The organism is Pseudomonas putida (assembly GCF_028682395.1).
Taxonomy (GTDB): Bacteria; Pseudomonadota; Gammaproteobacteria; order Pseudomonadales; family Pseudomonadaceae; genus Aquipseudomonas; species Aquipseudomonas putida_AB.
This window is the reverse complement of the sequence record NZ_JANHLC010000001.1, coordinates 339,353-397,023: the sequence shown is the minus strand read 5'-3', so window position 1 is coordinate 397,023 and position 57,671 is coordinate 339,353. Positions and strand designations below refer to the sequence as shown.

The following is a 57,671-nucleotide window of genomic DNA, read 5'->3' as shown; positions in this document are numbered from 1 at the left end:
GATAAGCGTAGACCATCGTCAAATCGCTGAATTTGAGCGGTTTATCGCGCCTGAAGGGGGGATTTCTAAAGGCCGCTCAGCGTTTTTGTCATCTATCAGTCATGAGTCTTGCCTAGGCTTTGAGCGATATTCGGGATGAGCGAAGCGCTCGGTTCTGCCCTGATTCGGTGCTGGTCTAGTCCAAATAGGTAACAGGGATGCGCGAAGAGATACCCAAGGCGGTGACAGCCATCAGCCTGGCGCTGCAAGAGCAGGTCGAGCACGGCTTGCTCGCACCGGGCAGCAAATTGCCGGCCGAGCGCAAGCTCAGCGAATTGTTCAGCACGACCCGAATCACGGTGCGCGAGGCATTGCTTCAGCTCGAAGCCAGAGGGTTGATCTATCGGGAGGAGCGCCGTGGCTGGTTTGTGTCGCCGCCGCGCCTGGCCTACAACCTGATGCAGCGCAGCCACTTCCACGCCATGGTCAGCGCCCAGGGCCGGGTGCCTTCGACCGAGGTCCTGTCAGCGCGGTTGCAACCGGCCTCGGCAGCGGTGTGCGCCTGGTTACAGTTGCCGGCGCTGTCCAGCGTGATCCAGATCCGTCGCGCACGGCGGATCGATAAGCGCCTGGTGCTCTATGTCGAGCATTACCTCAATCCACGCTACTTTCCCGGGATTCTCGACTTCGACCTGAACCAGTCCATGACCGAGCTCTATGCCCGGCATTTCGACCTGCATTACGGCCGTGTGCGTTTCGAGATCGTGCCTTCGTCGCTACAGGCCGAGGCGGCCGCGGCCTTGAGGGTGTCGCCGGGCAGCCCGGGATTGAACATTACCCGGGTCAATTACGATCAGCATCAACGGCTGATCGATTGTGATCTGGAGTTTTGGCGACACGACGCGATTCATGTCGGGGTCGATGTGCTCTAGCGCGCCTTACTCTTTTGTCGCGCCGCCTAGCGCTCCGCCGCCGGGCGTCACCACCTGCACGCTGAGGCGTGGGGTGGCCAGGTCCAGGCCGGCTTCGTCCATGGTGCGCTTGAGCAGCAGGTTGAAGGCTCGGGAAACTTCCCATTGCTTGATCGGTGCAGTCTTGAAGCGGGCCCGCAGGATCGCGCTGCCGGACTCGAAACTCTCGACGCCCTGGATCTCCAGGGGCGACCAGATATTGCGCCGTTGCAGGGGATCATTGCGCATCTTCTGGCCGACATCGCGCATCAGCTTGATCGCTTCATCGATCTCCATATTGAAGGGGATCGCGACTCGGAAGATCGCGTAGCCGAACTCCCGGGAGTAGTTCTTGATGCTTTTGATCTCGCTGAACGGGATGGTGTGCACGATCCCGTCGATATCGCGCAGGCGCACGGTCCGGATGGTCAGGCCTTCGACGGTGCCGAGGTGGCCGCCGACATCGACATAATCGTCGATGGCCAGGGAGTCCTCGATAATGATGAACAGGCCGGTAATCAGGTCGGCCACCAGCGACTGGGCGCCAAAGCCGATGGCCAGACCGATGACCCCCGCACCGGCCAACAGCGGCGTGACGTTCATGCCCATGTTGGCCAGGGCGACGATCAGCGCAATGATGAAAATCGCCACGAACAACACGTTGCGGATCAGCGGCATCATGGTCTGTGCACGGGTATTGGCCAGGCCCTTGCGTGAGCGGGTGAGGGCCAGGTGCACGGCGGTATCGCTGAGAATCCAGATCAGCCAGGCAAAGATCAGCGTGCCCGCGAGGCTGAGCAGCTTGACGCTGACATCATGGCCGTCGCCTTCGGTGAAACGGATCAGCGACATGCCCCAGACCCGCAGGCCCAGTTCGATGAAGATCAGCCACACCAGCAGGTGGACCAGTGTGTAGAAGAAACTCTTGAGGCGTTCGGAGTAGAGGGCGTGGCGTTTGTGCCCGCGTTGCGGCCTGAGCGCGTGGCGCCGGACCAGGCCGTTGATCACCATGCAGAGCACCACCAGCACTGTGCACAGCAAGGACTGGCGCAGGGCGGTGCTGGTGTCCCCGGCGGAAATGAAAGTGGCAAACAGCGAGATCGCCACCAGGATCAGCGCCGGGATGTACCAGAAGGTCCCGAGGATATCGATGGTGTCGCTCAGGGCGCGGCGGGTCAGGCGCCGGGACAGCGGCTGGTTACGAATCAGGTGGGCGATGGGCCGGCGGAAACGCAGGATAAACAGCCCGGTGGACAGGGCCGCGAGCACATTGGCCAGGGTCGCGGCCGTATGGGCCAGGTGCTGGCCGAGGCTGCTCACCAGGCGGGGATCGCTGAGCGCCTCGCCGAAGGCGGCGAAGCTGCCGATCAGCCATAACGGGCGGAATGCCTGGTGCCGCAGGATATACAGTGCGCGATGGCGGTGCGGGCCATCGAGCACGGAAAAGGCGATGACGCAGATGGCCGAGAAGCAGGTGCCGATGACCAGTGCATAGGCCAGGACCATGGCCAGGTCCTTGCCCAGCGAGGAAGGCAGGGCGTAGGTCATGTAGACGGTAATCAGCAGCGCGACCATCCAGGGGCCGAGCTTGCGCAGGGCAAAGCGCAGCAGGTCCATGGTCGTGGGGTGTTGCGGCAGATCCTCGGTCAGTCCGAAGCGCAGGCGCACGCGATGGCTGAGCCAGATCATGGCGTAGGCCAGCAGGCTCCAGAGCAGCAGGATCAGGGCAAAGGCGAAGATGATCGGCAGCCATTCGCTGGCCGGCAGCATCAGGGCATCCAGTTCGTCGCGGGCATGCTCGACTTCCTGGGACCAGCGGCTGAGGGGGCTGTCGTCGCCGGTAAACTGTTTTTCGAAGTTCGAGAGGGTGCTGCCGATCAGGCCGAGCACCCCTTCTTCGGTCACCGGTTGAGCTTTCTTGGTGCTGTCGCGCAGTTTCTTCAGGTCGGCGAGCAGCTTGCTGCGCTGCTGGTCGTTTTCCAGGGTCTTGATCACTTCGTCCAGCGACTGGCCCAAAGGCTCGGTGGCTTGCGGCTGGGCCTGGTTCGAGGAACCGAGCAGGCTCGGCAGGCCAACCGCCTGGGCGGGCGCCATGGGGAGCAGCGTCAGCAGGCAGATCAGCAGGCAAAAGGGCAAAGCGAAAAGACGAGCAAGCACCGGGCGGCCTACCTCATGAAAAGAAGGGTCGACCGAGTGTACGAGGCCGCTATAACCAATGCGAGTGCAATTACTCGGCGAGCTTGGCGAGGATCTTGTAAACCATGGTGCCGAGGATCAGCAGCATGCCGGCCCACATACTGAATACGCCGATATTGCGGTCGCGAAAATTGAAGCCGAGCGCCAGCAGGATCATGCCGCTAAGGATGGGGATAAGCATGGAGTGGAATGCAGACATCTCGATCATGACGCAAGCCTTGTTGAAGGGGATAAGTGAAGTCTAGGCGGCTTTGGCGCCGCCTGGATTGATATGCATCAGAAGCCGCTGGCTGCCTACGGCAGCTCACGGCTGGCGTAGAACGCGCTCAGCACTTTGACCAGGTGCGCCAGGTCATGGCTGCCGGCCAGTTCGCGGATCGAGTGCATGGCGAATGTCGGCAGGCCGATATCGACGGTGCGCACGCCCAGGTGGCTGGCGGTGATCGGGCCGATGGTCGAGCCACAGCCCATGTCGCTGCGGACCACAAAACTCTGCACAGGCACCTCTTCGGCCATGCACAGGTGGCGGAAGAACCCGGCGGTTTCGCTGTTGGTAGCGTAGCGCTGGTTGCTGTTGACCTTGATCACCGGGCCGGCATTGAGTTTCGGACCGTGGTTGGCGTCGTGCTTGTCGGCGTAGTTGGGATGCACGCCATGGGCGTTGTCGGCCGAGACCAACAGGGATTTCTGGATAGTGCGTACGAACTCATCGCCCTCGGGCAGCAGGCGGCGCAGGGTCTGCTCGAGCATCGGGCCGTCGGCGCCGCAGGCCGAGCAGGAGCCGACCTCTTCATGGTCGGTGCAGACCAGTACGCAGGTTTCTTCGGTATCGGCTGTCAGCAGCGCCTGCAACCCGGCGTAGCAGGACAGCAAGTTGTCCAGGCGCGCGCCCGCGATAAAGTCGCCATTGAGACCAATGACCGCCGCGTCCTGGGTGTCGTAGAAGCTCAACTCGTAATCCAGTACCACGTCGGCATTGAGGCCATGCTCACGGGCCAGTTGCTCGGTGAGCACGGCACGGAAGTCGACGCGTTCGTCGCCGGCGAACTGCGCCAGAATCGGTGGCAGCTCGGTCTGGGGATTGATCGCCCAGCCCTGGTTGGCTTCGCGGTTGAGGTGGATGGCGAGGTTTGGGATCACCGCAATCGGCAGCTTGAAGTCAATCAACTGGCTTTCGACCTTGCCATCGCGGCGAAAGGTCACGCGCCCGGCCAACGACAGGTCGCGGTCGAACCAGGGGGCCAGGAGTGCGCCGCCGTAGACCTCGACGCCCAGTTGCCAGAAACCCTGGCGCTGCAGTTCCGGCTGCGGCTTGACCCGTAGGCAGGGGCTGTCGGTATGGGCGCCGACCAGGCGGATACCGCCGTGCAGGGCGGAGTGGCGGCCGAGCTTGAACGCAATGATGGAGGAGTCGTTGCGGGTGACGAAATAGCGGCCACCGGCTTCGGTGGTCCAGGTTTCGCGCTCATCGAGGCGCTGGTAACCGGCCGCTTCCAGACGCTGGACCAGGCTGCAAGTGGCGTGGAAAGGGGTCGGTGAGGCCTTGAGGAAGTCGATCAGGCCTTGATTCAATGCTTCGCGCATAAGGAGCTCCAGACAGCAGTCGCGGGAGTTTACCGTGCTGAACCGTTGATCGCGAGCCGGCTCGTGCCTATCGCGAAGGTAGGCAGGAGCGGTGCGATGGAGGACTCAAAAAGGTGCCGGGCACTCGAAACGCAAGCGCTCGCCGCTTTGTGGGTGGGTAAAGCTGAGCATGCTGGCATGCAGGCAGAGCCGTGGCCAGGCCGCCAGCGCCTGGGGGTGGGCATACAGCCCATCACCCAGTAGCGGATGACCGATGGACAGCATATGGACGCGCAACTGGTGGGAGCGCCCGGTAATGGGCGTCAGTTCTACGCGGCACCAGTCCTGCTGGCGTTCCAGGACGCGCCAGAAGGTCAGCGCATGTTTGCCGAACTCATGGTCGACCACGTGGCGTGGCTTGGTGGGCGGGTCGTAGCGCAATGGCAGGTCGATGCTGCCGCTGTCCAGTTCCGGCTGGCCCCAGCAGAGCGCTGTATAGGCTTTTTCCGTTTCGCGGTCATGAAACTGGCGCGATAGCTCGCGATGAGTATCGGCATCCCGGGCGAGCAGGATGATCCCCGAGGTTTCCCAATCCAGGCGATGCACAATGCGGGCTTCCGGGTAGCCGTTTTCCTGCAGGCGGGTGATCAGGCAATCCTTGTTGTCATCGGCCCGGCCCGGCACGGAAAGCAGCAGGGTCGGTTTGTTGACCACCAGAACGCCGGCGTCCTGGTGGATGATGTGGATATTGGACAGCGGCATCAAACAGCCTCGTAACAAATGCCAACGGCGGCCAGTAGGGGCGGGTGTGTACGCGGGGAAGAGTGATTGACACTCCACCATCGCGAACACACTTGCTCCTACTGGCCGCCGTGGCGTCTACCGAATCGAATCAGCGATCGGGCAGGGTGATATTGAGTTCCAGAATCGAGCAGCTGCCCTGGTTTTCCAGTGCAACCTGAACTTGATCGGTCTCGATATTGACGTACTTGCGGATCACTTCCACCAGTTCCTTCTGCAGGGCAGGCAGGTAATCCGGTTTGCTGCGCTGGCCGCGCTCATGCGCCACGATGATCTGTAGACGCTCTTTCGCGACCGAGGCAGTCGTTTCCTTTTTGCTTGCACGAAAGAAGTCAAAAATGTTCATGGGTCAGTTGCCTCCAAACAGGCGCTCGAAGAATCCCTTCTTCTGCATATCGAGGAAGCGATGTTCCACGGTTTTGCCCAGCAGGCGGTCAACGGCGTCGCTGTACGCCTGGCCGGCGTCGCTCTGGTCGTCGAGGATGACCGGCACGCCCTGGTTGGATGCCTTGAGCACCGCCTGGGATTCGGGGATTACGCCCAGCAGGGTGACTGCCAGGATGTCCTTGACGTCTTCGACGCCGAGCATTTCGCCTCGGCTCACACGCTCCGGGTTGTAGCGGGTCAGCAGCAGGTGTTCCTTGATCGGGTCTTCACCTTTTTCGGCGCGCCGCGATTTGCTGGCCAGCAGGCCCAGCATACGGTCGGAGTCACGAACCGAGGAGACTTCCGGGTTGGTCACGACGATCGCTTCATCGGCGAAGTACATGGCCAGGTGGGCGCCGGTCTCGATGCCCGCAGGAGAGTCGCAGACGACGAACTCGAAGGTTTCCTTGAGTTCCATCAGTACTTTTTCGACGCCTTCCTTGGTCAGCGCGTCCTTGTCACGGGTCTGGCTGGCGGCCAGCACGTACAGGTTCTCGAGGCGCTTGTCCTTGATCAGGGCCTGGCCCAGGGTCGCTTCGCCGTTGACCACGTTCACGAAGTCATACACCACGCGGCGTTCGCAGCCCATGATCAGGTCGAGGTTACGCAGGCCGACGTCGAAGTCGACGATGACTGTTTTGTGGCCGCGCAGAGCGAGGCCGGTACCGATAGCGGCGCTGGTGGTGGTCTTACCCACACCACCCTTGCCGGATGTAACCACGAGAATCTTGGCCAAGGTGTTTCACCCCTAAGGAAAAAAGGACGTTAAAGCCCCTGAAGAACATTCCCTGAAAACGACTGAGCTCGGACAGCTTTCGCTGGGCCTTGGCGAGCGTCCTGTTTATGGTGAACAGTGCGACCCGACATTGCCCGACTGCGTTCAAGCTGTTTTCACGGTGTTTCAGAGATGCTTTGAAAATGCGGCAGTATCCGTTAAAGGCGGGTGATGTTCAACACATCGCCCGACAGGCTGACTTGAACAGCAGCCCCCCACAACGGGTCACGGCGTAAATCTTCGGAAACCTTGTACTGACCGGCAATCGACACCAGTTCGGCGCTCAATTGCTGGCAGAAAATCCGTGCCTTGGTATCGCCCTTGACCCCGGCCAGCGCGCGCCCGCGCATGGGGCCGTAAACATGGATGTTGCCATCGGCCAGAAGTTCCGCGCCGGGGCTGACCGAAGAGATGACCACCAGATCGCCACCCTGGGCATAGATCTGCTGGCCACCGCGTACCGGCGAGGTAATGATTTTGGTCGGCTTGATGGTCGGCTCTGGCGGTTTTTCCGGTTTTTTCTTGACCTCGCCTTCCTGCAGCGGGTCGACCGGCCGCTCGCGAGCGCCGGACGGTGGCAGCACGGGCAGGTCGATGGCGATGGCGGCGGCGATGTCTTCGATGCGATTGGCACGGATCGCCAGGGTGCGCAGGCCATGTTGGCGGCAGATACGCATCAGCGCGGGCAGATCGACCGCGCCTTCGCCGGCCGGTAGCTTGTCCAGCGCCAGCACCAGCGGGGTATTGCTGAAGAAATTGGGCGCCTGGGCGACCTTGGCGGCCAGTTGACGATCCAGGCCTTCGGGATTGTTGTGTGCCAGTTCCAGCACGGTGATGGCGAGCATGCTGCCCTTCAACTGGAACACGGGAACGGGGTCGAGCGATTCGGTCTGGCTCATGGTCGGCATAACGCAGCTTGTCACTGAAAGTGCCGAGACTTATAACGAGATCGTCCGCACGCCGCAAGCCGGGGCGAACCGTTGTAGAATGCGCGACCTTGTGTCTGTCCGGAATCTGTAATGGATCGCCCACGTTTACGTGCCGAATTTTTTCTTCCGCGTTTCTGGCCGCTTTGGCTGGGGCTTGGCCTGCTCTGGCTGATTGTTCAACTGCCTTACGGCGTGCTGCTGCGCATCGGTCGCGGCTTGGGTGCGTTGATGTATCGCGTGGCCAGCGAGCGACGACGGATCGCGGCGCGCAACCTGCAATTGTGCTTCCCGGAAAAATCCGCCGCCGAGCGCGAGCGCCTGTTGCGGGAAAATTTTGCGTCCACCGGCATTGCCTTCTTTGAAATGGCCATGAGTTGGTGGTGGTCTCGCCGTCGGTTGGCCCGGCTGGCCCATATCGAAGGGCTGGAGCATCTGAAGCAGGCCCAGCGCGAAGGCAAGGGCGTGATCCTGATGGCTCTGCACTTCACCACGCTGGAAATCGGCGCGGCCCTGCTGGGGCAGCAGCACACGATCGATGGCATGTACCGCGAGCACAAGAATCCGCTGTTTGACTACATTCAGCGCCGGGGCCGCGAGCGGCATAACCTCGATTCCCTGGCGGTGGAGCGCGAAGACGTGCGCGGCATGCTCAAGCTGCTGCGGGTCGGGCGGGCGATCTGGTACGCACCGGACCAGGACTATGGTGCCAAGCAGAGTGTTTTCGTGCCGTTGTTCGGTATTCAGGCGGCGACGGTAACAGCCACCAGCAAGTTTGCCCGCTTGGGCCGGGCCCTGGTGGTGCCGTTTACCCAGGAGCGCCTGGCCGATGGCAGTGGTTATCGCCTGGTGATTCATCCGCCGCTGGACGCGTTCCCGGGCGAGACCGAAGAGGCGGATTGCCTGCGGATCAACCAGTGGGTCGAAGCGTCGGTGCGGGCGTGCCCCGAGCAATATCTGTGGGCCCATCGGCGATTCAAGAGTCGTCCGCCGGGCGAGCCGAAGCTGTACGAAAAGCGTCGTTGAAACAGCGGCGGCTGCGGTATCCGTCTTAGGTTTTTCTGCCTCACGTTTGCAATCAATGGAGTGTTGCCATGAGTCCAGCCCAGCCGGTTACCGGTCTGATCCTTTCCGGCGGCGGTGCGCGGGCGGCCTATCAGGTGGGGGTGTTGGCCGCCATCGCCGAGCTGTTGCCGGCGGGGGCGAGCAATCCGTTTCCGGTGATCGTCGGCACGTCTGCCGGGGCGATCAATGCTGTAACGCTGGCCAGCGGGGCGTTGGACTTCAAGGCCGCCATCGAACGCCTGACGGCCTTCTGGCAAGGCTTTCGTAGCCATTTGGTCTTGCGCAGCGACTGGCCTGGGGTGATTCGCCAGGCCAGCCGTTTCGTCGGCCATAGCTTGCTGGGATTGGGCGAGCAGGCCCCGGTGGCCTTGCTCGATAGCTCGCCCTTGCGCGAGCTGCTCAGCGAGCGGCTGCACCTGGGCGGCATCGAGGACGCCATCGCCCAGCAGAAGCTGCGCGCGGTGGCGGTTACGGCATTCGGTTATGAGTCCGGCCAGGCGGTGACCTTTTATCAAGGTAAAGGCACCATCGACGCCTGGCTACGCCATCGTCGTATTGGTGTGCCGACCCGTTTGAGTATCGACCATTTGCTGGCCAGTTCGGCGATTCCCTTGCTGTTTGCGCCGGTCAAGCTGGACCAGGAGTACTTCGGTGACGGTGCTGTCCGTCAGTCGGCACCCATCAGCCCGGCGTTGCACCTGGGCGCGAACCGAGTGCTGGTGGTGGGCGTCAGTGGCAACCCGCGCGGGCTAGATGGCGAAGAGATGGCGCCGCGTATCTGCAGTGGCCAGCAACCGAGCCTGGCGCAGATTGGCGGGCATATGCTCAACAGCACCTTTATTGACAGCCTGGAAAGCGATATCGAATTGCTGCAGCGGCTCAACCAGCTTGGCCAGTTGCTCCCGGGCACGCAGCCGCGCCGCCTGGGCCTGGCACCGGTGGATGTACTGGTCATTGCGCCCAGCCAGCCTATCGACGAAATCGCCGCCCGCCACCGCCATGAATTGCCAGCGGCCCTGCGCCTGTTCCTGCGCGGCCCTGGTGCGACCAAAACCAGCGGTGCGGGCGTACTCAGCTATCTGCTGTTCGAAGCGGCCTACTGCAGCGAACTGATCGAACTTGGCCGGCGAGACGCCTTGGCCAAACGCGTCGAGCTCTGCAGGTTTCTAGAGGTTTAAAGCCGCATCAAGCGCCAAGCGGCACGTGTTGCCACTTGCCGCTTGAGGACTGCCACGGTGCGCTACTCGGCTATCTGCAGCTTGCGCGCCTCGGTATAGACATACCGCACCTTCTCGTACTCGAACGGCGAGTCCAGCTGGCCATAGCGGAAATGCGTGGTGTAGCGTTTGTCGACCGCACGTAGCACCCAGATTTCCGGGTGGTTATCGCTGACTTCGGCAACATTGAGAAAGTTGATCTGGCTCTCGGCGGTGTAATCGAAGATCAGCCCGGTGGTGTCGCGCAGATTGGAAGGGCCCAGCAGCGGCAGAACGAAGTAGGCGCCACCCGGAACACCATAGAAGCCCAGGGTCTGGCCAAAGTCTTCAGTCTGGCGTGCCAGCCCCATTTTGGTGGCTGGGTCCCACAGGCCGGCGATGCCGATTGTGGTGTTGAGCAGCAGCCGCGCGGTGGTTTCCATCGAGCGCTGGCCCTTGAACTGCAGCAGGCTGTTGAGCAGGTTCGGCACATCGCCTAGGTTGTTGAAGAAGTTGCTTACGCCGCTGCGTACAAAGTTCGGGGTGATAAAGCGGTAGCCATTGACCACCGGCAGAAAGACCCACTGATCGAACCGGTAGTTGAAGTGATACACACGGCGATTCCACGACTCCAGGGGGTCGTAGACATTCAGCGCATTCAGGGTCGAGCGCTCGAACTCGCGCTGGTCCAGACCGGGGTTGAACTTCAATTGTTTGAGCGGTTCGGTGAAGCCGTCCGGGTCGACGCTCCTGGGGGAGGCGGTGCGGGTGTCGTCGGCCAGGGCCTGGCCAGTGCAGAGCAACGCCGCGATAAGCAGAAGGTGTTTAGCCACGGAAGAACTCCAGCATGGCGTCGCTATTGACGCGGTAATTGAGGTTGCCGCAGTGGCCACCCAGCGGGTAGACGGTCAAACGATCGCCAAAGGTCTTGCGCAGAAAACCCAGGTCGCCGGGGCCGAGGATCACGTCGTCGGCGTTATGCATCACCGCGATCTTCGAACTGTTGTGCAGGTAGTCCTGCAAGGCATAGAGGCTGACCTGATCGATCAATTGCAGCAGGCTGCCGCCACCGGTGCGCGCGCGCCACATCGGGATCACCTGCTCGGTGAGGTAGCAGTCGAAGTCGCATTGCAGGGCCCGTTTGAAAAACGGCGTCAGGCTGGTGCTTTCGGTGATCGGGTATTTGGGTGGGGTAATCAGGCCGCGGCGGTTGATCAGGTCCGAGGTAAAGGCGATATCGGCCGCAGAGAAGCGGAATGAGGTGCCGATCAGCATGGCCATCTGTTCGTTGGTCAGGTGTTCCTTGGACTGCTGGAAGTCGTAGAGCAGGGCATCGTTAAGGTCGATATAACCCTTTTCCTGGAAATAGCGGGTCAGCTTGGACAGCACCAGCTCATAGAAAGTGGTGCTGTTATTGATGCCCTTGACCTCGGTCTGGACCATTTTGTCCAGGTTGGTGATCGAGGTGTAGAGGTTGACCGGCGGGTTGAGTAGCAGGACTTTCTTGAAGTTGAAGCTGCGCCGGGTCTCGTCCAGGTGGCTGACAAACGCCGCGTTCAATGCGCCCAGGCTGTAGCCGGTAAGGTAATAGTCGGTCACCGGTAGCCTCGGGTTCTGGGCCCGCACGGCCTGCATGACCCGATAGAGGTCTTCGGCATCTTCCTGGCTCACGCCGGGCGTGGCGAAGCGCGAGGCTGCGCTGATGAAGTCGTAGCTGGTCGGCGAGGACAACTGCACGACGTGATAGCCCGCCTTGTAGTAGAGCTTCTTCAGGTATTCGTTGAGGCTGCTGGAGTAGGGCGCGCCAGTGCCGGCGATCAGGAAGATCAGCGGTGCGGCATGGTCCTGGCGGGCCAGGCGGTAGGTCAGTTTCTTCACCGGCCAGAAGTTGGCCGGCAGGATGAATTCACGTTCCGGGCGCAGGGTGAGGGTGTAATCCGACTGATTGATATCGTCGTCGTTTGGCAGTTCCGGGCGCAGGTCCGGCGGGGTGCTAGCAATGGTTGCTTCGAACGGGTTGGTCAGCGGATAGCCGTAGGTGCTGGCATCGATATCCACCGCCAGCGCGGATGCACTCAGGAAAAGGCCGCCAAACAAGGCAGCGAAGCGCAGTGACAGGGGCATGACGACATTCCTTTGAGCAAGAGTGCTGAGTGATATTCGCTGGCTATGACCGTCGTGCTACTGCCGAAGTGCCATGCCTCGCGGCGAATTCCTGAAAAGGGCTGGCCGGCGCTTAGGAAATACAGGGTAGACGATACACTTTGCCTTAGTTCGATGACCAGATATCTCGCCTGGCGGGTTGCATACCCTGAATGGGCGATTATGCTGGGCGCCGTTTTTGCCTATCGGAGTGCCTTATGTCCCGCCGCTTGCCGCTCGTTTTGCTGCTTCTCGCCCTGCCGTTATGGCTGGCTGCCAGTTATGGCCTGCGCTACGGGCTGATGGAAGATGCCCGCTGGGTTGGGTTGTGTATCGAGGAGGCGTCGCGCTGGGAGTGTCAGGCACGTTCGACTTTGGGCCTGATGATCCACTTCAAGGTATTGGGCTGGCTGGCGCTGGCGACGTCGATCGCCGGCTTTTTGTTGTCGGGGCGTGCGGGCTGGGTGTTGGCCTTGCTCGGGTTGTTTTTCGGCTTCCCGGCGTTGGCGCTCTACAACACCAGCATGGCGGTCTTTGCGGTGGTGATCGCGGCCTTGCGCCTGGTGCGCTCGCCGCGTCCCTGATGCCATCTTCTGTTTCTGTTTTGTAGACGCTTGTTCGCGACCTTTAGCGCTGTCTAAACCGTTAAAGATCGCGAGCAAGCTCGTTCTTGCCTGTGAAGGGCGACCTACGCCCGAACCCTCAAACTACGCCACAGGGCAATCACCAGCAGTGCGCAGACCGCTGCCCAGCCCCAGGCCTGCAGGTTTTCCAGGCCTTCGCGGTACAGCTGCGGGGCGATCCCGGCGCCGATGATAAAGGCCAGCAGAGCGACTTCCCGACGCGGGCCACTGACCGGGCGGCACAGATACACCACGGCCGGTAGCAGCAGTGCGGCGCTCGGGAAACTGCGATAGCGGGGATCGACGACCAAAGCCAACAGCATGACGGCCCCCGCGAACCCGGCGGCCACCAGCCACCAGCCCGAACGCTGTTCCAGCCAGGCGAAACAGCGCCCACGCCAACCGGCGCGTTGACTCAAGGCCAGCGCGCCATGGGCCAGTACCAGCAGGTTCAAACCGGTCAACAAGCCAGCCCAGAGCCATTCGCCAGCAAAGCGGCTGGTCACCCAGCTCAATTCCATCCAGGCACCGATGCTGCAGGCACCCAGCGCGCCAAGCATCGGCAGGAGCAGTGCGGCGCGGGTGCCGCGAACGGCGCCGCCGAGCAGCAGGGTGGCGACGAACAGCAGGCCGCCAAAGCCCAGCCAGAGTGGCCAGTTCGGTAGGTTGGACACCGGTCCGGTGAGGATGCCCTTGTCCTGGCGATCCGCGTCGTACAACCCCCAGTAGCCGCCAACGGCGCCTTCACTGACGCGTTTCCAGGGTTGATCGAAGGCTTCGATCAGGTTGTAGCGCCAGCCTTGCTGCTCGGCCATGGCGACGAAACCGCGAATAAAGCGGGCTTCATTGACCCGGCTGGGCAGGGCGGTTTCGCGCTGGCGGCCTTCGCTGGGCCAGCCGGTTTCGCCGATGACCACTTCCTTGGGGGCGAAGCGGTTGCCAAAGACCTGGCGGATCTCACCGACATGATGCAGGGCCTGGTCGATGCCGGCTGGGTCATCTTCCCAGTAAGGCAACAGGTGGATGGTCAGGAAGTCCACGGCCGGGGCGATTTGCGGGTGCTGCAACCAGAACTCCCAGACATCGGCGTACGTTACCGGCTGCTGGATCTGGCGCTTGACCTGCTGGATCAACTCGACCAGTTGCCCTGCGGTTATTTCCTTGCGCAGCAGGACTTCGTTGCCGACGATCACCGAGGTCACGACGTCCGGGTTGGCATTGGCCGAGGCGATCAGGGCCTCGACTTCCTTGGCGTTGTCCACCGGGTTGCGGCCGATCCAGGCCCCGCTCATCAGCTTGAGGCCGTGCTTGCGGGCGAGATCAGGCAGGCCCTCGAGGCCAGTCATGGAATAGGTGCGGATGCATTCGAAGCGGGTCGCCAGCAGTGCCAGGTCGGCATCCATGCGCTCGGGGCGCAGCGCAAAAGGCTGGTCGAACGGTGACTGGTCCTTGTCGAACGGGGTGTAGGAGGCGCATTGCAGCTTGTGCGAGGTGCTCGCCACATCCGGTAGCTGGACTGGTTGGCCAAGGCCGTACCAGAAACCGCAGAGAGCGATCAGTCCGAGCAGGGAGGCGAAGAGATAAGGCAGTAGGGGAAAGCGGATTCTGGCGGACATGGGCGGGCCGTCTGGGATCGAAGCCGGGCATCTTACCCGGATTTCCCCCGGCCTTGGACGTACACAGAGGTTTGCCATGCAAAGTTCGCGCTTAGTTGCAACGGCGTGTTTCCCAGGCCGCTGATTGCTGGCGTTGTGATGTCGTTTACCGCTGCCTTGAGGTCGCTGTCAGAGCAGGTTGCGAGGCGGCGGGGGTCGATGATCGGGGTATCAGTACTGCGCTGATAATCGAACGGGTTCGACGCTGGGGCGTGAAGGAGGCGCCGCGCGCTCTAACAAAACTGCGTGATACGGCTCGACAACCGTCGGGCCCGGCACTTTTCGGGGAAGCAACGATGAAGATGCGACGACTCTTAGGCGTCGGTACCGCCCTGGTACTGGCGATCAGCTCCACAGTGGCGAGCGCCGAGACCAAGACCTTGAGTATCGGCTATGTCGATGGCTGGTCGGACAGCGTGGCGACGACCCATGTGGCGGCCGAGGTGATCAAGCAAAAGCTGGGCTACGACGTGAAACTGCAGGCCGTGGCCACCGGGATCATGTGGCAGGGCGTTGCCACCGGCAAGCTCGACGCCATGCTCTCCGCGTGGCTGCCCGTGACTCATGGGGAGTATTGGACGAAGAACAAGGACAAGGTGGTCGACTATGGCCCCAATTTCAAGGACGCGAAGATCGGCTTGATCGTGCCTGAGTACGTCAAGGCGCAATCGATTGCCGACCTCAAGACCGATACCAGCTTCAAAAACAAGATCGTGGGGATCGACGCCGGCTCCGGGGTAATGCTCAAGACCGACCAGGCGATCAAGGACTACGGGCTGGACTACAAGCTGCAAGCCAGTTCCGGCGCGGCGATGATCGCCGAGCTGACCCGGGCCGAAGACAAGCAGGAGTCCATTGCCGTGACCGGCTGGGTACCGCACTGGATGTTCGCCAAGTGGAAACTGCGCTTTCTTGACGATCCCAAGGGCGTTTACGGCGCGGCGGAAACGGTCAATAGCATCGGCAGCAAGGGGCTGGAAAAGAAAGCGCCGGAAGTCGCGGCCTTCCTGAAAAAATTTCAGTGGGCTTCCAAGGATGAAATTGGTGAAGTGATGCTGGCCATTCAGGACGGTGCCAAGCCTGATGTTGCGGCCAAAGAGTGGGTCGCCAAGCACCCGGAACGCGTGGCTGAATGGATCCAATGATCGAACTTCGAGCTCTCTAGAACAGCTATTCCAAGGCCGCCTGGTCATTTTGACAGGCGGTTTTTTCGTGCCTTCCGTCATCGAATTTCGGCTCGACCATTCGTCGCCAGGGCGCTCCCAGTGGGCATTACGGCGCTTTTGGCTCTAAGACTAAGGTCGTCTGGAATCGCGCTTGCAGCCGCCTAAAGTGGAATACGTTCCAACTCATCTGTGCTGCGAGGACAAAAACAATGAACGACAGCATTTACCTCTCGATTCAAAACAGCCCGCGTTTCAAGGAGCTGGTCAGTAAAAGGGAGCGGTTCGCCTGGATTCTCTCGGCGATCATGCTAGGGCTTTACTCGGGTTTCATCCTTTTGATTGCTTATGGGCCGCAGGTTCTGGGGGCAAAAATCAGCCCTGATTCATCGATTACCTGGGGAATTCCCATCGGTGTTGGACTGATCATTTCGGCGTTCATCCTGACCGGTATCTATGTGCGTCGCGCCAATGGCGAATTCGACGACTTGAACAACGCGATCCTCAAGGAGGCTCAGCAATGATCCAGCGTCTATTAGCAGCCCTGGGCATTGCCGCCTTCGCGCCCGCCGTCTGGGCCGCCGACGCTCTGACGGGCGAAGTACACAAACAACCTCTCAACGTTTCCGCGATCCTGATGTTCGTCGCGTTCGTGGGCGCTACCCTGTGCATCACGTACTGGGCTTCCAAACGCAACAAGTCGGCGGCTGACTACTATGCCGCTGGCGGTAAAATCACGGGCTTTCAAAATGGTCTGGCGATTGCTGGCGACTACATGTCGGCGGCGTCCTTTCTGGGGATTTCCGCGCTGGTGTTCACCTCCGGCTACGACGGCCTGATCTATTCGATCGGCTTCCTGGTGGGCTGGCCGATCATTCTGTTTCTGATCGCCGAACGCCTGCGTAACCTGGGTAAGTACACCTTCGCTGACGTGGCGTCCTATCGCCTCAAACAGAAGGAAATTCGTACGCTATCGGCCTGCGGTTCGCTGGTCGTCGTGGCGTTCTACCTGATCGCGCAAATGGTGGGTGCCGGTAAGCTGATCCAACTGCTGTTCGGTCTGGACTACCACGTCGCGGTTATCCTCGTCGGTATCCTGATGTGCCTGTATGTGTTGTTCGGCGGCATGCTGGCAACGACCTGGGTACAGATCATCAAGGCGGTACTGCTGCTGTCCGGTGCGTCCTTCATGGCCCTGATGGTCATGAAACACGTCAACTTCGACTTCAACATGCTGTTCTCCGAAGCGATCAAGGTTCACCCTAAAGGTGAGGCGATCATGAGCCCTGGCGGCTTGGTGAAGGATCCGATCTCGGCCTTCTCCCTGGGTCTGGCGCTGATGTTCGGTACTGCGGGCCTGCCGCACATCCTGATGCGCTTCTTCACGGTGAGCGACGCGAAGGAAGCACGTAAGAGCGTGCTGTATGCAACCGGCTTTATCGGCTACTTCTATATCCTGACCTTCATTATCGGCTTTGGCGCGATCCTGTTGGTTAGCACCAACCCTGACTTCAAGGATGCTGCTGGCGCTCTGTTGGGCGGTAACAACATGGCGGCGGTGCACCTGGCCAATGCGGTCGGTGGCAGTATCTTCCTGGGCTTTATCTCGGCAGTGGCGTTCGCCACCATCCTGGCGGTGGTTGCCGGTTTGACCCTGGCCGGTGCTTCGGCTGTATCCCATGACCTGTATGCCAGCGTGATCAAGAAGGGCAAGGCCAACGAGAAGGACGAGATCCGCGTTTCGAAGATCACTACGGTGGCTCTGGGCGTACTGGCAATCGGCCTGGGTATTCTCTTCGAAAGCCAGAACATCGCGTTCATGGTAGGCCTGGCGTTCTCCATCGCGGCGAGCTGCAACTTCCCGGTCCTGCTGCTTTCCATGTACTGGAAAAAGCTGACCACCCGCGGGGCGATGATTGGCGGCTGGCTGGGTCTGATCAGTGCCGTGGGCCTGATGGTGCTGGGCCCGACCATCTGGGTGTCGATCCTCGGTCACGAGAAGGCGATCTTCCCGTACGAGTACCCGGCGCTGTTCTCCATGATGATTGCCTTTATCGGTATCTGGTTCTTCTCGATCACCGACAAATCCAAGGCAGGGGCTGACGAGCGCGCGCTGTTCTACCCGCAGTTCGTTCGTTCGCAAACCGGTCTGGGTGCTAGTGGGGCGGTTTCTCACTAAATAGAAAACCCAGGAAGGCGCGTTTACGCGCACTGTTGGACAGACTGTTGAAAAAGCCCTTGTCGTGAGACGAGGGCTTTTTTATGGGCGTTATTTTTTATATTGGTTTGCCGCTAATAGTGAAAAACAGAGAGGGCGTTTATCAATTTTATGCGCTGCAGGAGTTGGCATATTGTTGTGTTTTTAGTTGTTTATTAGTTTTTATTTTATTTTTTTATTTTTCGTGATTGTTATGTTGAGTAATGGATTTTCCTTAGGGTTTTCATGGTTTTATTTTGTGGTCGTGTTTTTGTTGTTTTGTGTTTTTCCATTTGAGGTCTGTCGGCTTTTTATTTAAGAATAAAGTTGTGTTGTGGCTCGTGGAGTTATTGTCATGAATAATATAACTAATAACACTGCGGACTTAACTTTGAGTGTTTATCCTGTTGATCCCTCCGAGTGTGTACTGCGAATCCTTGGTGTCATGGGATTGGGGGGGGATGCTGCGAACGATGATGGAGAAGCCTTTCAGGCCCTGAAAAACGAGCTGGAAAAGCTCACCGGACTCTACAGCCAGCGTATCGACTGGCACTTAGTCGAAGCGCTGGCGCTTGAGGTGTTAGAGCAACAACGGGAGATCAGTGCGGCGATCTGGCTAGGTTGTGCCTGGCTCAAGTGTCGGGGATTGCCTGGTCTGTTGGATGCCTTCGATCTGTGGTGGCAACTGTTTGATCGCCACTGGGAAACGATGAGCCCGCCAGTGACGCGTCTGCGTGCCAGGCGCAATCAGCTGTTGTGGTTGTTGGACTTTCTGGACGTTGAACTCAAGGCTGAGTTTGAGGCACTTGAGCAACCCATGTGGGAGCAATTGCAAAACCGCTGGCAAGCCATTGCCGGGTTTTGGCAAGGGCATGACGATGAGCCTGTGGATTTTGCTCGCGTGCTGCGGGCATGCCAGGCGCTGCCCTGCGTTGCAATACAGGGCGCGTCCCAGCCGGTGCAGAAGGAGGTGTTGCTGGTGCCGGAGTCGCCGCCAGCGGCTGTATGCGCCACGGTGCCCGAGGCTCTCAATGCTCTGGTCAGTCAATGCATCGAGCAATCGCTGCTATCGCCACTGCTTTATCGTCTGAACCGGCTACAGGCCTGGAGTGGTATTAGGCAAATCCCCGAAGCCGGCGCCGAGGGCAGTGTTATCCCGGCGCCGAGTTGCATGCAGTTGGAGCATTTTGCGCGGGTCCTGGAAGGTGCGGATGCCGAACATATCCTGCGATTTTGCGAGTCCCATTTGTCGAGCCTGCCGTTCTGGTTTGACCTGAGCCGCGCCAGTCATAACGCCCTGGTGCAGTTGGAGGCATTTGAGGCGGCTGCGGCAGTGGTGCTTGAGGTTAACGAACTGCTGCAACGGGTGCCTGCGCTGGCCGGTCAGGCATTTGCCAACGGATTGCCATTTGCAGACCTCCAGACCCAAGCCTGGTTGGCTGCTGTGCAGCCGGTGCTGGAGCCCGTGCACATAGCGCCCGCCGAGACGGTAGTCGATGAGACGGTTCAGCGAATCAAGGCCGCCGAGCAACTGGCAGCCAGGGGGCAGATCGGTGAGGCCCTCGCTGAACTGCAGAGGGCAGTAGGTGCCAGTCATGCGGGTCGCGACCGGTTCTCTCTGCGCCTGGCCCAGTGCGAGTTGATGCAGCGCTTTGGTGCGGGGGCAGCAGCGTCAGCGCTATTCGAGTCGTTGCTGGCTGAGGTCCACCGCCAGCGTCTCGATGCTTGGGAGCCGGCTCTGGTCCAGCGCCTGATCGCACTGTCGGCCAATCACAACAATGAACTGTCCGCCCGGTGGCTCCCGCACCTGGCGACACTGGATGGATATGCGGCCTGGATGCTGACCGCCCAGAGCAAGCATTGAATACACCCGTAGCCCTTATCCATCGGTTCTTTTTTTCAGGAGTAAGACATGTCCAGCGATGGTTCTGTAGCCCCCAAAGAGCGCATCAATATCGTTTACCGCTCAAGTACCGGTGATGCGCAAGAGCAGATCGAGCTGCCGCTTAAACAGTTGGTGCTTGGGGATTTCACCTTGCGTGAGGATCCCACTCCATTGGAGGACGTCAGTGCAATCAACGTCAACAAAGACAACTTCGACGAGGTGCTCAAGGCGCAGAAGCTGAGCCTTGATTTCGCCATTCCCAATCGCTTGGACCGTAACGCTGAAGAGGGCGAGCAACTGCCGGTCAGCCTGCAGTTCAACGCGCTGCGTGACTTCGAGCCCGATGCACTGGTGGAGCAGGTTCCCCAACTGCGGCAATTGATTGCCCTGCGCGATGCGTTGAAAGCACTCAAGGGCCCCATGGGCAACCTGCCGGAATTTCGCCGTAGCCTCCAGGAGTTGATGGCGGATGAGATGACTCGTCAGCAGTTGCTGGCCGAACTGGGTATCGAAAGTGGGGAGCAGCCATGAACCAGGATAAACAGGTGCAGGAAACGACCCCACAGCCTGGCGCATTGATGGCCGGCTCCTCGCTTCTGGACCAACTGATCGCCAGTGCCCGGGTCAAGCCGGGAGACGAGGCCTATGCCGTGACTCGCCATGGGCTGGAAGCCTTTATTGGCGGTTTGCTGGAGCCGGCGCGTGCCGTCGAGAAGGTCAGTGCCGGGTTGATCGACGACATGATCGCCGAGCTTGATCGCAAGCTCTGCAAGCAAGTCGACGAGATCCTGCACCAGGAGGCGTTCCAGAAGCTTGAATCGGCTTGGCGCTCGCTCAAGTTGTTGGTTGATCGCACGGATTTTCGTGAAAACAACCGACTGGAAATTCTCAATGTCTCCAAGCAGAAGTTGCTGGAAGACTTTGAAGATGCTGCAGACATCACGCGCTCCGGGCTTTACAAGGTGATCTATAGCGCTGAATACGGTCAGTTCGGTGGCCAGCCGTATGGTGCACTGATTGGCAATTGGGCGTTTGACCCAGGCGGGCAGGATATCAAGCTGCTGCAATCGATCGCCTCGGTCTCGGCGATGTCCCACACGCCGTTTATCGCTGCGGCAGGTGCGCGTTTTTTCGGCGTGGAGAGTTTTGCCGAACTGCCAAATCTGAATGATTTGGCGGCGGTGCTCGAAGGGCCGCAGTTCATCAAATGGAATGCTTTTCGCGAAAGCGAAGACGCCCGCTTTGTCGGGCTGACGGTCCCGCATTTTCTGTTGCGCGTGCCCTATGGCGAAGACACGGTCCCGACCAAGAAGTTTGTCTACAACGAGAACGTCAGTGCCGGCAACGACGCGTTCCTGTGGGGCAATGCGGCGTTTGCGTTTTCCAGCCTGCTGTTCGAAAGCTTCGCTCAATACCGCTGGTGCGCCAACATCATCGGGCCGCAGGGCGGTGGCACGGTGCGCGATCTGCCGATCTACAACTACCAGGCCATGGGCGCGACCCAGACCAAGATCCCGACCGAAGTATTGATTTCCGAGCGTCGTGAGTTCGAGCTGGCCGAGCAGGGTTTTATTGCGCTGACCATGCGCAAGAACACCGACAACGCCGCGTTCTTTTCGGCCAACTCCTGCCAGAAGCCGAAGTATTTCGGCAACGACAAGGAAGCCAAGCAGGCCGAGCTCAACTACAAGCTCGGCACCCAGTTGCCCTACATCTTTGTGGTCAGTCGTCTGGCGCACTACATCAAAGTGATCCAGCGCGAAAACATCGGCACCTGGAAGGAGCGCGGCGATCTTGAAGCCGAGCTCAATACCTGGATTCGCCAATATGTCGCCGATATGGATAACCCCGCTTCGGGTGTGCGCAGCCGGCGTCCGTTGCGTCAGGCGCAGATCACCGTCAATGACGTCGAAGGCGACCCAGGCTGGTATCGGGTCGGCCTGAAGGTCCGCCCGCATTTCAAATACATGGGGGCCTCATTCACCTTGTCGCTGGTGGGCAAGCTGGAAAAAAGCTGAGGCCGTTCAGGGCTTTTCGGCTTTAAGGCGTGCGCCAATGTTGGCGTTGCGCCGTTATGGGCGCGGTCTGGTGACCGTGCTCGCACCGTCGGCGCATGCGGCGACGATGATCATTTGAAGGAGAGATGCCATGCCATTACCTTGCTACCTCACTATCAAAGGCGCCAAACAGGGCAAGATCGAAGGCTCCTGTGAAGTTGCTGGGCACATAGGGGAAATAGAGATCCAGGCTGTTGAGCACACGGTCGAGATCCCCAGAAACCCTCAAACCGGACAACCCACCGGCCAGCGCGTGCACGGGGTGATCAAGCTGACCAAGGTGCTTGATAAAGCGTCTCCCAAAATCCTTCAAGCCCTGGTAACGGGCGAGCCGCTTGAAGAGGTGAAACTGGCGTTCTATCGGTTCAACCAGAAGAGTGGTACGACAGAAAAGTACTACACCATCACGCTGAAGGACGCCACCGTCGCTACCGGTCATCTCTCGGTGTCCAACTGTCTGCTCGAAAGCAATAAAGCGCTGGGTCATATGGAAGACATCAGTTTTGCCTATGGAACCATTATTTGGTCCGCCGATATGGACAGTGTCGAGTCCCAGGATTCTTGGAAAGAAACCGCCGCCTGATGCCGTGGTAATGGCGTCGCCCTGACGGCCGCTTTGCCGGTCGGGGCGACCTTTACTGGGCTAAATGTCCCTACTGCTTAGCGAGAAATTCCATGCGTGAATTGCGCCTACTGGAGCGTGTCGCCGACCTGGAGCGCGACTCCGGGCGTTCGAGTCAGACCCGGGCGCAAGTGTTGGCGGTTTCGATCCTCGAACACCTGCGGCGGATACTCAATACCCGCCAAGGCAGTGCGCCGATTGATGTGCAGTTCGGCGTCCCCGACTTTACCAATCTGGCCGGCTCGCTCGTGGCGGGCGAGACCGGGCAGATCATCGACGATATCGGCGCCATGATTGCCCGCTATGAGCCGCGGCTCAAACAGCCGCGCCTGGCGTTGGTCGAGCATGGGCAGGATGTGCTGTCGCTGAGCTTTATCCTCGAGGGCCGGATTCGAGTGGACGACCGCGATGTGGCCTTGCGGGTTGCCACCCGTGTGTCTTCGGATGGCCGCGTGACCTTGATGGAGCATGGCTGATGTCCACATTCAATGGCTACTACGAGCAGGAACTGCTCAATCTGCGGCAGTTATCCAAGGAGTTTGCTCGGCGCAATCCGGCCCTGGCGCCGCTGCTGGGCACCGATACGGCCAGCGATCCGGATGTGGAGCGCTTGCTTGAAGGTGTGGCGTTTCTCACTGGTCTGGTACGTCAGCGTCTGGACGATGAATTTCCCGAACTGATTCAGGAAATCGCCCAACTGCTTTACCCCCAGTTCCTCCATCCCTTGCCGTGCATGAGCATGCTGGAGTTCAAACCGCGCGGGCCGTTGGGCGATCGCCTGGGCATCGCGGCCGGCTGCGAGGTCCAGTCGGTGCCCGTGGACGGTGAGCCCACCCGTTTTTGCACCTCGTTTGCCGTCGATATTGAACCGTTGCGCCTGGAAACGGTGCGTTGGGACGGAGGCGCGACCCAGGAGCGTTCGCTGCTGCTTGAGTTTGCATTCGACGCGATTCGTGCCAGTGACTGGCAGGGCGATCGCCTGCGGCTCTATCTGGGCGACGGCTTGGCCGAGGCCAGCAAGTTGTTGCGTTTGCTGGCGCGCAACCTGCGCGAGGTGCGCATTGGCGCCGCTGGACAGCCGTTGCTGTTGCTGGGGCGTGAGGCGTTGTCCATGGCCGGTTTTGATCCCGCCCTGGAGCTTATGCCCTATCCGGCCACGGCCCATCCGGCGTACCGGCTGTTGCAGGAGTATTTCGCCCTGCCGGAGAAGTTTCTGTTTGTCGATCTGCAAGGCTTTTCCCGCTGGCGCGCACGGGGCGAGAGCGGACGTTTCAGCGTGCGGCTGATGTTTGATGACCTGCCAGACTGGACGCCCGCCGTGAGCCCGCAGAGCCTGCGGCTTAATGTCAGCCCCGTGGTCAATCTGTTTCGCCAGGATGCCCACCCGCTGCGTATCGATCAGCGCCAGGCGGAGTACCGTATCCAGCCGGCGGACCAGAGCCGTTGCCCAGCGCTGCGCATCTATTCGGTGGATCGTGTCGAAGGCTATCTGCCTGGCGGCAAGCCCCGGCAGTATCGTCCTTATACGGCGTTGGAGCAGGGTGACGGCTATCACCTGAGAATTCGTGCGTCGTTGCTCGACAGCCAGGGCTTCGAGCATTACCTGAGCCTGCCGGTGCAAGATGGCAGGCGCTCCGGCGAGAGCACGTTATCGATAGGCCTGACCTGTACCCACGGCAACTTGCCGGAAAGCCTGCGCCTCGGTGATATCAACCAGCCGAGCGACCATTCGCCAGATCGGGTCAGCTTCAGCAACATTCGTAGTATTACACCCAGTCAGCCGCCCCTGTTCGACGATCGGCTGCTTTGGCGCGTGTTGTCCCAACTCAATGCCAACCATTTGAAACTGGCCAGCCGCGAGCACTTGTGCGAACTGTTGAGCCTGTACCTGCCTGCCCAGGGCGCAGAGTCCGATGGCGCCAAGCGGCGGCGGATCGAGTCTGTGGTGCAGGTCGAGGCCGTGGATGAGCGGCGATTTGTCCGCGGGCTGCCGATCACCGGAAGGGCGGTGCGGGTGATGTGCCGGGGTGATCATTTTCACGGACCCGGCGATCTGTTCTTGTTCGGCTGTGTGCTTGACGAGTTTTTCGCCGGTTGTGTTGCGGTCAACAGTTTCAGTGCCTTGAGCCTGCAAGACACGGTGAGTGGGGAAACGCTGGTTTGGCCGGCCAAGACGGGGCGCCTATGCCTGTTGTAAAAGCGCCTGAGCCGCTGTTCGAGGCGGCGCGCGAGTACGGCTTTTTCCAACTGCTGCGCTTGCTGCGCTTGAGTTTTGAAGACGAGCAGGCGTTTCGCCAAGCGGTGCGTGTGCGGCCCTCGCTGGGACTGGGGTTCCCCGAGTGCGATATCGAAAGCGTCGAGCGTGATGCTGACGGTCATATCTGGATCGAGGCCAATTTTTTCGGGCTTTATGGCGTGAGTTCGCCGTTGCCGACTTTTTATAGCGAAGACCTGCTCGACGAGCGCCGCAATGGCGGTCGAGTCATGCGCGATTTTCTCGACATCCTGCATGCCGAGTTGTACCCCCTGTTGTTCCAGGCCTGGGAGAAGTACCGCAGTTGGCTGGTGATCTGCGAGCGCCGCGAGCAGCGGCGTTTGCAGCAGTTTTATGCGCTGCTCGGGCTGGCCGATGTCGCACCGGCCTTTGCCGAAGACCGCCGGCTGTTGTTGCCCTATGCCGGGTTGTTCAACCAGTACCCGCGTTCGGCGCTGAGCCTGCAGGTATTAGTGCAAGGCGTCGTGGGCGTCGGCGTGGTGACGGTGCGTAGTTGCATCGAGCGGCGGATTCCGGTGACTGGCGCCGCGCGTTTTCTGCTTGGGCAGCAGGCGTGTGGCCTGGGCATGGACAGCTTGCTGGGGGGCAGCGTGATGGACCGCACCAGCACCCTGGCGATTCGTCTGGGCAGCCTTTCGGCTGTGGATTTTCATGGATTGTTGCCGGGAACGCCCTTGTATCAACGTTTGGCGCGGGTCGTCGGGCTCTACCTGCAGGGGCCGCTGGACTGTCGCCTGCAACTGGGGCTGATGGCCGACGAACAGCCGGCTGCAAGCCTGGGCACGGGCTGGCAGCAACTGGGCCTCAACACCTGGCTGGGCGAGCGCAGTGTTTACGCGGATATCGACCTGGATTTAAGGCCAGGGCCATCGACGGAGATACACCCATGATTCAAGCCGATCTCAAGGCGTTATTCGCCTGTCTTAATCCCTACTGCACCCAGGCCCTGGAAAATGCCGCAGGCGTGGCCCTGACGCGCCATCACCATGAAATTACCCTCGAGCATCTGCTGCATAGCTTGCTGGAGCATGAGCACTGTGATCTGCCGCATATGCTGAGCGCCCACGATATCGAGCCACTGCGCCTGCGCGTTGTGCTGGAGCAAGTCCTGGCCGGGCTGGAGGCTGGCAATGCCGGGCGTCCGGTGTTTGCTCAGGCGTTGATTGAGTGGATCCAGGATGCCTGGCTTGAAGCTTCGTTGACCCTGGGCGGGCGACAAGTACGCAGTGGCGCGTTGCTGCTGGCAGTGCTGGCGCGCGCCGCGCGCCTGGGCGCGGAACCCTGGGCTCTGTTGTTGCGCGGAGTCTCGCGCCAAGGGCTGATTGATCAGGCTGACGTTTGGCGGGCCGGATCTATCGAGGAGTCGACAACGGGCGAGGTCGCTGGCGTGGACTCGTCAGGCGCGATTGCGCGCTTTTGTGAGGACTTTACCGCCAAGGCCGCGGCAAACGGCATCGACCCGGTATTTGGGCGCGACGACGAGATTCGCCGGATGATCGATATCCTCGCGCGCCGCCGCAAAAACAACCCCATTGCGGTCGGTGAACCGGGGGTGGGCAAGACTGCCATCGTCGAAGGGCTGGCTTTGCGGATTGTCCAGGGCGATGTCCCGCCGTTTCTGCAGGGTACCCGTTTGCTCAGCCTTGATCTTGGTGCACTGGAAGCTGGGGCCAGCGTCAAGGGGGAGTTCGAAAAGCGTCTGTGCAGCGTCCTGGATGAAGTCAGGACCGCGCTTCAGCCGACTTTGCTTTTTATCGATGAAGCTCACCGATTGGTCGGTGCGGGTGACACGCCCGGCGGCTCCGATGCCGCCAACCTGCTCAAGCCGGCGCTGGCCCGTGGCGAGTTGCGCATGATCGCGGCGACCACCTGGAGCGAATACAAGAAGTACTTCGAGAAGGACCCGGCCCTGGCCCGACGCTTTCAACTGGTCAGCCTGGCCGAACCTGATGTGCCGACTACGGTGCAGATTCTGCGGGGGCTGAGGCCACACTACGAAGCGGCCCATGGGGTGAGCGTGCGCGACGAAGCGGTGGTCGCGGCTGCGCAGTTGGCCGGTCGTTACATCAGCGGGCGCCTGCAACCGGACAAAGCCGTGGACCTGTTGGATACCGCATGCGCGCGGGTGCGCATTGGCCTGGGGATGAAGCCGGTGGCCCTGGAGCGTCTGGAGCGGCGGGCGGCCGAGTTGGAGCGCGAAAGCCGGGCGCTCGAACGTGATCGCAGCGAAGCGGGGATGGCGGCGCAGATGGATGAGCGGCTTCAGGCCATTATCCGCGAGCAGGAGCAACTGGTGCAGCGTCAGGAGCGCTTGCGGTGTGACTGGGTCGCCGAGAAGAGTGCGGTGGAACGGGTGTTGAACCTGCGTGCGCAACTGGGTGCGGAAGGCGAATCGGCGGCCTCTATCGCTCTGGGCCACGAGTTGGCGCTGGCCTGCGCTGACTTGCATGCCCTGCAAGGGCAATCGCCCCAGGTTTTTAGCGAAGTCACGGGCGAAGTCGTCGCGCAAGTGGTCTCGCAATGGACCGGCGTACCCCTGGGACAGATTCATCGGCAGGGGCCGCAGATCGATCTGGCGACGCCCCTGCGCCAACGTATTCACGGCCAGACCGCCGCCCTGGAGACGGTTGTGCAAGTGCTGGAGTCGGCCCAGGTCGGCTTGCGCGATCCTCGCCAACCGCTGGGCGTCTTCTTGTTGGTCGGGCCTTCGGGCGTGGGCAAGAGTGAAACGGCACTGGCCGTAGCCGAGCACTTGTTTGGTGGTGAGCAGGCGCTGATCACCGTGAACATGAGCGAGTTCCAGGAGAAGCACAGCCTGAGCCGCTTGGTCGGCTCGCCGCCAGGCTATGTCGGCTATGGCGAGGGCGGTGTATTGACCGAAGCCGTACGCCGTCGGCCTTATTCGGTGGTGTTGCTCGATGAGGTGGAAAAGGCCGATCTGCAAGTGCTCAACCTGTTTCACCAGGTCTTCGACAAGGGTTGGTTGGCCGATGGCGAAGGACGTCAAGTCGATTTCAGCAACACCGTAGTGTTCCTGACCAGCAACCTGGGCAGTGAGCAGATCAGTGCGTTATGCGAAGCCGGCCCGGTGCCGATCGAGACCTTGCAGCACGCGATCCGGCCGCGCCTGGCGGCTCATTTCAAAACAGCGCTGCTGGCGCGGATGACGGTTGTGCCCTTTGCGCCTCTGGGCGACGAAGGGTTGGCGGCGGTGGTTCGGCTCAAGCTGGCGCGCTGGGGCGAACGGCTGATGAGCACCCGAGGCATCGCTCTACACGTTGACAGCGCCGTCGAGCAGGCGATTTGCGCGCGGTGTATCGACGTGCACAGCGGTGCCCGGCAGATCGAGGTGGTCTTGAACAAAAGCCTGCTGCCAATGCTTAGCGCGGTGTTGCTCCAGACACTGGCCGAACAGCCACCGCTGCTGGCGTTGCGGGTGAGTCTGGACGCTGACGGCGGCTGGCACGTAGCGCGTAGTTACGGCGCCTTGCCGCCGGATCAACTCAATGATGACGCTATGAGGAGTTGCCGATGAATCACTCCATTGATTACGCCCATTGCACGTTCAGTTGCACGGCGCTGGCCAATGAAGCCCTGCTGGTGGCCGACTGGAGTGGCGACGAAGCGGTTAGCCGGCCCTATCGGTTTGAGGTCCGGCTGGCGGTGAACAATCATCAGTTGGACTACGAGTGCATGCTCGGCAGTCCGGCCTGCCTGAGTTTTGTCGATCAGCGCAACACGCCGCAGCGTTACCACGGAGTTGTCACCCAGGTTGTGCTGCTCGAGCGTGATGAACTCTATACCTACTACCGAGTGGTGCTGGAGCCGCGGCTGGCGCTGCTGCGCCAACAGCGTCATTCGCAGACCTGGCTGGACAAGACACTGCCCGAATTGATTCGCGAAGTGTTGGGGGAGTTGGGTGAGTGGCTCGAGGGGCCGGCTCAGTGTACCGAAGCAACAGCGCCCAGCTATGACTTCGCCATCCGCCTGCCGGCCGAAGATGAGCCGCGCAGTCGCCGCAGTTTCAGCCTTCAGTTTGAGGAAAACAGCCTCGATTTCTTGTCGCGCAAGCTGGAGTATTTCGGCGTCTATTACTATTTCGAGCAACTGGCGGACCGTGAGGCGGTGGTGTTCTGCGGCGCAATGCGGCTGCAGCCCAACCAGCCCCTGGCGGTGTATTACCGCCCGCACAGCACGGTCGATGCGCCGCGCACGCTGGCAGGCCTGCAGAGTTTTCAGGGGCACTGTGCCGGGACACCGAAAAGCGTATATCTGGGGGATTTCTCGGCCAGTAAGGCCAACCTCGAACTGGCGATTGAGGCATCGGTACAGGATCGGGAAGCGCAAGGTGAGGGTGGGCGCTACCAAGGGTTTGGTGAGCAGCGTGTCTATGGCGAGCACTATGGCTCGCTGGACGAGGGGCGCTGGCTGGCTTCCCTGCGCGCCCAGGCGTTGGCGTGTCGGCGGCGCCAGTTCAGTGGCGCAGGGCGGCTGTTTGGTTTGCGCGCAGGCTATCCGATCCAGCTCAACGATCATTTCCGCCCTGAATTCAATAGCCGCTATTGGGTAGAGGAAGTCCAGCATCAGGGCTCGCAACCACTGCCGGGACAGCACGACGAGGCGCTGCAAGGGTGTCGTTTCAGCCAGCGCTTCCGGGCGCTGCCCAGTGAAGTGCAGTACCGGCCGGTCTGTAACACTCCGCGGCCGCGTGTCGGGGGACTGTTCAGCGCGATTGTCGAAGGCGATGAGCTTGACCGCCCCTTGCTCAATGAACATGGCTGCTACCGACTGATTTTCCCCTTTGCCCGTGAACGCCGGGGTGTGGGCAAGGGGTCGGCCTGGGTGCGCCCTATGTGCCTGTCCAGCGGTGAGCGGCATGGCATGCACTTTCCCTTGCTCAAGGGCAGTGAGGTGCTGGTGGCCTTTATTGGCGGCGATCCGGACCGGCCGCTGATCACGGGGACGGCGGCCAACTCCGAGCACCCTAGCCCGATCAACGATCAGAATTGTACCCAGCGCGGTTTCAGTTCACCGGGCGGGCATTATTTGGCGATGGAAGACAGTGCCGCCGGACCTTTGATGCGCATGGCGTCGCCGGTGGGTAACAGCCGCCTGACCCTGGGCAGTGGCGAACGCCCCGGGGTGCAACTCAGTACTGGCGAGCACCTTGATATTTCTAGTGCGACGCAACGCCGTGAGGTACCCGGGTTGTATTGGGAGTGTATCGGCCTGGCCGACTCTGGAGCGTTGCCCGCTGACAAGAGCGGCGCAGCGCTTGAGGGGGAAAAGAAAGAAGAGCAAAAAGAGCAAAAAGAGCAAAAAGAGCCGCAGAAGCCCAAGCCCGATGACTTCACCATCAAGTTCAATACGGCGGGCTGGGAAGGCGGAGAGTCTTGGCGCAGGGCGGGCGTCAACAGCCTGGTCAACCTTGCCCCAATACTGATGCGCGGGACCCTGGCAGCCGAGCAGTTGGGCTTTAATGCCGGTGCCGTCAAGCAGGACATCAACCTGATGGGGCAGGTCACTGAGCTCAATCTGGCGGGCCCCAAGTTTGAAGTACAACGCAGCTTGTACAACAAGCAGTTCTTTGAGGGCAAGAGCACCATTTTTACCTCGAAGAAAACAACGGCGATGAGTAACGCCGAAGCGGTGCTGACCTATGAAAAGGAGGCTCAGTTCGCCACCTACAAAAGCAAGGTGTACAGCCTGGAGGCCGAGGAGTCGATTGTGTTGTGGGTCGGTGGCAGCAAACTGACTTTTTCCAAGTTGGGCATTCTGGTTTCGGCGCCCGACGCGCAGATCACATTGGACGCCAAGGATCTCTGTCTTAAGGGCAATGTCATGATTAGCGGTGAACTCAAGGCCCAGGGCAAGCTGTCTTTGGCCAGCGATGTGTGCATCGAGGGAGACCTGAAGGCGCGTACCGGCGAGTTCGTCCAGGGTATGAAATCACCTGACCTCGCTGTCGCGTTGGCACCGACGCCACCTGTGCCGTCGACGGCCAAAGCCGAGGTAGTCGCCGAGAAGACGTTATTGGAATCGGTGTTACTGGCGCTCAAGGCGGATAGCGAAGCGGCCGAGAGCTTTCGCCTGGCGGCCAATGCTGCGGCCAATCCTGCGATGGGAGGTTGAATCCCATGCGCATCGATAAGCCCGATCAAGCCTTGTTCTGGCCGGCGGCCCATGCATGCGGTGGCCAACCCAGTCTGGTGCTGACCCTGGGCTGGCTGATCGACGCCAATGGCGTGGCGATGGATCAGACCCAGGCCTGGCCCTGGTTGCTGGAACGCTTTGCCGAAGGGCCATTCGACATTGGCTTAAAAAAAAGCCGTGGTACTTATGCGGTGGCCGGGCAGGCCTATGCGCCGGCCGGGACGATGGTCACCGAGCGGGCTATCAGTGTGCAGTGTGGGCCCCTGGCGAAAACCCTGCATATCCATGGGCCGCGCCACTGGCAGCGATCGCTTGGCTTGTGGCAGCCCGGCCCAGCGCAGCCGTTCAGCGTTATGCCGGTCAACCTGGCCCATGCCTATGGCGGCCCCGGCTGGGCGGTCAATCCAGCTGGCATGGGGTATTGCGAAGCGTCTGCCGACGCTGAAGGCCAGTGCCTACCCTGTATCGAATCGGTACAGGCACCCTGTCTGGCGCCGTCCGATCGTCCGCCGCCGGCCAGCCTGCGGCCCTTGCCCTTGAACGATGCTGCGCGTCGGGGTTGGCTGGGCAGCCTGGACGACCACTGGTGGCGCGAGCGCTTCCCGTTTCTGCCTGACGACGCCGACCCGCGCTGGTACGACGAAGTCCCCCAGGACCAGTGCCATAGCACTTACTGGCGCGGTGACGAGCACTGGTCGGCCCAGGGCATGCATCCGCAGCAGGAACGGGTCGAAGGGCACCTGCCCGGCTTGCGTCCGCGCCTGCTGCTGCGCTGGCAGGCCGAGCAGCGTCCCGATAGCGAGGCGCCACTGGACCTGGACACGCTCTGGTTGTTTCCAGATCAAGCCTGCGTATTGATGCTCTACCGCGCAGAAGTCGCCGTGGACGATTGTGATGGGGCTGATATCCAGGCCCTTGGGGTGCTCTGTGAACGGCTGAACGAGCCGGCGCAGTCTGTTGAGGCCTGTGTGCGGCAAATTTGGCCGGCGATCAAACCGCCAGTTATGCCCGCGCCGCCCCAGGCAGTTGATCCTGCGCAGGCCCGGGCTGCGCTACAGAGCCGGCTGCAAACGGGTATTGAGCACTTTCATCGCGAGTTCATGCATGAGCGTCAAGGCGTCATCGAGCAGGTGGGCGAGGCGATGCGGCGGCAAAAACTGGCGTTCGACCCGGCGATTTTTGCTGCCGTGCCGGTACTGAACCTGGCGGCGGGGCAGGAGGCGCTGGCCAAGCCGCCGGCGGTGGATTTTTGCGGGTTTGCCGAGCGTATCGAGGGCGCGCTGAGCCAGGCGCGCAGCGAGGCCGAGACGCAGGCGCGACAGGCCTTGGGGCGAATGGGCCTGGACTATGACAAGGAACTACTCAAGGCCACCGAGCAGGTGCGCCAGGCCCCGGCCGCCGATCCTGAGCGAGCACTGGACGTCATGCCATTGACCCCCAAGCACCGGGCCGAGGCTCGGGCAGGGATCCGTGCGGCACAGGCGAGCATGGCGCAGGTCGAGCAGCGTGTCGGCGCCATGCAGGAGGAGTTGAATGCTCGGCTGGCGGCGATTCGTCCGCCGAGCCAAAGCCTGCCAGCCGCTGCGCCGTGCTTGGACCGGCAACAGTTGGAGAGGCGCTATCGAGCGGGGGAGTCATTGCGTGGCGTCCGTTTAATTGGCCTGGATTTGCAGGCCATTGAACTGGCTGGCGCCGACCTGAGCGAGGCAGTGGTGGAGGATTGCTGCTGGGTGGGCGCCGACCTGCGCGGCTGCGACTTCACGGGCGCGCGTTTGAAAGGTTGTGATTTCAGCGCGGCGCAGCTTGAGCGCGGGCGTTTGACCGACGCGTATCTGGACGATTGCCGCTTTATCGCAGCCTCCATGACCGCTGCCAACCTTGAGCAGGCCTATGGTGTCGACTGTGATTTCACTCAGGCAGGCCTGTCTCAGGCCAATCTGTGCGGGGCAGCGTTTAAACGCAGTTGCTTCAAGGTAGCGCAGATGGAGGCGGTCCAGGGGCACGGCATGAGCCTGCACAGCTGTGATTTCGATCAGGCGCAGATGCGTGCCGCCCAGGCGCCCGGCAGTAGCTGGGAAGGCTGCCGGATGCACGGTGTGCAACTTGAAGAAGCCTGTCTGCGTGCGGCATCCCTGAGCCGGGTCGAGGCTCCGGACGCGGTGTTGCGTCAGGGGCAGTTGCAGGGGATGCGCTTGAGCGATGGCTGCGATTTCAGCCGGGCGTGCCTGCGTCAGGCCGATCTGCAGGGCGCGATCTTCGCCGACAGTTGCCTGAGTGCTGCGTTTTTGTCTGCGGCCAATCTGCGCGAGGCCCTGGTGCTGCGTTGCGATCTGTCGGCGACGGGGGGCGCGCATCTGTGCGCCGAGTTCGCCGATCTGAGTGGCAGTGACCTGCGCGGAGCGAGCTGGCCACAAGCCAATCTGCAGTGGGCGAGCCTGCGTAAAACCCGTCTTGATCAGTGTGATCTGAGCGCCGCCAATCTGACTGGCGCGACCACTCAGGGCGCCAGGGGCTCGGGGGTGCAATTGAATGGCGCCTGCCTGGAGCGTTGTCGCCTGAGCGAGGACCTGCATGCCTGAGTGCCTTTACCCCCACGAGCCATTATCGACCACCAGAACCGGTGGGTTTGGAGAACCCTTATGAACGATCCGCGAAGCACCGCCTCAACCCTGGCAACCACACGCTCACTGCATGCCCGGATCAATGCCCAGCAGGCACAACGCTTTGGCGTGGTTGCAGGCCACGAGCGGTTTTGGGTCGAGGCGGCGTTCAGTTGCTTGGTCCAGCCGAGGGTGGGCGACACCGTACTGGTGAGCCTGGACGGTGCTGGTGTGGGCTACATCCTGGCGGTGCTCGCACGCGCTGAGCCCTCGCTGGAATTGCAGTTGGGTGCCGATGTGCAACTGCGCGTCACGCAGGGAAGCCTGACGGTGCAGTGCCGCGACAGTTTGTCCCTGGCTGCGGGCGAAGACTTGGTGGTTCGGGCCGAGCATTGCTCCCTGAACAGTCCTGCGGCCGAGCTGCTGCTGGGCCAGTTGCGTGTCAGCGGCGAGCGGGCCAGCAGTCATTGGCAGGAGCGCGAGGAGCGCACGCTGCTGCTCGACCAGCAGGCGGTCCGGCATGAGGCCCACTACGGCGAAAGCCGCCAGTGTGTCACTGGCCATGAGCAACGCCGCAGTGGCTCGCTGCACCAGCGGGTGGACGAGGACTGCCGGTTGAATGCCCAGCGCCTGACGTTGGAAGCCGAGGGCCGGGTGGCCATCGACGGCTCGACCATTGAGCTGGGCTGAGGAGGCGATCATGACATTTATGCTCAACAATGCCGGTGCCATGGCCATGTCCAGCGCGCCGGATATCTGCAAGACGCCCAGTCCGGCCGGGCCGGTGCCCGTGCCCTATCCCAATATCGCCAATAGCCAGATGGCCGACCCGGGCAGTATTTCCAGCAAAGTGCTGGTGTGTGGCATGCCGGCGTTGCATCAGGCCAGCAAGATCCCATTGAGCAATGGCGATGAGGCCGGCTGCGCTGGCGGGGGAGTGGCGAGTGGAAAGGTCATGGGCCAGATGAGCTTTCTCAATGGCAGCCTCAAGGTCATGGTCGAGGGCAAGCCGGCGGTGCGCCTGGGGTGCCTGACCGGGCACAACGGCAACCCGCAGAACACCGTGGGCACGGTGAATATGCCTCCGCCGGGGCAGTGCAAAGTCATGGTGCTGTCATGAGGCCTGTGATGATCCTGGCAGGTGCGCTGCTACTGCAGGGCTGTTCGCTGTTCTCCGGCGATAGCGCACAGCAGGGGCGCGAGCAGGCCTTGCGCGAGATGGCGTGGTCCTTTGCCGAAGACGCCGTGGAGCTAGTGATCAGCGCCGACCCTGGTCTCAATACCTACGATGGCCAGGCGCATAGCCTGCTGTTGGTGGTCGCGCAGGTGCAGGAGCCCAATGGATTCTCCGGTTACACCAGCAACGGCCAGCGCCTGGTGCAATTGCTGCTGTCGGAGCAAGCCCCGGCCGGGATGCCGGGCTTGACCCGGATCTTTATTGAACCGGGCGAGCAGCGTCGGGTGCGCCTGCCGCGTCTGGAAAACAGCCGTTACATCGGCCTGGCCGCCGGCTACGCCCATCTCGACCCGGCCCGCAGCGCCCGCCTGTACCGGATTGGCGTGGGTATCACCGAGAAAGGCTTTTGGTCGACCCACTATCGCGCGGCCCCCGAACCGCTGGTGATCGATCTATTGCTGGGGGCCGACGGGATCTTGCGCGGGCCCGGCAGTCGACCGGCCGACCTTGTTCCGGAACAGCCCAAGGCTGGCGAAGTACGGCTTGCACCCTCGCCGTAAGGCGGGTGGCTCTCTTTTATTTGGAAGACCTTATGACGATTGATCAACCGCTCTACTGGCATCAGGGCCTGTTCCTGCAGCCGCAGCATTTCCAGCATACCGATGCGCGTACTGCCCATGGCCTGGCGCGGCTGACTGAGCTGTTGCACCCCCATGCCTGGGGGCTGATATCCATGCAGTTCAATGCCGCGGCCCTGGCGACCGGGCAATGCCAACTGGAGCAACTGTCCCTGCGCTTTCGCGATGGCACGTTGGTGGAGTATCCCGGTAACGCCTGGGTCCAGGCCCGCACGTTTGTGTCGGACGGGCAGAGTGACCGGCAGACCTTGTATGTCGGCCTGCGCCGCCTCGAGCCTGAAGCGGCCAATGTCCAGGTTTTTGAAAACCTGGACGAGGCCCAGGGGGCAGACACGCGCTATGCGGTGGCGGCCGATCACCTGATGTTGGCCGACCGTCTGGGCGATGCGCCACCCGCGGCTATCCGGCCCATGCGCTATGTGCTGCGTCTGTTCTGGGAGCATGAAGTGGCGCATTCGCCTCATTATGAAATGCTGCCGATTGCCCGGCTGGAACAGGATCAGGGGCAGTTGAGCCGGGTCGCCGACTTTATCGCGCCCAGCGTCAATCTGGGGGGAGCGCCGGTTTTGAGCGAGTTGCTGTTTGGTTTGCGCGATGAGTTGCAACAGCGCGCCCGGCAGTTAGCCAGTTGCAAACCGACCCGTGGTGGGCAAGACGCCGATGGTGAAGTCGACAGCGGTCGATTCGCCCGTGTGTTGGCGCTGGGCGTGCTCAATCGTTATGTGCCGCTGCTCGAACACTTGCTGGAGACGCCTCAGGTCCAGCCCTGGGCGCTGTTTGGGGTCTTACGGCAACTGATCGGGGAGCTCGGGATGTTCAGTGACGAGTGTGACGGGCAGGGCAGTGCCGCCGCTCAAGAGTCATTGCAACCCTATCGGCATGACAACCTCAGTCTGAGTTTCAATTCGCTGCTGCTGCGGACCCGGCAATTGCTCAACGGGATCAGTGCCGACGTGGAGATGCGGGTCCGTCTGCAGCCGAACGAAGGACGTTGGGAAGCTGAGCTGCCGCAAAGCTTCTTCGCCCCGCGCCATCGCTATTACCTGCTGTTGCGTGGCGATGGCGAGGGGCTGCCGGTTTTGCCCCAGGGCAGCAAGTTGGGGGCCAGCAGTGCGATTGAGGTCCTGATCCGGCGGGCGTTGCCGGGGGTTGAATTGATCGCGCTGCCCAATGCGCCCCAAGGCTTGCCCCAGCGTGCGGGTTGTACCTATTTACGTCTTGAGCCGCTGAGCGATGCTTTCGAGGCCTTGCAGCAGGAGTGTCGGGTGGCGCTGTTCATGCCGGGCACTGCGTTGAGTGGCCGTGCTGAGCTGATTGCGGTGAGGGGCTGATAGATGAGGTTGGTGGATTGCTGGATGCCTGTATTCAATGCCCTGGGCCCGCTGCTGAGTGCCGGGCAGGCGTTGGATGAACAACTGCGCACCTTGTGCGACCAAGCCTTGGCGCGTTCGCTGGCGCATGGATATACCGAGGATGAAGCCCGCGAGGCGCTGTTTGTGGCGGTTGCCTGGATTGACGAGCAGGCCATGACGCGGCTCTGGTCCGGACGCGATGCCTGGCCAGAGGCCACGTTGCAGGCGCATTACTTTGCGATGAGCAGCGCTGGAGTAGCGTTCTATCAGCATCTGGAAGCCTTGCCCGAAGGCGCGACGGCCTTGCGCGAGGTGTATGCGCTGGCGCTGCTGGCGGGATTCGAAGGGCGTTTGGCCGGGTGTGGCGAGGCTGAGCGAGCACGCTATCGTCGCAGCTTTCTACAACGGGTCGTGACGGAGCGGGATGCGTCGGCGCTGGAGCCGGAACAGCCGCTGTTTATCCAGCCGGTGCTGAATGGAGTGAGCGGGGGGCGAAGGGGGCGCCGACGGTTCTCCTGGCTGATCGTGCTGTTGACGCTGGGGCTGCCGCTGGTGTTGCTGGGGAGCGCGCTTGAAGTCTACGGCCAGCGCCTCGTGGAACAGGCACAGGCCTTGTTGGAGCAGCAGCCATGAGCCGATTCTGGATAGTGTTGGGTTGGGGGCTGGCGTTGCTACTGACGGCGCTCGTCAGTTGGATGACGACGCTGTACCAGGGGTGGCCCTGGTGGTGGCTGGTGCCCATGTCCGTGTTGGGGTGTCTGGCCTTGTGGGGCTTGGTACGGTTACGTCGTGCCTGGATGGCGTGGCGCTTGCGCCGTCGTCTTGGCGGGGTGGTAACTGATGCTGTGAGCCGACGCAATCCGGCGTTTGAGCAGGAGTGGCGTGCGGGCCTGGCATCGTTGCGCGGCTCGCGCCTGGGGCGTCTGAAGGCGCCACTATCGGCACAGCCCTGGTGGTTGTTGCTTGAGGTCGGCGCAGGCCAGGCATCGAGGATGCTGGCTGGTTCCGGGCTGGCCTGCGCATTGCAGCCAACTTCGACGCGGCCCGGCGAAGCATTGAACTGGTGGTTCCTGGAGCATGGCGTGGCGCTGGAACCGCGTGGCCGCCTGGCCATGGGCCCGCAGGGGCCTGGCGAATGGCGTGGGCTGTTGCAGCGATTGAGTCGGGTACGGCGGCGTGAGCCGATCAATGGGATCGTGCTGGTGCTGGATATTGCCTGGCTGTTGTCGGCCTCTGGCGAGTCGTTGCGCACACAGGGGCATGGGCTGCGGCAGGCGATGGACGAGTTGAGCAAGGCGTTTGCCCTGCGTCCGCCCATCTACCTGTTGCTCAGTGGGGCTGAGTGCCTGCCGGGTTTTTCGAGGTGGGCGCAGGGGCTGGAGCCAGAACAACGGGCCGAGGCCTTTGGCTTGTTCAGTCAGCAGGTCGAAGGCAATGCGGGACGCTTTCTCGATGAGATTTTCAGTGGTCTGAGTCAGCGTGTGCTCACGCTACAGCTGTCAATGGGCATGTCTGCCTTGCCGCAGGAGGACGCGCTGCAGATGCCCGGGCAGTTGGCCGGATTGCGCGCCCCGCTGGAAGCGTTGCTGGTACCCGCATTTGATTCGAATCCTTATCGGGAGACGCCGCTGCTTGGCGGGTTGTTTCTAACCGCCGAATTAGGCGGTGGCGAAGGGCCGAAGAGCGGGTTTACTCGGCAGTTGTTCGAACACTTACTCCCGTCCCGACGTAGTGCTGGGCTCCCGGTTCGAGGCTGGAGTCAGAGGGCTACCACTGCGCTGTTGGCGGGCTGGCTGCTGGTGTGCGGCGCGGCGCTGGGGTGGGTGGTTTATGTCGAGCGGGAAACGGCTTCAGTCATCGCCAACCTGGCGCGAGGGGCTTCGAGCAGCCTGGTGCCGATGACCGACCAGGAGGCGGATGATCAGCAATTACGCCGCTATCAGGAGCAGGTGATTGCGCTGGAGCAACACGAGCGGCGCTGGATCGGCCCGTTTTTGCCCTTGCAGGCGCCCATCAAGCAGTTGGCCACGCATTACCGTGAGCGCTTTGTCGCGGTTTTTGCTGAGCGCGTGCTGGCCAGGCACCTTGATCACCTGGTCAAGGCGCACCTGGACGAGGGCCTGGCATCGGCCGATCCGGCCGTTCTTGCGGCCTGGGTGCAGCACGTGGTGCGTCGGATCAATTTGCTCAATGCTCGGCTCGATCGCGATGACCAGCGCCTGCATTTACCTTTGCCGGGGCCGGAGTTGGCCCGCTTATCGACAGCCGAGGAGGGGCTGGATTGGCGTCTGGGCGCGCATTATCGCAACTATTTGCTCTGGCAGCCTAGACGTGAGGCCTTACAACTCGAGCGCGAACGGTTGGTCGGGCAACTGACGAGTCTGCGTTTCGACCAGTTGCCGGTGGGCTGGTTGTTGGCCTGGGCGCAAGACCAGAGCGGTCTCCAGCCCATTGGCGCCGAGGACGTGGGGATGTTCTCTGCGGGAGAAGTGCGCTTGCCACAGGCCTTTACGCTGCAGGGACGTGATGCGGTCCGCGGCTTTCTCGGCGAACTGGCGCGGGCGGGGGTGGCGGCGTCCGCGGTGCAGCGCTTGCAGCGGCTGTATCACGCCGAGGCACTGCTGGCCTGGCATGGCTTTGCCCAGGGTTTGCTGGATGCCTCCTCTGCACAGCCGCGCGATGAGCGGCAGTGGCGGATGGTACTGCTACGCCTGGGTACTCGCGAGGACCCGTTTCTGGCGGTAATGACATTGCTGGCTGAGCGCTTTCGCGAAGAGAGCCGTACACCATGGGTCGACGAGGTGATTCGCCTGCAACGAGTGTTGCTCAGCAGCCGTGAGGGCAAGCTGCCGGAGCAGGGCATCATGGCCAATGTGCGGATTGCCCAGGACCGCGGCGGAGAGTGGTTGCACAAGATGGCCGACGGCGATATGGGGTTGCGCGGTGGCGCCGCGCAGTGGCGCCAGGATGTGGGCGAGGCACGGCGCCTGGCGCGCTATCAAAGGCTATTGCGAGAAGTGATCGACGAGGCCCTGCAAAGTGATGGCCAAGCCCTGCGTATCGCGATGCAAACCTGGTCATATGCAGTATCGCCCCAGGCCGTAGCGGCGCCTTTATGGGAGGCCGGGCAGTTGCTCGACAGCTTGCGTGACGGCTCCCTGAGTGGTGATCGTGGGGATCGGCTGGGCTGGGACCTGGTCGGTGCGGGGTTGCACATGACCCTATCATTTCTGGGGCACACCAGTGCTTGTCGCCTCCAGCAGGATTGGTCGGCGCAGGTGCTGGGGGGGCTGCAAGGTGTGACCGATCCGCTGCAGCGTCATGCCTTGCTCTATGGTCCCCAGGGGCGAGTGCCGGCATTTCTGGAAGGGCCACTGGGGGCGTTCGTGACTCAGGATGCCCGGGGATATCGAAGTCGGGAAATCATGGGGCAGTCGATTGCCCTGCAGGCGCCGTTTCTATCCTTTATTAGTGGCATGCAGCAGGCTCGGGTGGCGCTGGAGCAGCGTACGGGCAGGGCTCGTGCTGCCGAGCGGGCTGGCGAACAGCGCGAGCTAGCCCTGGAACAGGAGGTGCAAGCGTTGAGCGAGCAGTTGGCCCCGCTTCAATCGCAACTGCTGGTGTTGCGCGCGGGTAGCGCAACGGTGGACTTGAGTGTAACGCCCGTGCAGCTCAACCGTGGTGCGCGCCAGTTGCCTAGGCGAACTCGCCTGACCTTGCAGTGCAACGGACGCAGGACGGAGCTGGAAAATTTCAACTTCCCCACGCAAGCCAGCTTTGTCTGGGCCGCTCAAGGGTGTGCGGATGTCGATCTGGAGATTGATTTCGAACACTTTACCTTGCACAAACGCTGGGCCGGTGAGCGTGGTTTTATCGAGTTCCTGCGCACTTTCCGTGACGGGCGCTATACCTTCGGGCTAGGGGATTTTCCTGCGCAGCGCGATCTCATGGAGGGGGCGGGCATTGGTTGGCTGCAATTGAGCTATCGCCAGCAGGGAGCGTTGGCGTTGCTGGAGCGCTATGGCGAAGTGGATCGCCTGGAGAGCCGGCTGGCCGAGATCACCGCACGCCTGGACAGCGCGCGCCAACTGCTGGGCGAGCAGCGCCGGGTGCGCAATGCTCAGTCCCAGGCCAAGCCGATAGGCGCGGCACTGGTGGTGCCGGAGCACATTGCCGATTGTGCGCGTGCCCCCCAGCGGGCTGGTGCCTGGTGATTCGATAACGGGGGGTACAAACGAATACGGCCTCGAAATCGAGGCCGTATGGGCAATGGGGCTAGCTGACGCGAGGCGTCGCAGACCTTACTTGCGGTCTTCCAGTTTGCTGATGTCGCGCGACTCGTAGCCTGTGTACAGCTGGCGTGGACGGCCAATCTTGTACGGGCTGGAGAGCATTTCCTTCCAGTGCGAGATCCAGCCGACGGTCCGCGCCAGGGCGAAGATCACGGTGAACATGCTGGTTGGGATGCCGATCGCCTTGAGGATGATCCCCGAGTAGAAGTCGACGTTCGGGTACAGCGAGCGCTCGATGAAGTACGGATCGGTCAGGGCGATCTCTTCCAGGCGCATGGCCAGTTCGAGTTGCGGATCGTTCTTGATCCCCAGTTCGCGCAGGACTTCATCGCAGGTCTGCTTCATGACGGTGGCACGTGGATCGCGGTTTTTGTAAACGCGATGGCCGAAGCCCATCAGTTTGAACGGGTCGTTCTTGTCCTTGGCCTTGGCGATGTAGGTGTCGATGTTGGAAACATCGCCAATTTCATCGAGCATGGTCAGTACGGCTTCGTTCGCACCGCCGTGGGCAGGGCCCCACAGTGCGGCGATACCGGCGGCGATACAGGCGAACGGGTTGGCGCCCGAAGAACCGGCCAGACGGACGGTAGAAGTCGAGGCATTCTGCTCATGGTCGGCGTGGAGGATAAAGATCCGGTCCATTGCCTTGGCCAGTACCGGGCTGATCGGTTTGATCTCGCACGGGGTATTGAACATCATGTGCAGGAAGTTTTCGGCGTACGACAGGTCGTTGCGCGGGTACATCATGGGTTGGCCCATGGAGTACTTGTAAACCATCGCGGCCAGGGTTGGCATCTTGGCAACCAGGCGGATCGCGGAAATTTCGCGATGCTGCGGGTTATTGATGTCCAGGGAGTCGTGGTAGAAGGCCGACAGGGCGCCGACCACACCGCACATCACCGCCATTGGGTGGGCGTCGCGGCGGAAGCCGTTGAAGAAGCTCTTGAGTTGCTCGTGCACCATGGTGTGATTTTTCACAGTGCTGACGAACTGGGCTTTCTGCTCGACTGTTGGCAGTTCGCCATTTAGCAGCAGGTAGCAGGTTTCCAGGTAGTCCGATTTCTCAGCCAGTTGCTCGATCGGGTAACCACGATGAAGCAAAATGCCATTATCACCATCAATATAGGTGATCTTCGACTCGCAGGAAGCGGTCGACATGAAGCCAGGGTCGAATGTGAACCGGCCCGTGGCCGTCAGGCCCCGCACGTCGATTACATCGGGACCAACGGTGCCGGTTAAAATGGGCAGCTCGACGGGGGCTGCGCCCTCGATGATCAACTGCGCTTTTTTGTCAGCCATGTGGCCTCCTATTTATGCTTGAAATCATCAGACAGACCCCCCACGCAGGGCCCGCACCACTATAGTGAGATAAATTCGAATGTCAATTTGCCTAAAGTCTTGTGTCAGAAGGCTTTAAGCGGTCTTTTTCCGCGAAATTCCCTGCCGTTTACGCCTTTTATTCGGGTAAAGCAATGAGCTATTAGGGGTAGGCATTCGCGTTGTCATTAGTAGCCTAACTGTCTATACTCGGCAGCCGACCGCCAGGGGCTTTTGGGCCCGTTTTCATGGGGGTCGTCACTCCCTGGGTGGTGGGTACCTGACCAGTGCACTTGCCCAACAACTTTGCCCTGATTGTTAGGGGCTCTTCAGTGTGAAAAAAGCCGTGAATAGCCAACGACCTGTAAACCTAGACCTAAGGACCATCAAACTCCCCATAACCGGCGTTACGTCGTTTCTTCACCGTGTTTCCGGAATCATCCTCTTCCTCGGCCTTGGCATCATGCTTTACGCATTGAGCAAGTCCCTGGGTTCTGAAGAGGGTTATGCCGAGGTGAAGGCATGCCTGACCAGTCCGCTGGCCAAGTTCGTGACTTGGGGCCTTCTGTCCGCATTGATGTATCACTTGGTTGCCGGTGTGCGCCATTTGATCATGGACATGGGCATCGGTGAGACGCTGGAAGGCGGCAAGCTGGGCTCGAAAATCGTTATCGCCATCTCCGTGGTGGTAATCGTTCTGGCGGGAGTTTGGATATGGTAACCAGCGTTACGAACCTATCGCGTTCGGGCCTCTATGACTGGATGGCACAGCGCGTGTCGGCGGTCGTTCTTGCGGCTTATTTCATCTTCCTGATCGGATACCTCGTCGCGAACCCAGGCCTTGGCTACGCCCAATGGCATGAACTGTTCTCGAGCAACTGGATGCGTATCTTCAGTCTGCTGGCTCTCGTTGCCCTGGGCGCTCACGCCTGGGTCGGCATGTGGACCATCGCGACCGACTACCTGACGCCAATGGCGCTGGGCAAGTCTGCGACAGCAGTACGTTTCCTCTTCCAGGCAGTATGCGGCGTTGCAATGTTCGCCTACTTCGTCTGGGGTGTGCAGATTCTTTGGGGTATCTGATTCATGGCTAACACAGTTAATACGCTCTCGTTCGACGCCATCATCATTGGCGGCGGCGGTGCCGGCATGCGCGCTGCTCTGCAGCTGGCACAAGGCGGTCACAAGACCGCTGTGATCACCAAGGTTTTCCCGACTCGCTCGCACACCGTATCCGCCCAGGGTGGTATCACCTGTGCCATCGCTTCGGCCGACCCGAACGATGACTGGCGCTGGCACATGTACGATACCGTCAAGGGTTCCGACTATATCGGTGACCAGGACGCTATCGAGTACATGTGTTCCGTAGGTCCGGAAGCGGTTTTCGAGCTCGAGCACATGGGCCTGCCGTTCTCCCGTACCGAGCAAGGTCGTATCTACCAGCGTCCATTCGGCGGCCAGTCGAAGGATTTCGGTAAAGGTGGCCAGGCTGCCCGTACCTGCGCTGCGGCCGACCGTACCGGTCACGCACTGCTGCACACCCTGTACCAGGCCAACCTCAAGGCCGGCACCGTATTCCTCAACGAATACTACGGCGTCGACCTGGTGAAGAACGAAGATGGTGCCTTTGTCGGCATGATCGTCATCTGCATCGAAACCGGTGAAACCTCCTATGTACGCGCCAACGCCACCGTATTGGCGACCGGCGGTGCGGGCCGTATCTACTCGTCCACCACCAATGCCCTGATCAATACCGGTGACGGTATCGGCATGGCGCTGCGTGCTGGCGTGCCGGTCCAGGACATCGAAATGTGGCAGTTCCACCCAACCGGCATCGCCGGCGCCGGTGTACTGGTGACCGAAGGTTGCCGTGGTGAAGGTGGTTACCTGATCAACAAGCACGGCGAGCGTTTCATGGAGCGTTATGCTCCGAACGCCAAGGACCTTGCCGGTCGTGACGTGGTTGCCCGTTCGATGGTTAAAGAAATCATCGCCGGCAACGGCTGTGGCCCGGATGGCGACCACGTGATGCTGAAACTCGATCACCTCGGTGAAGAAGTTCTGCACAGCCGTCTGCCAGGCATCATGGAACTGTCCAAGACCTTCGCGCACGTCGATCCGGCTCTTGCGCCGATCCCGGTCGTTCCGACCTGCCATTATATGATGGGCGGTGTAGCCACCAACATTCACGGTCAGGCGATCACCCAGGACGCCGATGGCGTCGACCAGATCATCCCAGGCTTGTTTGCCGTGGGTGAAGTGGCCTGCGTATCGGTTCACGGTGCCAACCGCCTGGGCGGCAACTCGCTGCTCGACCTGGTGGTGTTCGGTCGTGCTGCTGGCCTGTTCCTGGAACAGACCCTCAAGGAAGGCGTTGACTACACCCGTGCTCGCCAGTCCGACATCGACGCCGCCCTGGCGCGTCTTGACGGCCTGAACGCGCGTACTGACGGTGAAGACGTCGCCACCCTGCGTAAAGAACTGCAAAGCTGCATGCAGAACTACTTCGGTGTATTCCGTACCGGCGAATACATGCAGAAGGGTATCGCTCAGTTGGCTGACCTGCGTGGGCGTATCGCCAACGTCAAGATCAACGACAAGAGCCAGGCGTTCAACACTGCACGTATCGAAGCCCTCGAGTTGCAAAACCTGCTTGAAGTGGCCGAAGCGACTGCGATTGCCGCAGAAATCCGCAAAGAGTCCCGTGGTGCTCACGCCCGTGAAGACTTCGAAGACCGCGACGACGAAAACTGGCTGTGCCACACCCTGTACTTCCCGGGTGAGAAACGCGTTGCCAAGCGTGCCGTGAACTTCTCGCCGAAGACTGTTCCGACTTTTGAACCTAAGATTCGGACTTATTAAGGGTGGCCGATATGTTGCAAGTCAGTGTTTATCGCTACAACCCTGATCAGGACGCTGCGCCGTTCATGCAGGAATTCTCGGTCGATACCGGTGGTAAAGACCTGATGGTGCTGGATGTGCTGGCACTGATCAAAGAGCAGGACGAAGGCTTCTCCTACCGTCGTTCCTGCCGCGAGGGCGTTTGCGGCTCCGACGGCATGAACATCAACGGCAAGAACGGCCTGGCCTGCATCACGCCGCTGTCCGCCGTGGTCAAGCGCAACAAGCTGATCGTGCGTCCGCTGCCAGGTTTGCCGGTTATCCGTGACCTGGTCGTCGATATGAGCATCTTCTACAAGCAGTACGAGAAGGTGAAGCCGTTCTTGCAGAACGATACTCCGGCTCCGGCCATCGAGCGCCTGCAAAGCCCTGAAGAGCGTGAAAAGCTGGACGGTCTGTACGAGTGCATCCTGTGCGCTTGCTGCTCGACTTCCTGCCCGTCCTTCTGGTGGAACCCGGACAAGTTCCTGGGCCCGGCCGCTCTGCTTCAAGCTTATCGCTTCCTGGCCGATAGCCGTGACACCAAGACCAGCGAGCGTCTCGCTTCGCTGGATGACCCGTTCAGCGTATTCCGCTGCCGCGGGATCATGAACTGCGTCAACGTTTGTCCGAAAGGCCTGAACCCGACTAAGGCCATCGGTCACGTACGTAGCATGCTGCTGCAAAGCGGCGTTTGATGCGACTGTTGTACCCGTAGTACCGCTGTACGTTGCACCGAAGATGCTACGGCGCAGGCTTCAACCGGCGCCGTAGTTTTAACCTGAGCAACAGCTCATAAAGCTGTGGCTCTTATTTTGAAGAAATGAGACCAGCAGGGGCATCCGGGCTGGTACCCGGACTATCAGCGTGATTCTAAGTGGCTTGTTTTGGTCGCTGCACTCGGACTTCTGCAAGTTTGCTCGGTGTCTTCGCCGGTGGTGTCCCCTTACCGAGGGTGACCAAGCATGCAAGAAAGCGTGATGCAGCGCATGTGGAACAGTGCCCACCTATCCGGTGGTAACGCTGCCTATGTGGAAGAGCTCTACGAGCTCTACCTGCACGACCCGAACGCTGTGCCAGAAGAGTGGCGCACCTACTTTCAGAAGTTGCCTGCTGAAGGCAGCTCTGCTGCCGATGTTTCGCACTCGACTATCCGCGATCATTTCGTCTTGCTGGCAAAGAACCAGCGCCGCGCTCAACCGGTGTCCGCCGGCAGTGTGAGCAGCGAGCACGAGAAGAAGCAGGTTGAAGTGCTGCGATTGATCCAGGCCTATCGGATGCGCGGCCACCAGGCAGCCCAACTCGATCCGTTGGGGCTGTGGCAGCGTCCTGCACCTGCAGACCTGTCGATCAATCATTACGGCTTGACCAATGCCGATCTTGATACGACCTTCCGTGCCGGAGACCTGTTCATCGGCAAAGAGGAGGCGAGCCTACGTGAAATTCACGAAGCGTTGCAGCAGACATATTGCCGCACCATTGGCGCCGAGTTCACCCACATCGTCGATTCCGAGCAACGCCACTGGTTCCAGCAGCGTCTGGAAAGCGTGCGTGGCCGTCCTGCGTATTCCGCAGACGTGCAAAGCCATCTGCTCGAGCGCGTAACCGCCGCCGAAGGCCTGGAAAAATACCTGGGCACCAAGTACCCGGGTACCAAGCGTTTCGGTCTTGAAGGGGGCGAAAGCCTGATCCCGCTGCTGGATGAATTGATCCAGCGCTCGGGTTCCTATGGCACCAAGGAAGTCGTGATCGGCATGGCCCACCGTGGCCGCCTGAACGTGCTGGTGAATACCTTCGGCAAGAACCCGCGCGAGCTGTTCGACGAGTTTGAAGGCAAGAAAAAGGTCGAGCTCGGTTCCGGTGACGTTAAATACCACCAGGGCTTCTCGTCCAACGTCATGACCGCCGGCGGTGAAGTTCACCTGGCGATGGCGTTCAACCCTTCCCACCTGGAAATCGTTTCCCCGGTGGTCGAAGGTTCCGTACGTGCCCGCCAGGATCGTCGCAACGATCCGAACGGCGACAAGGTTCTGCCGATTTCCATCCACGGTGATGCTGCGTTCGCAGGTCAGGGCGTGGTCATGGAAACGTTCCAGATGTCGCAGACCCGTGGTTTCAAAACGGGCGGTACGATTCACCTGGTGATCAACAACCAGGTTGGCTTCACCATCAGCAACCCGCTGGACTCGCGTTCCACCGAGTACGCCACTGACGTCGCGAAAATGATTCAGGCGCCGATTCTCCATGTCAATGGAGATGATCCGGAAGCCGTATTGTTCGTGACCCAGCTGGCTATCGACTACCGCATGCAGTTCAAGCGTGACGTGGTAATCGACCTGGTCTGCTACCGTCGTCGCGGCCACAACGAGGCCGACGAGCCAAGTGGTACCCAGCCGCTGATGTACCAGCAGATCGCCAAGCAGCGCACCACTCGTGAGCTGTATGCCGAACGTCTGACCCAGTCCGGCGTGCTCGATATCGAGCGTGTTCAGGCCAAGATCGACGAGTACCGCAATGCGCTGGACAACGGCCTGCATGTCGTGAAGAGCCTCGTCAAGGAGCCGAACAAGGAATTGTTCGTCGACTGGCGTCCTTATCTGGGCCACGCCTGGACCGCGCGTCACGACACCCGCTTCGATCTCAAGACCCTGCAGGAACTGTCCGCCAAGCTGCTGGAAATCCCAGAGGGCTTCGTGGTTCAGCGCCAGGTCGCGAAGATCTACGAAGACCGTCAGAAGATGCAAGCCGGCGGCCTGCCGATCAACTGGGGTTACGCCGAAACCATGGCGTACGCGACCCTGGCGTTCGAAGGTCACCCGATCCGCATGACCGGCCAGGACATCGGCCGTGGTACGTTCTCGCACCGCCACGCGGTTCTGCACAACCAGAAAGACGCAGGCACCTACATTCCGCTGCAGCACCTGTACGACGGTCAGCCACGTTTTGACCTGTACGACTCGTTCCTGTCGGAAGAAGCGGTACTGGCGTTCGAATACGGTTATTCGACCACCACGCCTAACGCGTTGGTCATCTGGGAAGCCCAGTTTGGCGACTTCGCCAACGGTGCCCAGGTGGTAATCGACCAGTTCATCACCAGTGGCGAGCACAAGTGGGGCCGTCTCTGCGGTCTGACCATGCTGCTGCCGCACGGTTATGAAGGTCAGGGGCCAGAGCACTCCTCGGCACGTCTGGAGCGTTACCTGCAGTTGTGCGCCGAGCACAACATCCAGGTGTGCATGCCGACGACCCCGGCCCAGATCTACCACCTGCTGCGTCGCCAGGTTATCCGTCCGCTGCGCAAGCCGCTGGTGGTCCTGACGCCGAAGTCGCTGCTGCGTCACAAACTGGCAATCTCCACGCTGGAAGATCTGGCCGAAGGTTCGTTCCAGACCGTTATTCCGGAAATCGATGCCCAGGATCCGAAAAAGGTCGGGCGCATTGTTCTGTGTAGCGGCAAGGTCTACTACGACCTGCTGGAAAAACGCCGTGCCGAAGGCCGTGACGACATCGCCATTGTGCGTCTCGAGCAGCTGTACCCATTCCCTGAGGACGACCTGATCGAAGTCCTGGCTCCGTACAAAAACGTCAAACACATCGTTTGGTGTCAGGAAGAGCCGATGAACCAGGGCGCTTGGTACTGCAGCCAGCATCACATGCGTCGCATCATCAGTGGTCACGACAAGTCGCTCGTACTCGAGTACGCCGGCCGTGACGCTTCTGCTGCGCCAGCCTGTGGCTATGCATCGATGCACGCCGAGCAGCAGGAAAAACTGCTGCAAGATGCCTTTACTGTTTAACGCCTCGCGCACCTGAAACCGAATTTAAGGAACCACAGATAATGGCTATCGAGATTAAAGCCCCCACTTTCCCGGAATCGGTTGCCGATGGCACCGTTGCCACCTGGCACAAACAACCGGGCGAAGCGGTCAAGCGCGACGAACTGATCGTCGACATCGAGACCGACAAGGTTGTCCTGGAAGTACTGGCTACAGCTGACGGCGTGCTGGGTCCTATCGTCAAGAACGAAGGCGACACCGTTCTGTCCGACGAAGTCCTGGGCTCCATCGTTGAAGGCGCTGCTGCCGCTGCTCCTGCTGCTGCCCCGGCCGCCGCGCAAGCCGCTGCTCCTGCTGCTGCCGGTGGCGAAGACGATCCAGTGGCCGCGCCTGCCGCGCGCAAGCTGGCTGAAGAGAATGGCATCAACATCGCTTCCGTTGCCGGCACCGGCAAAGGCGGTCGTGTGACCAAGGAAGACGTGGTTGCAGCCGTGGCTGCCAAGAAAGCCGCTCCGGCTGCCGCGCCTGCCAAGGCTGCTGCTCCAGCCGCTGCTGCTCCGGTCTTCGCTGCTGGCGACCGTACCGAGAAGCGTGTGCCGATGACTCGCGTTCGTGCCACCGTGGCCAAGCGCCTGGTAGAAGCACAATCGAACATGGCGATGCTGACCACCTTCAACGAAGTCGACATGACCGAAGTCATGGCCCTGCGTTCGAAGTACAAGGACCTGTTCGAGAAGTCCCACAATGGCGTGCGCCTGGGCTTCATGTCGTTCTTCGTCAAGGCCGCTACCGAAGCGTTGAAGCGCTTCCCGGCAGTCAACGCGTCGATCGACGGTGCGGACATCGTTTACCACGGCTACGCCGACGTTGGTGTTGCAGTGTCCAGCGATCGTGGCCTGGTGGTACCGGTTCTGCGTAACGCCGAACTGATGAGCCTGGCTGAAATCGAAGGCGGCATCGCTACCTTCGGCAAGAAAGCCCGTGACGGCAAATTGTCCATCGACGAAATGACCGGCGGTACTTTCACCATCACCAACGGTGGTACATTCGGCTCGATGATGTCGACCCCGATCGTCAACCCACCGCAAGCGGCGATCCTGGGGATGCACAACATCATCCAGCGCCCGATGGCGATCAATGGTCAGGTCGTGATTCGTCCGATGATGTACCTGGCTCTGTCCTACGATCACCGTTTGATCGACGGCAAAGAAGCTGTGACCTTCCTGGTTACCATCAAGAACCTGCTGGAAGACCCGGCTCGTTTGCTGCTGGATATCTGATTCGAGCTACAGGGCCGGCGACGCGTTCGCCTGCCCATGGCTGAAACGACCAGCTTCGTCCCACGACGGTCCCCACAAGGGGCCGTCCGGTTTGATTCGATAAGGAATGACACATGACCCAGAAATTCGACGTGGTAGTGATTGGCGCGGGCCCTGGTGGCTATGTAGCCGCTATTAAGGCTGCGCAACTTGGCCTCAAGACTGCCTGCATCGAGAAGTACCAGGACAAGGAGGGCAAACTGGCCCTCGGCGGTACTTGCCTGAACGTTGGCTGCATTCCATCCAAGGCGCTGCTGGACAGCTCTTGGAAGTTTCACGAAGCGCAGGATGGTTTCAAGGTTCACGGTATCAATCACGCCGGCGTGACCATGGACGTCCCAGCGATGGTTGGCCGCAAGGCCGGCATCGTTAAAAACCTGACCCTGGGTGTCAGCAGCCTGTTCAAGGCTAATGGCGTTACCGTTCTGGAAGGCCACGGCAAGCTGCTGGCTGGCAAGAAGGTCGAAGTGACCGGTTCCGACGGCAAGGTTCAGATCGTTGAAGCCGAAAACGTAATCCTGGCTTCCGGCTCCCGTCCTATCGATATCCCGCCTGCTCCGGTTGACCAGGACGTGATCGTCGACTCCACCGGCGCCCTGGAATTCCAGGCTGTGCCAAAGCGTCTGGGCGTGATCGGCGCTGGCGTGATCGGTCTGGAGCTGGGTTCGGTCTGGTCCCGTCTGGGCGCTGAAGTCACCGTGCTCGAAGCATTGGACAAGTTCCTGCCGGCAGCTGATGAAGCGGTTTCCAAGGAAGCGCTGAAGACGCTGACCAAGCAGGGCCTGAAAATCCGCCTGGGCGCGCGCGTAACCGGTTCTACCGTTGACGCGAAGAAGAAAGAAGTCGAAGTCAACTACACCGACGCCGACGGCGAGCAGAAGATCGTTTTCGACAAGCTGATCGTTGCCGTGGGTCGCCGTCCGGTGACCACCGAGCTGCTGGCTGCCGATAGCGGTGTAACCATCGACGAGCGCGGCTTCATCTTCGTTGACGACCAGTGCGCTACCAGCGTACCGGGCGTTTATGCGATCGGTGACGTGGTTCGCGGCATGATGCTGGCTCACAAAGCCTCCGAAGAAGGCATCATGGTTGTCGAGCGCATCAAGGGCCACAAAGCCCAGATCAACTACGACCTGATTCCATCGGTTATCTACACCCACCCGGAAATCGCATGGGTTGGCAAGACCGAGCAGGCCCTGAAGGCCGAAGGCGTTGAAGTCAACGTCGGCACCTTCCCGTTCGCCGCCAGTGGCCGTGCCATGGCAGCCAACGATACCGGTGGTTTCGTCAAAGTCATCGCCGATGCCAAGACCGACCGCGTTCTGGGCGTCCACGTGATTGGCCCGAGCGCTGCCGAACTGGTACAGCAAGGTGCAATCGGCATGGAATTCGGCACCAGCGCCGAAGACCTGGGCATGATGGTTTTCTCCCATCCGACCCTGTCCGAAGCACTGCACGAAGCGGCCCTGGCAGTGAATGGCGGCGCCATCCACATTGCCAACCGTAAAAAACGCTAACACGTAGATAATAAGAAACCACGGCGGCGTGCCCGTCGTGAGCCTTGCCTGCAAGACTCACCGCGGAAATTCCGCCGGACTCGACCTCTGTGTGCCGGGCTTGTGACCTTCGGGTTGCGAGTCAAGGTGCGCAGAGTAGCGGTCACAGGTGGTGCGGCACTTACACAAGTGCAGCGCCGAATGCGCAGTACCTAACGAAGACGGTAATAAGCATGAATCTTCACGAGTATCAGGGTAAGCAGCTGTTCGCTGAGTACGGCCTGCCAGTATCCCAGGGTTTCGCCGTAGACACCCCGGAAGCAGCAGCAGAAGCCTGCGACAAAATCGGTGGCACCGAGTGGGTTGTCAAAGCCCAGGTCCACGCAGGTGGTCGCGGTAAAGCGGGCGGCGTTAAGCTGGTTCGCAACAAAGAAGACGCTAAGGCATTCGCACAGCAGTGGCTGGGCAAGCGTCTGGTGACCTATCAGACTGACGCCAATGGCCAGCCTGTCACCAAAATCCTGGTTGAATCGTGCACTGATATCGCTAAAGAGCTGTACCTGGGCGCTGTCGTTGACCGTTCGAGCCGTCGTATCGTTTTCATGGCTTCCACCGAAGGTGGCGTGGACATCGAGAAAATCGCTCACGACACTCCTGAGAAAATTCTTAAGGCCACTATCGATCCACTGGTTGGCGCTCAGCCATTCCAGGGTCGTGAGCTGGCGTTCCAACTGGGCCTGGAAGGCAAGCAAGTCTCCCAGTTCGCCAAGATTTTCGTAGGTCTGGCCAAGCTGTTCCAGGACCACGACCTGGCTCTGCTGGAAGTGAACCCGCTGGTGATCAAGGCCGATGGCGACCTGCACTGCCTGGACGCGAAGATCAACATCGACGCCAACGCAATGTACCGTCAGCCTAAGCTGAAAACCTTCCACGATCCGTCCCAGGACGATCCGCGCGAAGCGCACGCTGCCAAGTTCGAACTGAACTACGTAGCGCTGGAAGGCAACATCGGTTGCATGGTCAACGGTGCTGGCCTGGCCATGGGTACCATGGACATCGTCAACCTGCATGGCGGCAAACCAGCCAACTTCCTCGATGTGGGCGGCGGTGCTACCAAAGAACGCGTGACCGAAGCGTTCAAGATCATCCTGTCCGACACCAACGTGGCGGCAGTACTGGTCAACATCTTCGGCGGCATCGTTCGTTGCGACATGATTGCCGAAGGCATCATCGGTGCAGTGAAAGAAGTCGGCGTGAAAATCCCGGTGGTTGTGCGCCTTGAAGGCAACAACGCTGAACTGGGCGCTAAAGTACTGGCAGAAAGCGGTTTGAACATCATCGCTGCTACCAGCCTGACCGACGCTGCTCAACAAGTTGTCAAAGCTGCGGAGGGCAAGTAATGAGCGTCCTGATCAATAAAGACACCAAGGTTATCTGCCAGGGTATCACCGGTTCGCAGGGTAGCTTCCACACTCAGCAAGCCATCGAGTACGGCACCAAGATGGTAGGTGGCGTTACCCCGGGCAAAGGCGGCACCACTCACCTGGACCTGCCTGTCTTCAACACCGTGAAAGAAGCTGTAGCAGCCACTGGCGCCACCGCCAGCGTGATCTACGTTCCTGCTCCTTTCTGCAAGGACTCGATCCTTGAAGCGGCGTTCGGCGGCATCAAGCTGGTCGTGTGCATCACCGAAGGCATCCCGACCATCGACATGCTCGAAGCCAAGGTCAAGTGCGACGAGCTGGGCGTGATCCTGATCGGTCCTAACTGCCCAGGCGTGATCACTCCAGGCGAATGCAAGATCGGCATCATGCCAGGTCACATTCACTTGCCAGGCAAGGTCGGTATCGTTTCGCGTTCCGGCACCCTGACCTACGAAGCTGTGAAGCAGACCACCGACGCCGGTTTCGGCCAGTCGACCTGCGTCGGCATCGGCGGTGACCCGATCCCGGGTTCGAACTTCATCGACATCCTGAAGCTGTTCCAGGAAGACCCGAAGACCGAAGCGATCGTGATGATCGGCGAGATCGGCGGTTCGGCTGAAGAAGAAGCGGCAGCCTACATCAAGGCTCACGTGACCAAGCCGGTTGTTTCCTACATCGCTGGTGTGACTGCTCCTCCGGGCAAGCGCATGGGCCATGCTGGTGCAATCATCTCCGGCGGCAAAGGCACTGCAGACGAAAAATTCGCTGCACTGCAAGACGCAGGCGTGAAAACCGTGCGTTCGCTGGCAGACATCGGCAAGGCTCTGTCCGAGCTGACCGGTTGGGCGACCAAGTAAGCCTCGTGCTTGTTTGAGCGTTACCAGGCAAAGGCCACCTTCGGGTGGCCTTTGTGCTTTCTAGGGCTCTGGAATGGCCCTTGCCAGCCGTTTTTCGGTCATACGCACTGAAAACGACGTCGTTTTTGTACGTCAATGCGACATCCATGTTCGTCCAGTCGACAGACCGCCCACTGACCATGCGCCGTGCGAGCAAATTCGTTAGGCTGGCCGCCATTTTTGCGTCTGCGCCCCATAAGGGAGCTGCGCGCCAAACGGGTCGACCCTAAGCGGGGCGGCTGCATTTCCCAGACCTTACGGGAAATCCCCCTCTAAATTCCGATTCAGTAGTGTGGTATTTCCTTAATGAAAGTGTTGAAAGGCCAGGACATCCTGGCGCTTGGTTTTATGACATTTGCCCTGTTCGTCGGGGCCGGCAACATCATCTTCCCCCCTATCGTCGGTTTGCATTCCGGCCCCCATGTCTGGATGGCCGCACTGGGTTTCCTGATCACCGCCGTGGGCCTGCCGGTCATCACCGTGGTTGCCCTGGCCAAGGTCGGCGGCGCGATGGATGCCCTGAGCTCGCCCATCGGAAAAGTCGCCGGTGGCCTTTTGGCGGCGGCCGCCTACCTGTCGGTAGGGCCGCTGTTTGCCACCCCGCGTACGGCCACAGTGTCGTTCGAGGTTGGCCTGGCACCTTTGACCGGTGAAAGCCCGCTGGCGCTGTTCCTCTACAGCTCGGCGTACTTCCTGCTGGTGTTCTTTATCTCACTGTATCCAGGGCGTCTGCTCGATACCGTCGGGCGCTTTCTGGCACCGCTGAAGATCATTGCCCTGGCGATTCTGGGCATTGCCGCCTTTGTCTTGCCGGTTGGCGAGATTGGTACGGCCACGCCCGAGTATGTCGCGGCGCCGTTTTCCCAGGGCTTTATCAATGGTTACCTGACCATGGATACCCTCGGCGCACTGGTGTTCGGCATTGTGATCGTCAACGCTATCCGCTCGCGGGGCGTGGTCTCGCCGCAGTTGATCACTCGTTATGCAATTATTGCCGGGCTGATTGCCGGCGTGGGCCTGGCGCTGGTCTATATCAGCCTGTTCCGCCTGGGGTCGGGCAGCCATGAAGTAGCGGCTGGCGCGACCAACGGTGCGGCGGTGCTGCATGCCTATGTGCAGCACACCTTCGGCTCCTTGGGCAGTGGTTTCCTGGCGGTGCTGATCTCCCTGGCCTGCCTGGTTACGGCGGTGGGCCTGACCTGCGCCTGCGCCGAGTACTTCAGCCGGATCCTGCCACTGTCGTACAAGACGCTGGTAGTGATCCTGGTGCTGTTCTCGCTGATGATCTCGAACCTGGGGCTGACCAAGCTGATTCAGTTCTCGATCCCGGTACTGACGGCCATCTACCCGCCGTGCATCGTTCTGGTGGCCCTGAGCTTCTGCAAGCAGTTCTGGCGTAGCGAAGCGCGCATCATGGGCCCGGTGATGCTGGTGTCCTTTGTGTTCGGCGTGATCGATGCCCTGAAGGGTGCCGGGATGGCCCACTGGATGCCCGAGTCGATGTCCCACTTGCCATTGAGTGAGCAAGGCCTGGCCTGGCTGGTGCCGACCGTGATCATGCTCGGCGCGGCGGCGTTGCTCGATCGCCTGCTGGGCAAGCCTCGCGAAGCCCTGGCCTGATCGACCGGCCTGTCAAAAGCGGGCCTGTTTGTCCTAGAAATGCTCCGGTATCGACGAATACCGGGGCATTTTTTATGGTCGTGTCTTTTTCCAGGCGCCAGCGTCGAAGGACTGTTCGTTCTCTTCATCCATCGACAAAAACCGGGAAAATGCATGTCGTTCGTTGAAAACAACCTGATTCACCTGCTCGCCGCGGTGTGGTTCATCGTGTGCTGGGGCGGCTATACCCGCTACGCAACCTGGAAGGGGCGCGACACCGCCTGCCTGGCCAGTGTGCTGCACCTGTATCGTGAGGACTGGATGCGCCGCATGCTGTTGCGTGACAACCGGATCGCCGACGCCAGTGTGATCGGCAATCTGGAGCGCAACGCCTCGTTCTTCGCCTCCAGCACGCTGATTATCCTGGCCGGTATCCTGACCGTGTTGGGGGCATCGGAGCGGGCGGTCTCGCTGCTGGCTGACATACCCATGGTGCAACAGGCGTCCCAGGGCATGTCGGAGATCAAGCTGCTGTGCCTGGCGATGGTCTTTGTCTACGCGTTCTTTACCTTCAGCTGGTGCATGCGCCAGTACAACTTTGCGGCGATCCTGATAGGGTCGGCGCCGATGGTCGGTGAACGTCAGGTTTCCGCACAAGAGCGCAAGGCTTTTGCCCAGCGGGCGGCGCGGGTGATCTCGATGGCGGCGAACCAGTTCAACTTCGGCCTGCGTTCGTACTATTTCGGCATGACCATGCTGGCCTGGTTTGTCAGCCCCTGGCTGTTCATGTTGCTCAGCAGCGCGGTGGTGCTGGTGCTGTATCGCCGCGAGTTTCACTCCGACGTACTGGATGTGATGGTCTATACGCCGACCGAGATACCACCGCCGGAGGCGTGAAAGCTAGCGATAAAGCAAAGCCCGCACTTGGCGGGCTTTCTTTTGTAGCGCAGAACGCAGGTGCTTAGGAGCCTGTGGCTTCTTTCGCGCGTTCTTGTGCGGCTTCGGCATTGTCTTTGGCTGCTTCGGCGTTTTCTTTTGCAGCGTCGTTCACTTTATCCTGAGCTTCGTTCATTTTTTGCTGGGCTTGCTCGGCGTGCTGGTTGGCATCCTGAGCCTTGTCTTCGGATTTTTTGTCGCAGGCGGCCAGGCCCAGGGAGGCGGCCAACATCAGGGCAACGGCTAGAGGCTTACGCATGGGTGTTTCTCCTTGTTGAAGTTATCTACTGGCCTTTCGAGCATTACCCCGCGATTTAAGTTCCTTGTGGCTTATAGATATAAAAGTGCGTTGATACACGGAACTTTCCTGTGCGCTCTCAAGCCATCGAAAGGGCGACCTACAAGAGTGATATGTCCATGAGCGATACGCGCATTTTTGAGCGTGCGACCCGATTTCTGTCCGCCTTGCCGCACTGCCAGGTCCTGGGGTTGCGCGTGCATCAGGCCGATACCCAGGGCATGACCCTGATCCTGCCTTACAGCTCGCGAATTGTCGGCAACCCGCTGAACGGAGTTATCCATGGCGGTGCACTGACGTCGCTGATGGACACCACCTGCGGCATTGCGACCTTGTGCGTACTGGCGGAGTTCGAGGTGTGTCCGACCCTGGATCTGCGTATCGACTACATGCATCCCGCCGAGCCGCACCGGGATGTGTACGGTTTCGCCCAGTGCTATCGAGTGACCCCGGACATTATCTTTACCCGTGGCTTTGCCTATCAGGATGATCCCAACCAGCCGATCGCCCATGTGGTCGGCACGTTTATGCGTATGGGCAAGGGCATTACCGGCGGTAAAGGGTTGGCGGGCGCGATCAATGGAGGTGCGGTATGAGCGAGGACCTCAAGGCGCTGCTGCACGAGGCCCATGCTCAGGGCAATTACGGGCCGCTGCTTGAGCGCATCCCCTATGCCCAGTTGATCGGGATCGAATGCTCGCGGGTCGGTGATGAGTTGCTGTTTCGCTTGCCCGCCAACCGCGACAATATCGGCAACCCCTTGCTGCCGGCCATTCATGGCGGGGTTATCGCCGGTTTTATGGAGCTGGCGGCGGCCCTCCATCTGCTGGTTTTCACCGGATCGTCAGGGCTGCCGGAGATTATCGACTTTTCCCTCGATTACCTGCGTGCCGGACAGTTTCGCGATACCTATGCCACTTGCCAGGTCTGCCGCCAGGGTCGGCGAGTGGCGAATGTTGCCATCACGGCTTGGCAGAGCACGCTGCAGGAGCCGATTGCGACGGCGCGGGCGCACTTCAAGA

The 57,671-nt window shown here is 60.7% G+C and carries 48 protein-coding genes (1 of these 48 cut by a window edge); 36 read left to right on the top strand and 12 right to left on the bottom strand.

Annotation, left to right across the window (positions count from 1 at the left end; translation table 11 throughout):
- Window positions 1-197 precede the first annotated feature (197 nt).
- The gene (locus NPS46_RS01850; protein WP_274104686.1) at window positions 198-911 is read left to right on the top strand and encodes a UTRA domain-containing protein; all 714 of its coding nucleotides are present in this window, start codon (window positions 198-200) and stop codon (window positions 909-911) included.
- A 6-nt stretch (window positions 912-917) separates the two neighbouring features.
- Here NPS46_RS01850 and NPS46_RS01845 read toward each other — a convergent pair whose 3' ends face one another.
- The 7 genes from NPS46_RS01845 to minC all read right to left on the bottom strand — a co-directional run bounded on the left by NPS46_RS01845 (window position 918) and on the right by minC (window position 7,589).
- Window positions 918-3,086: a mechanosensitive ion channel domain-containing protein gene (locus NPS46_RS01845; protein WP_274104685.1), complete on the bottom strand. Its 2,169-nt coding sequence runs from the start codon at window positions 3,084-3,086 to the stop codon at window positions 918-920.
- Between the two features lie 70 nt (window positions 3,087-3,156).
- On the bottom strand, window positions 3,157-3,333 hold the full coding sequence (locus tag NPS46_RS01840; RefSeq protein WP_274104684.1) for a hypothetical protein: 177 nt from the start codon (window positions 3,331-3,333) through the stop codon (window positions 3,157-3,159).
- A gap of 86 nt (window positions 3,334-3,419) precedes the next feature.
- Window positions 3,420-4,709 carry a M18 family aminopeptidase gene (locus NPS46_RS01835; RefSeq protein ID WP_274104683.1) on the bottom strand — a complete coding sequence of 430 codons (1,290 nt, stop codon included), beginning with the start codon at window positions 4,707-4,709 and terminating at the stop codon, window positions 3,420-3,422.
- Between the two features lie 105 nt (window positions 4,710-4,814).
- Window positions 4,815-5,450: an RluA family pseudouridine synthase gene (locus NPS46_RS01830; protein WP_274104682.1), complete on the bottom strand. Its 636-nt coding sequence runs from the start codon at window positions 5,448-5,450 to the stop codon at window positions 4,815-4,817.
- Window positions 5,451-5,580: 130 nt separating this feature from the next.
- Complete coding sequence (minE, locus tag NPS46_RS01825; protein WP_274104681.1) at window positions 5,581-5,835, bottom strand: cell division topological specificity factor MinE; 255 nt, start codon at window positions 5,833-5,835, stop codon at window positions 5,581-5,583.
- A gap of 3 nt (window positions 5,836-5,838) precedes the next feature.
- Window positions 5,839-6,651 (bottom strand): septum site-determining protein MinD, encoded by an 813-nt coding sequence (gene minD / locus NPS46_RS01820; protein ID WP_274104680.1) that lies wholly within the window; start codon window positions 6,649-6,651, stop codon window positions 5,839-5,841.
- Between the two features lie 197 nt (window positions 6,652-6,848).
- Window positions 6,849-7,589: a septum site-determining protein MinC gene (gene minC / locus NPS46_RS01815; protein ID WP_274104679.1), complete on the bottom strand. Its 741-nt coding sequence runs from the start codon at window positions 7,587-7,589 to the stop codon at window positions 6,849-6,851.
- Between the two features lie 120 nt (window positions 7,590-7,709).
- Between minC and NPS46_RS01810 the strand changes: the two genes are divergently transcribed.
- The gene (locus NPS46_RS01810; protein ID WP_274104678.1) at window positions 7,710-8,642 is read left to right on the top strand and encodes a lipid A biosynthesis lauroyl acyltransferase; all 933 of its coding nucleotides are present in this window, start codon (window positions 7,710-7,712) and stop codon (window positions 8,640-8,642) included.
- A 68-nt stretch (window positions 8,643-8,710) separates the two neighbouring features.
- Window positions 8,711-9,859: a patatin-like phospholipase family protein gene (locus NPS46_RS01805; RefSeq protein ID WP_274104677.1), complete on the top strand. Its 1,149-nt coding sequence runs from the start codon at window positions 8,711-8,713 to the stop codon at window positions 9,857-9,859.
- Between the two features lie 62 nt (window positions 9,860-9,921).
- On the opposite strand, the gene NPS46_RS01800 is transcribed toward NPS46_RS01805, so the two are convergent.
- Complete coding sequence (locus tag NPS46_RS01800) at window positions 9,922-10,689, bottom strand: MlaA family lipoprotein (protein WP_425312687.1); 768 nt, start codon at window positions 10,687-10,689, stop codon at window positions 9,922-9,924.
- 13 nt (window positions 10,690-10,702) lie between these two features.
- Complete coding sequence (locus NPS46_RS01795; RefSeq protein WP_274104675.1) at window positions 10,703-12,001, bottom strand: serine/threonine protein kinase; 1,299 nt, start codon at window positions 11,999-12,001, stop codon at window positions 10,703-10,705.
- A 236-nt stretch (window positions 12,002-12,237) separates the two neighbouring features.
- Between NPS46_RS01795 and NPS46_RS01790 the strand changes: the two genes are divergently transcribed.
- Window positions 12,238-12,603 carry a hypothetical protein gene (locus NPS46_RS01790; RefSeq protein WP_274104674.1) on the top strand — a complete coding sequence of 122 codons (366 nt, stop codon included), beginning with the start codon at window positions 12,238-12,240 and terminating at the stop codon, window positions 12,601-12,603.
- Window positions 12,604-12,707: 104 nt separating this feature from the next.
- On the opposite strand, the gene NPS46_RS01785 is transcribed toward NPS46_RS01790, so the two are convergent.
- A complete protein-coding gene (locus tag NPS46_RS01785) occupies window positions 12,708-14,258 on the bottom strand; it encodes a beta (1-6) glucans synthase (RefSeq protein WP_274104673.1) in 1,551 nt (516 codons plus the stop codon).
- 335 nt (window positions 14,259-14,593) lie between these two features.
- On the opposite strand from NPS46_RS01785, the gene NPS46_RS01780 reads away from it, so the two are divergent.
- The 19 genes from NPS46_RS01780 (at window position 14,594) to NPS46_RS01690 (ending at window position 40,630) form a co-directional block, all read left to right on the top strand.
- Window positions 14,594-15,442, top strand: a complete 849-nt coding sequence (locus NPS46_RS01780; protein WP_274104672.1) for a glycine betaine ABC transporter substrate-binding protein — start codon at window positions 14,594-14,596, stop codon at window positions 15,440-15,442.
- Window positions 15,443-15,672: 230 nt separating this feature from the next.
- The gene (locus tag NPS46_RS01775) at window positions 15,673-15,984 is read left to right on the top strand and encodes a DUF485 domain-containing protein (protein WP_274104671.1); all 312 of its coding nucleotides are present in this window, start codon (window positions 15,673-15,675) and stop codon (window positions 15,982-15,984) included.
- Window positions 15,981-17,639 carry a cation acetate symporter gene (locus tag NPS46_RS01770; RefSeq protein WP_274104670.1) on the top strand — a complete coding sequence of 553 codons (1,659 nt, stop codon included), beginning with the start codon at window positions 15,981-15,983 and terminating at the stop codon, window positions 17,637-17,639. The genes NPS46_RS01775 and NPS46_RS01770 overlap by 4 nt, the downstream gene beginning before the upstream one ends.
- A gap of 463 nt (window positions 17,640-18,102) precedes the next feature.
- Entirely contained in the window at window positions 18,103-19,521 is a 1,419-nt protein-coding gene (locus tag NPS46_RS01765) for a TssA family type VI secretion system protein (protein ID WP_274104669.1), read from the top strand.
- A gap of 48 nt (window positions 19,522-19,569) precedes the next feature.
- Window positions 19,570-20,073 (top strand): type VI secretion system contractile sheath small subunit, encoded by a 504-nt coding sequence (tssB, locus tag NPS46_RS01760; RefSeq protein WP_274104668.1) that lies wholly within the window; start codon window positions 19,570-19,572, stop codon window positions 20,071-20,073.
- 47 nt (window positions 20,074-20,120) lie between these two features.
- A complete protein-coding gene (gene tssC / locus NPS46_RS01755; protein WP_274105377.1) occupies window positions 20,121-21,560 on the top strand; it encodes a type VI secretion system contractile sheath large subunit in 1,440 nt (479 codons plus the stop codon).
- A gap of 130 nt (window positions 21,561-21,690) precedes the next feature.
- Window positions 21,691-22,182, top strand: coding sequence for an Hcp family type VI secretion system effector (locus NPS46_RS01750; protein WP_274104667.1), 492 nt, complete (start codon window positions 21,691-21,693; stop codon window positions 22,180-22,182).
- Between the two features lie 92 nt (window positions 22,183-22,274).
- Complete coding sequence (gene tssE / locus NPS46_RS01745) at window positions 22,275-22,697, top strand: type VI secretion system baseplate subunit TssE (protein WP_274104666.1); 423 nt, start codon at window positions 22,275-22,277, stop codon at window positions 22,695-22,697.
- Window positions 22,697-24,418 (top strand): type VI secretion system baseplate subunit TssF, encoded by a 1,722-nt coding sequence (gene tssF, locus NPS46_RS01740; protein WP_274104665.1) that lies wholly within the window; start codon window positions 22,697-22,699, stop codon window positions 24,416-24,418. The genes tssE and tssF overlap by 1 nt, the downstream gene beginning before the upstream one ends.
- Window positions 24,406-25,386: a type VI secretion system baseplate subunit TssG gene (gene tssG / locus NPS46_RS01735; protein ID WP_274104664.1), complete on the top strand. Its 981-nt coding sequence runs from the start codon at window positions 24,406-24,408 to the stop codon at window positions 25,384-25,386. The genes tssF and tssG overlap by 13 nt, the downstream gene beginning before the upstream one ends.
- Entirely contained in the window at window positions 25,383-28,031 is a 2,649-nt protein-coding gene (gene tssH, locus NPS46_RS01730; protein WP_274104663.1) for a type VI secretion system ATPase TssH, read from the top strand. The genes tssG and tssH overlap by 4 nt, the downstream gene beginning before the upstream one ends.
- Window positions 28,028-30,628: a type VI secretion system Vgr family protein gene (locus NPS46_RS01725; protein ID WP_274104662.1), complete on the top strand. Its 2,601-nt coding sequence runs from the start codon at window positions 28,028-28,030 to the stop codon at window positions 30,626-30,628. The genes tssH and NPS46_RS01725 overlap by 4 nt, the downstream gene beginning before the upstream one ends.
- Before the next feature lie 5 nt (window positions 30,629-30,633).
- Entirely contained in the window at window positions 30,634-33,228 is a 2,595-nt protein-coding gene (locus tag NPS46_RS01720; protein WP_274104661.1) for a DUF2169 domain-containing protein, read from the top strand.
- Window positions 33,229-33,288: 60 nt separating this feature from the next.
- Window positions 33,289-33,939: a DUF3540 domain-containing protein gene (locus NPS46_RS01715; protein WP_274104660.1), complete on the top strand. Its 651-nt coding sequence runs from the start codon at window positions 33,289-33,291 to the stop codon at window positions 33,937-33,939.
- Window positions 33,940-33,949: 10 nt separating this feature from the next.
- A complete protein-coding gene (locus NPS46_RS01710; protein ID WP_274104659.1) occupies window positions 33,950-34,369 on the top strand; it encodes a DUF4150 domain-containing protein in 420 nt (139 codons plus the stop codon).
- A gap of 8 nt (window positions 34,370-34,377) precedes the next feature.
- Window positions 34,378-34,986, top strand: a complete 609-nt coding sequence (locus tag NPS46_RS01705; protein ID WP_274104658.1) for a type VI secretion lipoprotein TssJ — start codon at window positions 34,378-34,380, stop codon at window positions 34,984-34,986.
- A 32-nt stretch (window positions 34,987-35,018) separates the two neighbouring features.
- A complete protein-coding gene (gene tssK, locus NPS46_RS01700) occupies window positions 35,019-36,395 on the top strand; it encodes a type VI secretion system baseplate subunit TssK (RefSeq protein WP_274104657.1) in 1,377 nt (458 codons plus the stop codon).
- A 3-nt stretch (window positions 36,396-36,398) separates the two neighbouring features.
- Window positions 36,399-37,049 (top strand): DotU family type IV/VI secretion system protein, encoded by a 651-nt coding sequence (locus NPS46_RS01695; RefSeq protein ID WP_274104656.1) that lies wholly within the window; start codon window positions 36,399-36,401, stop codon window positions 37,047-37,049.
- Window positions 37,046-40,630 carry a type VI secretion system protein gene (locus NPS46_RS01690; RefSeq protein ID WP_274104655.1) on the top strand — a complete coding sequence of 1,195 codons (3,585 nt, stop codon included), beginning with the start codon at window positions 37,046-37,048 and terminating at the stop codon, window positions 40,628-40,630. The genes NPS46_RS01695 and NPS46_RS01690 overlap by 4 nt, the downstream gene beginning before the upstream one ends.
- A gap of 87 nt (window positions 40,631-40,717) precedes the next feature.
- On the opposite strand, the gene gltA is transcribed toward NPS46_RS01690, so the two are convergent.
- Complete coding sequence (gene gltA / locus NPS46_RS01685; RefSeq protein ID WP_274104654.1) at window positions 40,718-42,007, bottom strand: citrate synthase; 1,290 nt, start codon at window positions 42,005-42,007, stop codon at window positions 40,718-40,720.
- A 352-nt stretch (window positions 42,008-42,359) separates the two neighbouring features.
- Here gltA and sdhC point away from each other — a divergent pair, with 352 nt between their 5' ends.
- The 11 genes from sdhC (at window position 42,360) to NPS46_RS01630 (ending at window position 56,312) form a co-directional block, all read left to right on the top strand.
- Window positions 42,360-42,746, top strand: coding sequence for a succinate dehydrogenase, cytochrome b556 subunit (gene sdhC, locus NPS46_RS01680; RefSeq protein WP_274104653.1), 387 nt, complete (start codon window positions 42,360-42,362; stop codon window positions 42,744-42,746).
- Window positions 42,740-43,108 carry a succinate dehydrogenase, hydrophobic membrane anchor protein gene (gene sdhD, locus NPS46_RS01675; protein WP_274104652.1) on the top strand — a complete coding sequence of 123 codons (369 nt, stop codon included), beginning with the start codon at window positions 42,740-42,742 and terminating at the stop codon, window positions 43,106-43,108. Before sdhC ends, sdhD begins: the two co-directional genes overlap by 7 nt.
- A gap of 3 nt (window positions 43,109-43,111) precedes the next feature.
- Complete coding sequence (sdhA, locus tag NPS46_RS01670) at window positions 43,112-44,887, top strand: succinate dehydrogenase flavoprotein subunit (RefSeq protein WP_274104651.1); 1,776 nt, start codon at window positions 43,112-43,114, stop codon at window positions 44,885-44,887.
- Between the two features lie 11 nt (window positions 44,888-44,898).
- Complete coding sequence (locus tag NPS46_RS01665) at window positions 44,899-45,603, top strand: succinate dehydrogenase iron-sulfur subunit (protein WP_274104650.1); 705 nt, start codon at window positions 44,899-44,901, stop codon at window positions 45,601-45,603.
- Window positions 45,604-45,870: 267 nt separating this feature from the next.
- Window positions 45,871-48,702 (top strand): 2-oxoglutarate dehydrogenase E1 component, encoded by a 2,832-nt coding sequence (locus tag NPS46_RS01660; RefSeq protein ID WP_274104649.1) that lies wholly within the window; start codon window positions 45,871-45,873, stop codon window positions 48,700-48,702.
- A gap of 41 nt (window positions 48,703-48,743) precedes the next feature.
- Complete coding sequence (odhB, locus tag NPS46_RS01655) at window positions 48,744-49,961, top strand: 2-oxoglutarate dehydrogenase complex dihydrolipoyllysine-residue succinyltransferase (protein WP_274104648.1); 1,218 nt, start codon at window positions 48,744-48,746, stop codon at window positions 49,959-49,961.
- A gap of 113 nt (window positions 49,962-50,074) precedes the next feature.
- Entirely contained in the window at window positions 50,075-51,517 is a 1,443-nt protein-coding gene (gene lpdA / locus NPS46_RS01650) for a dihydrolipoyl dehydrogenase (RefSeq protein ID WP_274104647.1), read from the top strand.
- 212 nt (window positions 51,518-51,729) lie between these two features.
- A complete protein-coding gene (gene sucC / locus NPS46_RS01645; protein ID WP_274104646.1) occupies window positions 51,730-52,896 on the top strand; it encodes an ADP-forming succinate--CoA ligase subunit beta in 1,167 nt (388 codons plus the stop codon).
- A complete protein-coding gene (gene sucD / locus NPS46_RS01640) occupies window positions 52,896-53,777 on the top strand; it encodes a succinate--CoA ligase subunit alpha (RefSeq protein WP_274104645.1) in 882 nt (293 codons plus the stop codon). The genes sucC and sucD overlap by 1 nt, the downstream gene beginning before the upstream one ends.
- A gap of 345 nt (window positions 53,778-54,122) precedes the next feature.
- The gene (brnQ, locus tag NPS46_RS01635) at window positions 54,123-55,436 is read left to right on the top strand and encodes a branched-chain amino acid transport system II carrier protein (RefSeq protein WP_274104644.1); all 1,314 of its coding nucleotides are present in this window, start codon (window positions 54,123-54,125) and stop codon (window positions 55,434-55,436) included.
- 153 nt (window positions 55,437-55,589) lie between these two features.
- A complete protein-coding gene (locus tag NPS46_RS01630) occupies window positions 55,590-56,312 on the top strand; it encodes a DUF599 domain-containing protein (RefSeq protein ID WP_274104643.1) in 723 nt (240 codons plus the stop codon).
- 64 nt (window positions 56,313-56,376) lie between these two features.
- On the opposite strand, the gene NPS46_RS01625 is transcribed toward NPS46_RS01630, so the two are convergent.
- Entirely contained in the window at window positions 56,377-56,610 is a 234-nt protein-coding gene (locus tag NPS46_RS01625; RefSeq protein WP_274104642.1) for a hypothetical protein, read from the bottom strand.
- A 158-nt stretch (window positions 56,611-56,768) separates the two neighbouring features.
- Between NPS46_RS01625 and NPS46_RS01620 the strand changes: the two genes are divergently transcribed.
- Both NPS46_RS01620 and NPS46_RS01615 read left to right on the top strand, forming a co-directional pair.
- Window positions 56,769-57,245 (top strand): PaaI family thioesterase, encoded by a 477-nt coding sequence (locus NPS46_RS01620; protein ID WP_274104641.1) that lies wholly within the window; start codon window positions 56,769-56,771, stop codon window positions 57,243-57,245.
- A protein-coding gene (locus NPS46_RS01615) for a PaaI family thioesterase (RefSeq protein ID WP_274104640.1) crosses the window boundary here: on the top strand, window positions 57,242-57,671 show its 5' portion. 17 nt of this gene lie beyond the right edge of the window; 430 of the gene's 447 nt are visible here — the first part of the coding sequence; the start codon lies at window positions 57,242-57,244; its stop codon lies beyond the right edge, outside the window. Before NPS46_RS01620 ends, NPS46_RS01615 begins: the two co-directional genes overlap by 4 nt.

Coding starts and splice junctions, on each gene's coding strand:
- NPS46_RS01850 (WP_274104686.1), top strand. CDS start 198: ATGCGCGAAGAGATACCCAAGGCGGTGACAGCCATCAGCCTGGCGCTG.
- NPS46_RS01840 (WP_274104684.1), bottom strand. CDS start 3,333: ATGATCGAGATGTCTGCATTCCACTCCATGCTTATCCCCATCCTTAGC.
- NPS46_RS01835 (WP_274104683.1), bottom strand. CDS start 4,709: ATGCGCGAAGCATTGAATCAAGGCCTGATCGACTTCCTCAAGGCCTCA.
- NPS46_RS01830 (WP_274104682.1), bottom strand. CDS start 5,450: ATGCCGCTGTCCAATATCCACATCATCCACCAGGACGCCGGCGTTCTG.
- minE (WP_274104681.1), bottom strand. CDS start 5,835: ATGAACATTTTTGACTTCTTTCGTGCAAGCAAAAAGGAAACGACTGCC.
- minC (WP_274104679.1), bottom strand. CDS start 7,589: ATGAGCCAGACCGAATCGCTCGACCCCGTTCCCGTGTTCCAGTTGAAG.
- NPS46_RS01810 (WP_274104678.1), top strand. CDS start 7,710: ATGGATCGCCCACGTTTACGTGCCGAATTTTTTCTTCCGCGTTTCTGG.
- NPS46_RS01805 (WP_274104677.1), top strand. CDS start 8,711: ATGAGTCCAGCCCAGCCGGTTACCGGTCTGATCCTTTCCGGCGGCGGT.
- NPS46_RS01795 (WP_274104675.1), bottom strand. CDS start 12,001: ATGCCCCTGTCACTGCGCTTCGCTGCCTTGTTTGGCGGCCTTTTCCTG.
- NPS46_RS01790 (WP_274104674.1), top strand. CDS start 12,238: ATGTCCCGCCGCTTGCCGCTCGTTTTGCTGCTTCTCGCCCTGCCGTTA.
- NPS46_RS01785 (WP_274104673.1), bottom strand. CDS start 14,258: ATGTCCGCCAGAATCCGCTTTCCCCTACTGCCTTATCTCTTCGCCTCC.
- NPS46_RS01780 (WP_274104672.1), top strand. CDS start 14,594: ATGAAGATGCGACGACTCTTAGGCGTCGGTACCGCCCTGGTACTGGCG.
- NPS46_RS01775 (WP_274104671.1), top strand. CDS start 15,673: ATGAACGACAGCATTTACCTCTCGATTCAAAACAGCCCGCGTTTCAAG.
- NPS46_RS01770 (WP_274104670.1), top strand. CDS start 15,981: ATGATCCAGCGTCTATTAGCAGCCCTGGGCATTGCCGCCTTCGCGCCC.
- NPS46_RS01765 (WP_274104669.1), top strand. CDS start 18,103: ATGGGATTGGGGGGGGATGCTGCGAACGATGATGGAGAAGCCTTTCAG.
- tssB (WP_274104668.1), top strand. CDS start 19,570: ATGTCCAGCGATGGTTCTGTAGCCCCCAAAGAGCGCATCAATATCGTT.
- tssC (WP_274105377.1), top strand. CDS start 20,121: ATGGCCGGCTCCTCGCTTCTGGACCAACTGATCGCCAGTGCCCGGGTC.
- NPS46_RS01750 (WP_274104667.1), top strand. CDS start 21,691: ATGCCATTACCTTGCTACCTCACTATCAAAGGCGCCAAACAGGGCAAG.
- tssE (WP_274104666.1), top strand. CDS start 22,275: ATGCGTGAATTGCGCCTACTGGAGCGTGTCGCCGACCTGGAGCGCGAC.
- tssF (WP_274104665.1), top strand. CDS start 22,697: ATGTCCACATTCAATGGCTACTACGAGCAGGAACTGCTCAATCTGCGG.
- tssG (WP_274104664.1), top strand. CDS start 24,406: ATGCCTGTTGTAAAAGCGCCTGAGCCGCTGTTCGAGGCGGCGCGCGAG.
- tssH (WP_274104663.1), top strand. CDS start 25,383: ATGATTCAAGCCGATCTCAAGGCGTTATTCGCCTGTCTTAATCCCTAC.
- NPS46_RS01725 (WP_274104662.1), top strand. CDS start 28,028: ATGAATCACTCCATTGATTACGCCCATTGCACGTTCAGTTGCACGGCG.
- NPS46_RS01720 (WP_274104661.1), top strand. CDS start 30,634: ATGCGCATCGATAAGCCCGATCAAGCCTTGTTCTGGCCGGCGGCCCAT.
- NPS46_RS01715 (WP_274104660.1), top strand. CDS start 33,289: ATGAACGATCCGCGAAGCACCGCCTCAACCCTGGCAACCACACGCTCA.
- NPS46_RS01710 (WP_274104659.1), top strand. CDS start 33,950: ATGACATTTATGCTCAACAATGCCGGTGCCATGGCCATGTCCAGCGCG.
- NPS46_RS01705 (WP_274104658.1), top strand. CDS start 34,378: ATGATCCTGGCAGGTGCGCTGCTACTGCAGGGCTGTTCGCTGTTCTCC.
- tssK (WP_274104657.1), top strand. CDS start 35,019: ATGACGATTGATCAACCGCTCTACTGGCATCAGGGCCTGTTCCTGCAG.
- NPS46_RS01695 (WP_274104656.1), top strand. CDS start 36,399: ATGAGGTTGGTGGATTGCTGGATGCCTGTATTCAATGCCCTGGGCCCG.
- NPS46_RS01690 (WP_274104655.1), top strand. CDS start 37,046: ATGAGCCGATTCTGGATAGTGTTGGGTTGGGGGCTGGCGTTGCTACTG.
- gltA (WP_274104654.1), bottom strand. CDS start 42,007: ATGGCTGACAAAAAAGCGCAGTTGATCATCGAGGGCGCAGCCCCCGTC.
- sdhD (WP_274104652.1), top strand. CDS start 42,740: ATGGTAACCAGCGTTACGAACCTATCGCGTTCGGGCCTCTATGACTGG.
- sdhA (WP_274104651.1), top strand. CDS start 43,112: ATGGCTAACACAGTTAATACGCTCTCGTTCGACGCCATCATCATTGGC.
- NPS46_RS01665 (WP_274104650.1), top strand. CDS start 44,899: ATGTTGCAAGTCAGTGTTTATCGCTACAACCCTGATCAGGACGCTGCG.
- NPS46_RS01660 (WP_274104649.1), top strand. CDS start 45,871: ATGCAAGAAAGCGTGATGCAGCGCATGTGGAACAGTGCCCACCTATCC.
- odhB (WP_274104648.1), top strand. CDS start 48,744: ATGGCTATCGAGATTAAAGCCCCCACTTTCCCGGAATCGGTTGCCGAT.
- lpdA (WP_274104647.1), top strand. CDS start 50,075: ATGACCCAGAAATTCGACGTGGTAGTGATTGGCGCGGGCCCTGGTGGC.
- sucC (WP_274104646.1), top strand. CDS start 51,730: ATGAATCTTCACGAGTATCAGGGTAAGCAGCTGTTCGCTGAGTACGGC.
- sucD (WP_274104645.1), top strand. CDS start 52,896: ATGAGCGTCCTGATCAATAAAGACACCAAGGTTATCTGCCAGGGTATC.
- brnQ (WP_274104644.1), top strand. CDS start 54,123: ATGAAAGTGTTGAAAGGCCAGGACATCCTGGCGCTTGGTTTTATGACA.
- NPS46_RS01630 (WP_274104643.1), top strand. CDS start 55,590: ATGTCGTTCGTTGAAAACAACCTGATTCACCTGCTCGCCGCGGTGTGG.
- NPS46_RS01625 (WP_274104642.1), bottom strand. CDS start 56,610: ATGCGTAAGCCTCTAGCCGTTGCCCTGATGTTGGCCGCCTCCCTGGGC.
- NPS46_RS01620 (WP_274104641.1), top strand. CDS start 56,769: ATGAGCGATACGCGCATTTTTGAGCGTGCGACCCGATTTCTGTCCGCC.